General features: G+C 44.9%; 56 protein-coding genes, 1 rRNA gene and 1 pseudogene (1 of these 58 running past the window's edge). 31 read left to right on the forward strand and 27 right to left on the reverse strand.

The window, feature by feature from the left end; genetic code table 11:
- Positions 1-119 (reverse strand): 16S ribosomal RNA (locus tag V1358_RS16015); the annotation flags it as partial.
- 653 nt (positions 120-772) lie between these two features.
- Here V1358_RS16015 and V1358_RS16020 point away from each other — a divergent pair.
- Positions 773-1,318, forward strand: a complete 546-nt coding sequence (locus V1358_RS16020) for a gamma carbonic anhydrase family protein (protein WP_347391392.1) — start codon at positions 773-775, stop codon at positions 1,316-1,318.
- Here the strand turns inward: V1358_RS16020 and V1358_RS16025 are convergent.
- Both V1358_RS16025 and aroE read right to left on the reverse strand, forming a co-directional pair.
- The gene (locus V1358_RS16025; protein WP_347391393.1) at positions 1,302-1,541 is read right to left on the reverse strand and encodes a DUF1488 family protein; all 240 of its coding nucleotides are present in this window, start codon (positions 1,539-1,541) and stop codon (positions 1,302-1,304) included. The genes V1358_RS16020 and V1358_RS16025 overlap by 17 nt on opposite strands.
- Entirely contained in the window at positions 1,538-2,362 is an 825-nt protein-coding gene (gene aroE, locus V1358_RS16030) for a shikimate dehydrogenase (protein WP_347394193.1), read from the reverse strand. The genes V1358_RS16025 and aroE overlap by 4 nt, the downstream gene beginning before the upstream one ends.
- Before the next feature lie 26 nt (positions 2,363-2,388).
- Here aroE and V1358_RS16035 point away from each other — a divergent pair, with 26 nt between their 5' ends.
- A complete protein-coding gene (locus V1358_RS16035; protein WP_347391395.1) occupies positions 2,389-2,847 on the forward strand; it encodes a group II truncated hemoglobin in 459 nt (152 codons plus the stop codon).
- Between the two features lie 29 nt (positions 2,848-2,876).
- On the opposite strand, the gene hemF is transcribed toward V1358_RS16035, so the two are convergent.
- The 6 genes and pseudogenes from hemF to V1358_RS16065 all read right to left on the reverse strand — a co-directional run bounded on the left by hemF (position 2,877) and on the right by V1358_RS16065 (position 7,794).
- On the reverse strand, positions 2,877-3,788 hold the full coding sequence (hemF, locus tag V1358_RS16040; RefSeq protein WP_347391396.1) for an oxygen-dependent coproporphyrinogen oxidase: 912 nt from the start codon (positions 3,786-3,788) through the stop codon (positions 2,877-2,879).
- Positions 3,789-3,790: 2 nt separating this feature from the next.
- Positions 3,791-4,354: an L-threonylcarbamoyladenylate synthase type 1 TsaC gene (tsaC, locus tag V1358_RS16045; RefSeq protein WP_347394194.1), complete on the reverse strand. Its 564-nt coding sequence runs from the start codon at positions 4,352-4,354 to the stop codon at positions 3,791-3,793.
- On the reverse strand, positions 4,351-4,938 hold the full coding sequence (locus V1358_RS16050) for a DNA topoisomerase family protein (RefSeq protein WP_347391398.1): 588 nt from the start codon (positions 4,936-4,938) through the stop codon (positions 4,351-4,353). The genes tsaC and V1358_RS16050 overlap by 4 nt, the downstream gene beginning before the upstream one ends.
- An 84-nt stretch (positions 4,939-5,022) precedes the next feature.
- Positions 5,023-5,496 (reverse strand): DUF494 family protein, encoded by a 474-nt coding sequence (locus tag V1358_RS16055; RefSeq protein ID WP_347391399.1) that lies wholly within the window; start codon positions 5,494-5,496, stop codon positions 5,023-5,025.
- Position 5,497: 1 nt separating this feature from the next.
- Positions 5,498-6,622: a DNA-processing protein DprA gene (dprA, locus tag V1358_RS16060; protein WP_347394195.1), complete on the reverse strand. Its 1,125-nt coding sequence runs from the start codon at positions 6,620-6,622 to the stop codon at positions 5,498-5,500.
- A 48-nt stretch (positions 6,623-6,670) separates the two neighbouring features.
- Positions 6,671-7,794, reverse strand: a pseudogene (locus tag V1358_RS16065) (LysM peptidoglycan-binding domain-containing protein).
- Between the two features lie 130 nt (positions 7,795-7,924).
- On the opposite strand from V1358_RS16065, the gene def reads away from it, so the two are divergent.
- From def to trkA, 4 genes are read left to right on the forward strand one after another with little or no spacing between them, the layout of a single operon-like run.
- Positions 7,925-8,434, forward strand: a complete 510-nt coding sequence (gene def, locus V1358_RS16070) for a peptide deformylase (protein WP_347391402.1) — start codon at positions 7,925-7,927, stop codon at positions 8,432-8,434.
- An 11-nt stretch (positions 8,435-8,445) separates the two neighbouring features.
- Complete coding sequence (gene fmt, locus V1358_RS16075) at positions 8,446-9,405, forward strand: methionyl-tRNA formyltransferase (RefSeq protein WP_347394196.1); 960 nt, start codon at positions 8,446-8,448, stop codon at positions 9,403-9,405.
- Entirely contained in the window at positions 9,398-10,681 is a 1,284-nt protein-coding gene (gene rsmB / locus V1358_RS16080; protein WP_347394197.1) for a 16S rRNA (cytosine(967)-C(5))-methyltransferase RsmB, read from the forward strand. Before fmt ends, rsmB begins: the two co-directional genes overlap by 8 nt.
- Before the next feature lie 7 nt (positions 10,682-10,688).
- Positions 10,689-12,065 carry a Trk system potassium transporter TrkA gene (gene trkA, locus V1358_RS16085; RefSeq protein ID WP_347391405.1) on the forward strand — a complete coding sequence of 459 codons (1,377 nt, stop codon included), beginning with the start codon at positions 10,689-10,691 and terminating at the stop codon, positions 12,063-12,065.
- A gap of 70 nt (positions 12,066-12,135) precedes the next feature.
- Here the strand turns inward: trkA and V1358_RS16090 are convergent, their stop codons facing one another.
- From V1358_RS16090 to V1358_RS16125, 8 genes are all read right to left on the reverse strand, one after another.
- The gene (locus tag V1358_RS16090; protein WP_347391406.1) at positions 12,136-12,357 is read right to left on the reverse strand and encodes an EF-hand domain-containing protein; all 222 of its coding nucleotides are present in this window, start codon (positions 12,355-12,357) and stop codon (positions 12,136-12,138) included.
- Between the two features lie 27 nt (positions 12,358-12,384).
- Entirely contained in the window at positions 12,385-12,603 is a 219-nt protein-coding gene (locus V1358_RS16095) for an EF-hand domain-containing protein (RefSeq protein ID WP_347391407.1), read from the reverse strand.
- A gap of 10 nt (positions 12,604-12,613) precedes the next feature.
- On the reverse strand, positions 12,614-12,832 hold the full coding sequence (locus V1358_RS16100; protein WP_347391408.1) for an EF-hand domain-containing protein: 219 nt from the start codon (positions 12,830-12,832) through the stop codon (positions 12,614-12,616).
- A gap of 34 nt (positions 12,833-12,866) precedes the next feature.
- On the reverse strand, positions 12,867-13,079 hold the full coding sequence (locus tag V1358_RS16105) for an EF-hand domain-containing protein (RefSeq protein ID WP_347391409.1): 213 nt from the start codon (positions 13,077-13,079) through the stop codon (positions 12,867-12,869).
- A gap of 699 nt (positions 13,080-13,778) precedes the next feature.
- Complete coding sequence (locus V1358_RS16110) at positions 13,779-15,230, reverse strand: TrkH family potassium uptake protein (protein ID WP_347391410.1); 1,452 nt, start codon at positions 15,228-15,230, stop codon at positions 13,779-13,781.
- A gap of 39 nt (positions 15,231-15,269) precedes the next feature.
- Positions 15,270-15,884: a YigZ family protein gene (locus V1358_RS16115; protein WP_347391544.1), complete on the reverse strand. Its 615-nt coding sequence runs from the start codon at positions 15,882-15,884 to the stop codon at positions 15,270-15,272.
- A 52-nt stretch (positions 15,885-15,936) separates the two neighbouring features.
- Positions 15,937-17,259 carry a Xaa-Pro dipeptidase gene (gene pepQ / locus V1358_RS16120; protein ID WP_347394198.1) on the reverse strand — a complete coding sequence of 441 codons (1,323 nt, stop codon included), beginning with the start codon at positions 17,257-17,259 and terminating at the stop codon, positions 15,937-15,939.
- A 60-nt stretch (positions 17,260-17,319) separates the two neighbouring features.
- Positions 17,320-19,212 carry a transglycosylase SLT domain-containing protein gene (locus tag V1358_RS16125; protein WP_347391412.1) on the reverse strand — a complete coding sequence of 631 codons (1,893 nt, stop codon included), beginning with the start codon at positions 19,210-19,212 and terminating at the stop codon, positions 17,320-17,322.
- A gap of 296 nt (positions 19,213-19,508) precedes the next feature.
- Here V1358_RS16125 and fadB point away from each other — a divergent pair, with 296 nt between their 5' ends.
- The 3 genes from fadB to tusA all read left to right on the forward strand — a co-directional run bounded on the left by fadB (position 19,509) and on the right by tusA (position 23,184).
- The gene (fadB, locus tag V1358_RS16130; RefSeq protein ID WP_347394199.1) at positions 19,509-21,671 is read left to right on the forward strand and encodes a fatty acid oxidation complex subunit alpha FadB; all 2,163 of its coding nucleotides are present in this window, start codon (positions 19,509-19,511) and stop codon (positions 21,669-21,671) included.
- Between the two features lie 2 nt (positions 21,672-21,673).
- The gene (gene fadA, locus V1358_RS16135; RefSeq protein WP_347394200.1) at positions 21,674-22,837 is read left to right on the forward strand and encodes an acetyl-CoA C-acyltransferase FadA; all 1,164 of its coding nucleotides are present in this window, start codon (positions 21,674-21,676) and stop codon (positions 22,835-22,837) included.
- A gap of 107 nt (positions 22,838-22,944) precedes the next feature.
- Positions 22,945-23,184 (forward strand): sulfurtransferase TusA, encoded by a 240-nt coding sequence (gene tusA / locus V1358_RS16140; RefSeq protein WP_347394288.1) that lies wholly within the window; start codon positions 22,945-22,947, stop codon positions 23,182-23,184.
- Between the two features lie 27 nt (positions 23,185-23,211).
- On the opposite strand, the gene V1358_RS16145 is transcribed toward tusA, so the two are convergent.
- The 3 genes from V1358_RS16145 to glyQ form a co-directional block, all read right to left on the reverse strand.
- Positions 23,212-23,658 (reverse strand): early set domain-containing protein, encoded by a 447-nt coding sequence (locus V1358_RS16145; RefSeq protein WP_347391415.1) that lies wholly within the window; start codon positions 23,656-23,658, stop codon positions 23,212-23,214.
- A 115-nt stretch (positions 23,659-23,773) separates the two neighbouring features.
- Complete coding sequence (gene glyS, locus V1358_RS16150) at positions 23,774-25,843, reverse strand: glycine--tRNA ligase subunit beta (RefSeq protein WP_347394201.1); 2,070 nt, start codon at positions 25,841-25,843, stop codon at positions 23,774-23,776.
- Positions 25,844-25,851: 8 nt separating this feature from the next.
- A complete protein-coding gene (gene glyQ / locus V1358_RS16155; protein WP_347391417.1) occupies positions 25,852-26,751 on the reverse strand; it encodes a glycine--tRNA ligase subunit alpha in 900 nt (299 codons plus the stop codon).
- A gap of 285 nt (positions 26,752-27,036) precedes the next feature.
- Between glyQ and V1358_RS16160 the strand changes: the two genes are divergently transcribed.
- Positions 27,037-28,182, forward strand: coding sequence for a S8 family serine peptidase (locus V1358_RS16160; protein ID WP_347391418.1), 1,146 nt, complete (start codon positions 27,037-27,039; stop codon positions 28,180-28,182).
- 71 nt (positions 28,183-28,253) lie between these two features.
- Here the strand turns inward: V1358_RS16160 and gyrB are convergent, their stop codons facing one another.
- Genes gyrB through dnaA form a run of 4 tightly spaced genes read right to left on the reverse strand, consistent with a single transcriptional unit; the run spans position 28,254 to position 34,310 of the window.
- A complete protein-coding gene (gyrB, locus tag V1358_RS16165) occupies positions 28,254-30,680 on the reverse strand; it encodes a DNA topoisomerase (ATP-hydrolyzing) subunit B (protein WP_347391419.1) in 2,427 nt (808 codons plus the stop codon).
- 11 nt (positions 30,681-30,691) lie between these two features.
- Positions 30,692-31,783 (reverse strand): DNA replication/repair protein RecF, encoded by a 1,092-nt coding sequence (gene recF, locus V1358_RS16170; protein ID WP_347394202.1) that lies wholly within the window; start codon positions 31,781-31,783, stop codon positions 30,692-30,694.
- A gap of 6 nt (positions 31,784-31,789) precedes the next feature.
- Complete coding sequence (gene dnaN / locus V1358_RS16175; protein WP_347394203.1) at positions 31,790-32,893, reverse strand: DNA polymerase III subunit beta; 1,104 nt, start codon at positions 32,891-32,893, stop codon at positions 31,790-31,792.
- A gap of 10 nt (positions 32,894-32,903) precedes the next feature.
- Positions 32,904-34,310 carry a chromosomal replication initiator protein DnaA gene (gene dnaA / locus V1358_RS16180; RefSeq protein ID WP_347391422.1) on the reverse strand — a complete coding sequence of 469 codons (1,407 nt, stop codon included), beginning with the start codon at positions 34,308-34,310 and terminating at the stop codon, positions 32,904-32,906.
- Positions 34,311-34,906: 596 nt separating this feature from the next.
- Between dnaA and rpmH the strand changes: the two genes are divergently transcribed.
- The 21 genes from rpmH to glmU all read left to right on the forward strand — a co-directional run bounded on the left by rpmH (position 34,907) and on the right by glmU (position 54,107).
- Complete coding sequence (rpmH, locus tag V1358_RS16185) at positions 34,907-35,041, forward strand: 50S ribosomal protein L34 (RefSeq protein ID WP_008488847.1); 135 nt, start codon at positions 34,907-34,909, stop codon at positions 35,039-35,041.
- 6 nt (positions 35,042-35,047) lie between these two features.
- Positions 35,048-35,470: a ribonuclease P protein component gene (rnpA, locus tag V1358_RS16190; protein WP_347394204.1), complete on the forward strand. Its 423-nt coding sequence runs from the start codon at positions 35,048-35,050 to the stop codon at positions 35,468-35,470.
- A 91-nt stretch (positions 35,471-35,561) separates the two neighbouring features.
- Positions 35,562-35,813, forward strand: coding sequence for a membrane protein insertion efficiency factor YidD (gene yidD / locus V1358_RS16195; RefSeq protein WP_347391424.1), 252 nt, complete (start codon positions 35,562-35,564; stop codon positions 35,811-35,813).
- A gap of 27 nt (positions 35,814-35,840) precedes the next feature.
- Positions 35,841-37,469 carry a membrane protein insertase YidC gene (yidC, locus tag V1358_RS16200; RefSeq protein WP_347391425.1) on the forward strand — a complete coding sequence of 543 codons (1,629 nt, stop codon included), beginning with the start codon at positions 35,841-35,843 and terminating at the stop codon, positions 37,467-37,469.
- A gap of 106 nt (positions 37,470-37,575) precedes the next feature.
- Positions 37,576-38,940 (forward strand): tRNA uridine-5-carboxymethylaminomethyl(34) synthesis GTPase MnmE, encoded by a 1,365-nt coding sequence (mnmE, locus tag V1358_RS16205; RefSeq protein WP_347394205.1) that lies wholly within the window; start codon positions 37,576-37,578, stop codon positions 38,938-38,940.
- A gap of 149 nt (positions 38,941-39,089) precedes the next feature.
- On the forward strand, positions 39,090-39,887 hold the full coding sequence (locus V1358_RS16210; RefSeq protein WP_347394206.1) for an isocitrate lyase/PEP mutase family protein: 798 nt from the start codon (positions 39,090-39,092) through the stop codon (positions 39,885-39,887).
- Between the two features lie 443 nt (positions 39,888-40,330).
- The gene (mioC, locus tag V1358_RS16215) at positions 40,331-40,780 is read left to right on the forward strand and encodes an FMN-binding protein MioC (protein WP_347394207.1); all 450 of its coding nucleotides are present in this window, start codon (positions 40,331-40,333) and stop codon (positions 40,778-40,780) included.
- A gap of 404 nt (positions 40,781-41,184) precedes the next feature.
- Positions 41,185-43,074, forward strand: coding sequence for a tRNA uridine-5-carboxymethylaminomethyl(34) synthesis enzyme MnmG (gene mnmG / locus V1358_RS16220; RefSeq protein ID WP_347394208.1), 1,890 nt, complete (start codon positions 41,185-41,187; stop codon positions 43,072-43,074).
- 12 nt (positions 43,075-43,086) lie between these two features.
- Entirely contained in the window at positions 43,087-43,707 is a 621-nt protein-coding gene (gene rsmG, locus V1358_RS16225; RefSeq protein ID WP_347394209.1) for a 16S rRNA (guanine(527)-N(7))-methyltransferase RsmG, read from the forward strand.
- A 16-nt stretch (positions 43,708-43,723) separates the two neighbouring features.
- On the forward strand, positions 43,724-44,509 hold the full coding sequence (locus V1358_RS16230) for a ParA family protein (protein WP_347391431.1): 786 nt from the start codon (positions 43,724-43,726) through the stop codon (positions 44,507-44,509).
- Positions 44,510-44,530: 21 nt separating this feature from the next.
- The gene (locus V1358_RS16235) at positions 44,531-45,439 is read left to right on the forward strand and encodes a ParB/RepB/Spo0J family partition protein (RefSeq protein ID WP_347391432.1); all 909 of its coding nucleotides are present in this window, start codon (positions 44,531-44,533) and stop codon (positions 45,437-45,439) included.
- Positions 45,440-45,582: 143 nt separating this feature from the next.
- A complete protein-coding gene (locus V1358_RS16240; protein ID WP_347391433.1) occupies positions 45,583-45,963 on the forward strand; it encodes an ATP synthase subunit I in 381 nt (126 codons plus the stop codon).
- 15 nt (positions 45,964-45,978) lie between these two features.
- The gene (gene atpB, locus V1358_RS16245; RefSeq protein ID WP_347391434.1) at positions 45,979-46,809 is read left to right on the forward strand and encodes a F0F1 ATP synthase subunit A; all 831 of its coding nucleotides are present in this window, start codon (positions 45,979-45,981) and stop codon (positions 46,807-46,809) included.
- Positions 46,810-46,875: 66 nt separating this feature from the next.
- On the forward strand, positions 46,876-47,109 hold the full coding sequence (gene atpE / locus V1358_RS16250; protein ID WP_105201180.1) for a F0F1 ATP synthase subunit C: 234 nt from the start codon (positions 46,876-46,878) through the stop codon (positions 47,107-47,109).
- 54 nt (positions 47,110-47,163) lie between these two features.
- The gene (gene atpF, locus V1358_RS16255) at positions 47,164-47,634 is read left to right on the forward strand and encodes a F0F1 ATP synthase subunit B (RefSeq protein WP_105201179.1); all 471 of its coding nucleotides are present in this window, start codon (positions 47,164-47,166) and stop codon (positions 47,632-47,634) included.
- A 15-nt stretch (positions 47,635-47,649) separates the two neighbouring features.
- Positions 47,650-48,183: a F0F1 ATP synthase subunit delta gene (gene atpH / locus V1358_RS16260; RefSeq protein WP_347391435.1), complete on the forward strand. Its 534-nt coding sequence runs from the start codon at positions 47,650-47,652 to the stop codon at positions 48,181-48,183.
- A gap of 14 nt (positions 48,184-48,197) precedes the next feature.
- Entirely contained in the window at positions 48,198-49,739 is a 1,542-nt protein-coding gene (gene atpA, locus V1358_RS16265; protein WP_347391436.1) for a F0F1 ATP synthase subunit alpha, read from the forward strand.
- A gap of 56 nt (positions 49,740-49,795) precedes the next feature.
- Positions 49,796-50,656 (forward strand): F0F1 ATP synthase subunit gamma, encoded by an 861-nt coding sequence (gene atpG / locus V1358_RS16270; RefSeq protein WP_347391437.1) that lies wholly within the window; start codon positions 49,796-49,798, stop codon positions 50,654-50,656.
- A gap of 33 nt (positions 50,657-50,689) precedes the next feature.
- Positions 50,690-52,075: a F0F1 ATP synthase subunit beta gene (atpD, locus tag V1358_RS16275; RefSeq protein WP_105201176.1), complete on the forward strand. Its 1,386-nt coding sequence runs from the start codon at positions 50,690-50,692 to the stop codon at positions 52,073-52,075.
- 13 nt (positions 52,076-52,088) lie between these two features.
- Positions 52,089-52,511 carry a F0F1 ATP synthase subunit epsilon gene (locus V1358_RS16280; protein ID WP_347391438.1) on the forward strand — a complete coding sequence of 141 codons (423 nt, stop codon included), beginning with the start codon at positions 52,089-52,091 and terminating at the stop codon, positions 52,509-52,511.
- 234 nt (positions 52,512-52,745) lie between these two features.
- A complete protein-coding gene (gene glmU, locus V1358_RS16285) occupies positions 52,746-54,107 on the forward strand; it encodes a bifunctional UDP-N-acetylglucosamine diphosphorylase/glucosamine-1-phosphate N-acetyltransferase GlmU (RefSeq protein WP_347394210.1) in 1,362 nt (453 codons plus the stop codon).
- A gap of 52 nt (positions 54,108-54,159) precedes the next feature.
- Here the strand turns inward: glmU and iadA are convergent, their stop codons facing one another.
- The 3 genes in view from iadA to V1358_RS16300 are tightly spaced (at most 46 nt apart) and all read right to left on the reverse strand, a layout consistent with a single transcriptional unit that may run on beyond the window.
- Positions 54,160-55,326, reverse strand: a complete 1,167-nt coding sequence (gene iadA, locus V1358_RS16290; RefSeq protein WP_347394211.1) for a beta-aspartyl-peptidase — start codon at positions 55,324-55,326, stop codon at positions 54,160-54,162.
- A 12-nt stretch (positions 55,327-55,338) separates the two neighbouring features.
- Entirely contained in the window at positions 55,339-56,748 is a 1,410-nt protein-coding gene (yfcC, locus tag V1358_RS16295; protein ID WP_347394212.1) for a putative basic amino acid antiporter YfcC, read from the reverse strand.
- 46 nt (positions 56,749-56,794) lie between these two features.
- Positions 56,795-57,671 carry the end of a TonB-dependent receptor domain-containing protein gene (locus V1358_RS16300; protein WP_347394213.1) on the reverse strand. It continues 2,054 nt past the right edge of the window, so only the last 877 of its 2,931 coding nucleotides appear in the window; its start codon lies beyond the right edge, outside the window; the stop codon is at positions 56,795-56,797.

Below are 57,671 nucleotides of genomic sequence, written 5' to 3' on the forward strand. Positions count from 1 at the left end.
ATTACTCACCCGTCCGCCGCTCGTCATCTTCTAGCAAGCTAGAAATGTTACCGCTCGACTTGCATGTGTTAGGCCTGCCGCCAGCGTTCAATCTGAGCCATGATCAAACTCTTCAATTAAAAGTTTTTTGAATCCGAAGATTCGGCGCTCATTGAATTCTGATTTTGATTCTTTCGAATCGAATTGACTGTGCTGAAACAAGTAAACTTGTTTCCGTTGGTCACTCAGTTCAATTGAGACTCTAAATTTGTTTGCGTCATCTAGCGAACTAGAATCTGCTGTTAGAACTCAACCTGTACGAGTGCCCACACAGATGATTGCTTCATATTTTTAAAGAACAGTCCGGTTACCCGGTTTCGAGTTGCTTTCGCGTCTCGAGGGCTGTGCATTCTACTCAACCCTGATTTGTTGTCAACACTTAATTTTGAGAAGATTTAAATTTTCTTAAAACTCAGTTTTACTTGACTCAACCTTCACTTCGTAACGCTTGTTTGTAAGCAGTCCGCCGTGTCGGTGGATGCGCATTATAGGGAGAAACGATTTCGACGCAACCTCTTTTTTAAAGAAAATCACTAAAAATGGATCGTTCGCGCAAAAAGCAGACGATAGATACACTTTTACTACGTTTTTAACCCAATTATTACGTTATAAAGGGCGTTCACAGTTACTATTGACTGTTTTTTATACGACTAATGTTTATTGCGATTGCTTGGCTCCATCGTTACAGTTAAATCAATTTATATAGAGGTGCGAAATTAGTAGGAACCCCACTATGAGTTTACAGAGTTATAAAGGTAAATCCCCTGTCGTCCACAAGTCTGCCTATATTCATGAGTCAGCGGTCATAGTTGGTGATGTTGAAATTGCCGAGGACGCGAGCATCTGGCCTTTGGTCGCTGCTCGCGGCGACGTGAACTTTATGCGCATCGGTAAGCGCTCGAACATTCAAGATGGAACGGTGCTACATTTAACACGTGCCAGCTCATCAAACCCTGACGGTTATCCCCTAATAATTGGTGAAGACGTTACAGTAGGTCATAAAGCAATGCTGCATGGCTGCACCTTGGGTGATCGTATCTTGGTCGGTATGGGCGCGATTATTATGGATAACGTAATAGTTGAAGATGATGTCATTATTGGTGGTGGGTCGCTGGTACCACCGAATAAGCGATTAGAGTCAGGATATTTGTATGTTGGTAGCCCGGTAAAACAAGCACGCCCACTTAACGACAGTGAACGTGCCTTTTTGAAAGTGTCTGCTGATAACTATGTTCGCCTAAAAGACGAGTACCTTAGCGAAGTTAAGCCAGTGACTTAATTTTTACTTCACCGTCATCGCCAAACTCTTCTTCTTCGATCTGTTCTTGTGCGATATCTTCATAGTCAAAGCGGTGCTTGGCAAAATGAGCCAAAGCATCGCTACGTTCTGTTTGACCAAGATCGATAATGCAGGGTAACAACAACCCATTTACCATGGCATAGAATGTAATTATGCCATTGTCGTACTCTACTCTATCTACAAACTGGATTGCTTGATTCATGTTAGTTGCCCCTCTTTTAGCGCAGCTATTATAGGCGCACAGTCGGGCATTTGCCCACGCCAAATATTAAAAGCATGCGCAGCTTGTGCCACCAGCATCCCTAAACCATCGGCAACTCTCGCGTTTTTGTTGGTTTCTTGCACCCACTTCATAAATGATGTCGCGGTCTCGCTATAGAACATGTCATAAGCAAATTCGCAGTCCCTGATGTAACTAATATCAATCCCTGGTAACGAGTTGGTGACACTTGAAGAGGTCGAATTTATAACAATATCCCACCTTTGTTCTGTTTCGCAGCTTAAGGCTCCAGAAGTGATATTTTTGTATTGGTGGATATTCGATACTAACAGTTGTGCTTTCTCTACTGTTCGATTAACAACGTGCAAATGGCAAATGCCCGCTTCTAACAACGGCAATGCGGCACCTTTTGCCGCGCCACCAGCACCGATAAGCAGTACACTTTTGCCAACAATATTGCCATGAAGCCGCTGCAAATCGGTGACTAAGCCAATACCGTCAGTATTATCGCCAAACAATGTTCCATCTTCTTGCAATGCCAGTGTATTAACAGCACCTGCTAGACGAGCTCTTTCACTCAGCACATCAACCATGGCAAAGGCCTGCTCTTTAAATGGCAAGGTGACATTCGCACCGCGACCATCTTGGTCAAAAAACGACTTCACACTGTCAACAAAGCCATCCAGCGGTGCTAAAATACGCTCATATTCGATTTGCTCACCAAGCTGTTTTGCAAACGCTTGGTGAATCAAAGGTGATTTTGAGTGCGCAATGGGGTTGCCAAACACCGCGTATTTATCCATTGTCCTTTCCTTTATTTAGGCATGCCATGAAGCAGTTACTAAAACGCATCTTTAGCAAAGATGCAAAAAATTCTCAGTCCGCGCACAGTGAGCACCCAACAACTGAGCGTACGCCATATGAATTAATGGGTGGTGAGCAAGGTGCCCGTGCTCTTGCAAATAGATTCTATGACATTATGGCCAGCGATGAATACGCTAAACCTTTATATGATATGCACCCACAACCATTAGATAGAATCAGACTAGTGTTCTTTGAGTTTCTATCAGGTTGGCTTGGCGGGCCAGATTTATTTGTTGAGAAATACGGTCATCCCATGCTGCGTAAGCGCCATATGCCCTTTACGGTCACTCCCGCTTTGCGAGATCAATGGATGTATTGCATGAACAAAGCACTTGATATCGAAGTTGATAACCCTGTCTTGCGCGAGGGATTAAGACAATCGCTGACGCAACTTGCGACACATATGATAAATACGGACGATTAAAAAACGCGGCTAATTGCCGCGTTTTTTACTTATGAAAGCCACTGTTGTGGTTTCAAGTAGTGGGTGTAGAGCTCAGCTTCTGGCGAGTCAGGCTCTGGGTTGAAATCATACTCCCAGCGCGCCAGTGGCGGCATCGACATCAAAATAGACTCTGTACGCCCACCTGTTTGCAAACCAAATAACGTTCCACGGTCCCAAACTAGATTAAATTCAACGTAGCGACCACGTCGATAAAGCTGGAATTGGCGTTGTTCGTCTCCGTATGGTGTATCTTTACGTTTCGTGATGATAGGTAAATATGCATCAAGGTAACCATTACCTACCGCTTGCATAAACGCAAAACTGCGCTCAAAACCCCATTCGTTGAGATCGTCAAAGAATAAACCTCCTACCCCACGCGTTTCATCACGGTGTTTTAGGTAGAAATATTCATCACACCACTTTTTATATTTTGGATACACATCGTCACCAAAAGGTTCGCAAAGATCATGTGCAACCTGATGCCAATGTTCCACATCTTCACGCTGAGGGTAGAACGGCGTCAAATCGAAACCTCCGCCAAACCACCAAATAGGCTCTTCTCCGTCTTTTTCGGCGATGAAGAAACGTACATTAGCGTGACTTGTAGGGATATGAGGGTTTTTAGGATGTATCACCAACGACACGCCGCAAGCATGAAAACTACGCCCTGCGAGCTCTGGACGATGTGCAGTAGCAGACGCCGGCATGGATGCACCAAAGACATGAGAATAGTTCACACCGCCTTGTTCAATCACATTGCCATCACGTATCACTCGCGTACGACCACCGCCGCCTTCTTCACGCTGCCACGCATCTTCAACAAATTTGGCACCACCATCTGCTTTTTCTAACTCGGCGCAAATTTTATCTTGTAGCGCCATTAAGTATGCTTTGACTTGAGTCAGTAACTCAGAATGCATGGTTATCCTCTTAGAATTTGGCCTGTCATTGCATCTTTGATAATGCTTGGTTGCAGCGCGCCACCTAGTGGCTCGTCGACATAAAATCCAATTTGCTCACCAAACACTTCTTGCCCTTGGGTAATACTTGTTACTGGGTCTTGACCACTCAAATTCGCACTTGTTGAGACAATAGGGCCACCAAATTCTTGGCATAGACGTTTCACCGTTGGATGCGCGGTCACACGCACTGCAATTGAGTCAAATGCACCTGTTAACCATTTTGGTGTGGTAGCAGCTGCAGGCATCACCCATGTTACGCCCCCAGGCCATTGTGAGAAGATATCTGCACGCTTATCCATCGGGATTTTATGATCTGCAACATAGGGTAGTAATTGGCCATAATTATCGGCAATAAGAATCAGGCCTTTTTCAACTGAGCGTTGTTTAATGGCTAGCAAGGCTTCAACTGCTGCTTGATTCATTGGATCGCATCCCAAGCCATACACAGCTTCGGTTGGATAAAGAATTACGTCGCCTTGCTGTAAACTGCTTAGCGCGGTTTTTTCTTGCACTGAGTCGCTCACTCTGAGGTCTCCAAATTATCGGGCTGCTTGTGCCCACAGGTCTTTTGCGGGCATTGTAACATAGGTCCTTCGGCAAAGTTGCGCTTCATCATCACCGGCCATTGGCACTGCTCGCAGGTTACTGCAACAGGCGGATAATTAATGCTGTATTTGCATTTAGGGTAAGCGTCGCAGGAATAGAATGCTTTGCCATACTTACTGCTGCGCTGCGTTAAGGTGCCTTTGTTGCACTTTGGACACATAGGTAAGCTGACTTCATTCTCTTCTTGCTCACGTTGGTCGGCAATGTAGTGGCACTCAGGGAAGTTAGTACAACCAATGAACATGCCAAAACGACCGTTTTTAACAGCTAACGGGGCTTGGCATTGAGGGCAAGGGTTATCATCCAATACTTTGATTGTGCTGGTATCATGCTGATGCAAAGGACGAATAAAGTGACATGTTGGATAACTTGCGCAACCCAAGAACGCGCCCGACTTGGAATGACGCATTACTAATTCACTGCCACACTCAGGGCACACCTCATACTCTTTTTCTAGGGCATGTTTGTCAGCATTAAATAATGAATGGTCTATTTTAGTCATGCGCGCTCGCTATTGGGCACCCCAAGAAGGTAACCTGCTGGTCAATGTGCGCTCAATATACTTACAGCGGCGCGAAATTCAAGCTTAATGCAAAGTGGGATTCGGATCGTCAAAAATAAGATCTTCCATTTGCGCATAAGCGTGCTCTTTTCCTGGGACGCTCAACAGCACCATAAGCACCACCCATTTAAGGTCATCCAATGCAATTTGGATGTGATCAAGCGCCATAGCCCTATCAATCACCATCTCACGTGTTGTTGCGTCAATTACCCCCACTTGTTCTAAAAACAATAGGAACCCTTGGCATTGCACGTCCAATTTAATGCTTTCTTCATCAGTATATATACGACATGCAGCTGCTGGCGCGGTGTGAAGGTAAGGACTTTCGTCACTGTATTGAAGTTGAGCGAGTTGCTCCAACCAATCCAAGGCTTTATAGATTTCGGGACTATTAAACCCAGCTTTGAGCAGCTCATCGGTGAGCGCGTTTTCCTCAACAAATATCTCACTTTCACTGTGGATATAGTTTTCGAACAAATACATTAGGATATCAAACATGTCACCCGCCCCCTATTCTCGTATACCCGCCCGAAGTACTGATAATTAAGCCTTCGAGTTCTAAGTCTATTAATAGCGTTAATAATTGCGCGATTGGTATGTTTGAGCTGCTAGCAATCTCATCGATGCTGGTCGGCTCAAAACCAATATGACGAAGTAATGGTTTGTCACCCTCTTTTTGCTCAACCTGCTTATTAATATATAGACCCTTTTGCACTGAACAACCTAATTCATTCAGCACATCTTCACTATTTTCTATTAAAGCTGCTCCTTGCTTGAGTAACGCATGGCAACCCCGGGTGTACGGGTTGTTAACCGCTCCAGGCACTGCCATGACCTCTCTGTTGTAATCCATCGCTAGCTCGGCGGTGATTAGTGAACCGCTCTTTTGCTCAGCTTCCACAACCAATGTGGCCATACTCAAGCCTGCGATAATGCGGTTTCTGCGCGGGAAATTTTGTGCTTTCGCTACAGTCCCTGGCAAAAACTCACTCACTAATAAACCTCGTTCAGCGACTTGCTGCCATACAGAGTAATTACGTCTTGGGTAACAAATATCGACTCCCGTTCCTAACACCGCAATGGTCGCCCCAGAATGAGCAAGCGCCCCTAAATGAGCTTGAGTGTCGATACCTAAAGCTAGCCCTGAGGTAATCACCAATCCCGCAGCACTTAATTCAGAAGCTAAGCGAAACGCCTGCTGCTTGCCACTTACAGTAGCCCCACGACTGCCAACAATTGCAACTTGCTGCTGTTCCAACAAAGTAACGTCTCCACGGCAAAAAAGCAGTAAAGGTGGGTCTGGTAATTCAAATAGCAAACTGGGATAAAATGGACTGGCCATACTGATGATGTTGATGCCTACTGCGCGATAACCGGCTAGTTTTTCAAGGCTTGAGTCAAGGCTCACCGACATCAACTTTTCAGCAAAATCAGCAGTCAAACCTAGATTGTTCAGACGCTGGGCATCCATAAAAAATAGCTCTGACAGAGAAAAGCGTTTTAATAATTTTACTGCTGATTTTAGGCCAAGACCGCGTATCTCAGATAGCGCCAGTAAGCGTGCATCAGCATAAAGTAAATCGGCCTCTGAAGAGGCCGATGGAATTGGATAACTCTGCGCCATGCTCCCTCCTTGAGCACAACCCAAAATCTTTAGGTGATAAGCGCGAGGTTATTCAGCGCTTACTACATCGCCAACACGAATGGGCTGCATTGTTTTAGTGATGATGGCATAGCTCACACGATCTTCAACTTTCAAAATCATGAGCTCACCGACTTTCTCCTTCGGCATATGCCAAGTACGGTTGTTCTCATCCTCTTCAGAACCAATCGACTCTTCGATGTTAGACATGAATTTTTCGTATGTGCTTGAATCTTCTTTGTATTGAGGCCCTTTACGGCCATCTACTACTGTTGGTGATTCTCGACGAATATCCAACATATGACCCGCTTTCAATTCATCAACCACACCGCGGTTTAATACCACGATGTCCATCTGACTAAATTCACGTAACTCATTTGATGAAGCAATGATTTCACCATCAATGTCTGTTTCAGGACGTTGCATAGTGAAATTTGCCGGCAAGCTTTGTCCTTGGCTTACAGGCATCAAGAAGTCACCAGCATTTATTTCGCGCTTAACACCATCAACAAATACAGATGAAGGCACACCTGCATCTACGTCGCCGCTTCTGAACGCTTTAGCGGTAGCAACCAGCTTTACTTCATAGCCCAATACTTCTTCCGTTTCTGGATCAATGTACGGTCTATTTTTGTGATAAATCGCGTAGCTGCGATTGCGCTCTAAGTTACCTTTAACATACAAGATGTGACTTTGCGTAGAACGTTTGACGTTCTCATTCGCACCAAGCACATAAGGTTGAGCATTAATTTCTTCTTCGCTTAATGCTTGTTCGTAAGTCAAAAATGGGCGCAGCAATTCAAGTGAAATAGTCGGTACTGCATCTCGCTTAAGGGTCTTACGGCCGTGTGGTGATAACTTTTGATAGTTATCCGGACGCTTACCCACTAAACGCGGTCGACCTTGTGCATCATACACAAGATAAAGCGTATCGCCTGGGTAAATAAGGTGAGGGTTGTCGACCTGTGGGTTTAATTGCCAAAGCTCTGGCCACAGCCAAGGCTTATCCAAATAAATAGCAGAGATATCCCAAAGTGTATCTCCCTTTTCACCACATACTGTTCCGGAGCGTCTTCTTTGACGGCTAAGACATCTGCTAATGATGGAAAAGCAACCGCAAGAGCAAATACGGCAGCTGATAGCTGTTTAATCATTGTAATGAGCTTCCTAAAGCTTGTTTTATTATAATTATTACCCAATAACCTGTTAAAGGTGCACACGAATGGCTAAAATAAAAACATAACACAATACCTGATATTTAGCACAATTTTTAATAAGGCAATTATGGCACTTTTAGAAGTACTTAGGTTCCCAGATGAACGTTTACGCACAATAGCAAAGCCAGTTGAGCAAGTTGATGACAGCGTGAAAGAAATCACGAAAAACATGTTAGAAACCATGTATGACGAAAATGGCATTGGTTTAGCGGCGACCCAAGTGGATATCCATCAGCGCATCGTCGTCATTGATGTTTCAGAAGATCGCAATGAGCCGATCATCCTAATTAACCCTGAAATCACGCACAAAGATGGTTCAACAGTGAGCGAAGAAGGTTGTTTGTCAGTACCTCACTCTTACGCCAAGGTAGATCGTGCAGAAACAGTGACTGTAAAAGCATTAAACGAAAACGGCGAAGAATTCTCACTTGATGCAGATGGCTTACTCGCTATTTGTATTCAGCACGAATTGGATCACTTAAAAGGCACTTTGTTTATCGATTATTTATCGCCACTCAAGCGCCAACGCATTCGTAAGAAGCTTGAAAAAGAAGCTCGCCTAGCAGCCAAAGCTTAAAAGGAATGACAGTGACACACCCCCTTCGCATCGTATTTGCCGGTACTCCGGATTTTGCCGCGCGCCACTTGCAGGCATTAATTGATTCAGAGCATGAGATAGTTGGTGTTTACAGCCAACCAGATCGCCCTGCAGGACGCGGAAAAAAGCTCAAGGCCAGTGAAGTAAAAGAGCTAGCTATTGAGCATAACTTACCAGTTTTCCAGCCACAGAGCTTAAAAAGCGATGCTGCTCAGCAAGAGTTAGCGACTCTTAACGCTGATATCATGGTGGTTGTGGCGTATGGCTTATTACTGCCTAAAGATGTCCTAGACACCCCAAAACTGGGTTGTATCAACGTGCATGGTTCAATACTGCCACGCTGGCGTGGCGCTGCACCTATTCAACGTGCAATTTGGGCCGGTGATGAACAAACGGGTGTCACTATCATGCAGATGGATGAAGGCCTCGACACAGGTGACATGCTCTCAATTAGCCGCTGCCCTATTGCGAGCGATGAAACATCAGCCTCTTTGTACGCAAAGCTCGCCGAGCTTGGGCCGCAAGCGCTTATAGAAACACTGGCAAACATCGAATGCATTCAAGCACAAAAGCAAAACGATGAATTAGCTAACTATGCGAAGAAGCTGTCTAAACAAGAAGCTTTGCTAGATTGGCAACTTGATGCAGTGCAACTTGAGCGTAATATTCGTGCATTCAACCCTTGGCCAGTAAGCTACACGGAAATGGCTGGCAACACAGTCAAAGTTTGGCAAGCAAAGGTTGTTGCAGAAAGTGGCGTACCGGGCACCATACTGCGAGCAGACAAAACGGGGATTGTTATCGCGTGCGCAACTGACGCCCTGTGTATAACCCAGCTACAGCCCCAAGGGAAAAAGCCGATGTCCTGCCAAGATTTCCTTAATGGTCGTGCATCATGGGTAGAAGTAGGCTCATCTCTCGCTATCGCTAAAGGCAACAATAATGAGTAATGTGCGCGCCCAAGCGGCGCACACATTGTTTCAAGTTGTCGACAAGGGCATTTCTCTGTCTGTCGCTCTGCCACGTTATAGCCGCGATTTAAGCCCCCAAGATAAAGCGTTAATGCAACAGATGTGCTTTGGCGTACTGCGTTATTTGCCAAGTTTAGAGTTTTACTGCCAACAACTGCTTGAACAGCCTCTTAAAGGCAAGAGCCGTGTTTATCAATTCTTGCTGTATGTCGGCTTGTATCAACTGCAACACATGCGTGTACCAGAGCATGCAGCAGTTGCCGAAACGGTGAATGCGCTCAAATCGATGCGTGCAACAGGCTTGAAGGGGCTCGTTAATGCGGTGCTACGCAACTTCCAACGCCGTCAGATAGAGCTTGAAGAGCAAGCACAACAAATTGACGCGTGTAAATACAATCACCCAGGGTGGTTTATTAAAAAGTTACAACGTGATTATCCTAATGAATGGCAGACCATCATTCAGAATAATCAGCAGCAGGCACCGATGTGGTTACGCGTAAACAATCGACTTAATGGTCGCCAAGCATACGCGGATAGCCTCAGTGAAAAAGGGATTGAATTTACTCTAGATGACCAGTTTGCAGATGCAATTCGCTTAACCAAGGCGATGGACGTCTTTGCACTACCGGGTTTTGCCGATGGCGCGTGCTCAGTGCAAGATGCCGCGGCGCAACAAGCAGCCCGACTACTCGCCCCACAAAACGGTGAACGAATTTTAGATGCCTGTGCAGCGCCTGGTGGAAAAACGTGTCATATCTTAGAGTTAGCCGACGCAAACGTGGTTGCTCTGGACGCCGATGCACAACGCTTGGATCGCGTACGCGAGAACTTAGATCGTCTTAACATGGATGCCGAACTTATCTGTGCTCAGGCGCAAGATACTGATAGCTGGCACAAAGGTGAGCAATTTGATCGTGTACTCCTTGATGTACCATGTTCAGCAACAGGTGTTATTCGTCGCCACCCTGATATAAAGTGGTTACGTCGGGGAACTGATATCGACGAATTAGCCAAGCTACAAGCGCAAATCCTTGAAGCTATCTGGCCACTAGTTAAATCGGGTGGCGTATTGTTATACGCAACTTGTTCAGTGCTGAGCGAGGAAAATCAGGAACAGATTAAGTCGTTCCTAGCACACCACGACGACGCATTGCACGTACCACTACATGACGCTGATACAACAGACCAACCCGGCTGGCAAATGCTTCCTGGGTTAACTGACGGCTTTTACTACGCAAAAATAATAAAACAGTGATATTGCCATGAAAATTATCATCTTAGGTGCAGGCCAAGTTGGCGGCACGCTGGCAGAGAACCTGGTTGGCGAACAAAATGAGATCACCGTAGTCGATATCGACGGGGATCGCTTAAGGGAGCTGCAGGACAAATATGACTTGCAAGGGGTCAATGGCCACAGCGCTCACCCTGATGTACTGCGCAAGGCTGGCGCCGAAGATGCTGATATGATTATCGCTGTAACCAGTTCGGACGAAGTCAACATGGTCGCATGTCAGGTCGCTTACAGTATTTTCAATACTCCGACCAAAATCGCCCGAATTCGCTCTGAACAGTACTTAAGATACCGTCAGCAGTTGTTCCATAATGACGACTTGCCTGTGGATCATTACATCGCTCCGGAAGCCTTGGTTACCAAATATATTCGTCGCCTCATTGATTACCCCGGCGCGCTACAGGTATTGCAATTCGCTGACGGTAAATTGTCGTTGGTGGCTGTAAAAGCCTACTACGGCGGGATGCTGGTTGGTTACGCACTGTCTGCGCTTAAAGAGCACATTCCTAATGTTGAGACCCGAGTGGCGGCCATTTACCGCCAAGGTAAAGCGATAAAACCACTTGGTACCACCGTCATTGAAGCTGATGACGAGGTATTTTTCATCGCTGCAACCAAACACATTCGTGCAGTAATGAGCGAGCTGCAAAAACTCGAACGCTCTTACAAGAAAATTATGATTGCCGGTGGTGGTAACATTGGTGCTGGTTTGGCCCGCTCATTGGAAAAAAACCACAGCGTAAAACTGTTGGAGCGTAATCCAGGTCGTGCTGAACAGCTTTCCGAAATGCTCGACGATACAGTGGTGTTTTGTGGTGATGCGTCAGACCAAGAACTACTTTCTGAAGAGCATATAGAGCAAGTTGATGTGTTCATCGCGGTCACCAACGATGATGAAGCAAACATCATGTCAGCTATGCTAGCTAAGCGCATGGGTGCACAAAAAACCATGGTGTTAATCCAGCGTGGAGCCTATGTAGATTTAGTGCAAGGTGGTGAGATAGATATCGCCATTTCACCGCAACAAGCGACTATTTCGGCACTTTTAACCCACGTTCGCCGCGGAGATATCGTCAACGTCTACTCGCTACGCAAAGGGGCGGCCGAAGCAATTGAGGCTGTTGCTCATGGCGATGAAAACACCTCCAAGGTCGTTGGCCGTGCAATCTCGGAGATCAAATTGCCGCCGGGCGCAACCATAGGCGCTATTGTGCGCAATGATGATGTGTTAATTGCTCACGACGATACGGTAATTCATAGTGGCGACCATGTGATCATGTTCCTTATTGATAAAAAGCATATTCACGTTGTCGAGAAACTATTCCAAGTAAGCGCCATGTTCCTTTAAAGTAAGCATAAAAAAAGCAGTCTTAGTCGAAGACTAAGAGCTGCTTTCGTTGCTCTGATGGGTCTGGATCTTACTCTGCGTGAGCAAATTCTTCTTGTGATAGCTCGCCGTTGCCATCAACATCAAGCTCGTCGAATTTAGTTAGCACTGATGCTTCTGCTGTTGCTTCTTCTTTGCTGATGCTGCCGTTGCCATCAACGTCTAATGCTTCGAAAGTCATCGTTTCAGCTGCAAATACTGCTGAAGAAGAAGCAAGGATTGCCATCGCTAGTAAAGTGTTAGTTGTTTTCATAATATTCTCCAAATCTAAAATGTAAGACTATTGTGCGGCTGCGAATTCTTCTTCGCTAAGCTCGCCATCTTTGTTGCTGTCTAGGTCTTTGAATTGCTGCATTAATTCAGGATATTTAGCAGCTTCTTCCATGCTGATAGCACCGTCGCTGTCGACATCCACTGTGTGAAACTCTAAATCCATAGCGAATGCAGATGACGCGCTAACCAAAGAGACTAATGCAAGTGCTTTTGCTGTTTTGCTCATTGTCATTTCCTTATTCAGCCGCAGCAAACTCTTCGCGAGAAAGCTCACCGTCAGTGTTTACATCAAGCTCTTTAAATTGGCTCATTAGCTCAGGAAGCTTCGATGCTTCTTCCATGCTGATGCTGTTATTGCTATCTAAATCTACGCTCTCAAAAGTAGCGTCTAGCGCGAATGCCGCTGAAGCACTGGTTAGTGCCGCAAGCGCAATTACTTGATTTACCTTTTTCATAACAGGCTCCTCTTTAACAATGGGCGGACTAAAATTACTCAGCTTTTTCGAATTCAGCTTGTGAAAGCTCACCGTTACCATCGGTGTCTAGCTCTTCGAACTGCTCTGCGATTGCCTTGTCAGCTGCCGCTTCTTCAATAGAGATTGCGCCGTTGCCATCTACGTCAAGTGCGCTGAAATCAGCAGCGAACGCTGCGCTTGATGCTGCAAGAGTGATTAGTGCTAAAGTTGAAGTCATACGTTTCATAGTTTCTTCCTTCCTAATAATGAGTGTGAACTCGTGGCGAACTATTTCGCCTCACATATTTAAGTCACAGTCACTATTACAAAAGCAGTGCCAACTATTAAAAACACTTTAAAAACAGATAGATGGGAATTTATTCGGTCATAAAACCGATGTTTATAGCGATTATCTGTTGCTGTTTGGCAACACAAAACAACAATTTAAAAAAATATCAATAAATTCAGCGTGTTAATAGCTTTCAAAAACCCCTTGCTTGATACGTAATGATGATTGAATGGGTGAGTAACTGACATTTAACTGAACATGGCTAGCCTAGTCACAAATCTGATGAATAAATTTATTTTTTAAACTGTTAAAAATCAGTTTGTTAGAGTTAAAACGTGTGATTATTGAAACATTATCGCCGTGCAGACATAGGTTATTTGTTGATCTGTTGCTTTTTGGCAACAGTAGAGGCTGGTGTTGATTTAAAACCCTATTTAGGCGGCCTTCCTCGTACCTTTTATGGTTGTACACTCATACACTGGGCTAAAGTTTGAAGTGATATACACACCCCAAGGTTTGGATTGAGTTTGACATTCCCGAGCAAGCCTTAAGAACTGTAGGAGCTTTTAGGAAGTAATAAAACGCCTTGGCGCGAGAGCCAAGCTCAGGCATCCATGTCTCGCGTTCGACACACTTAGTCCGATGAGCGACCGTGTCTCACCCACGCCAGAATGTTGGAGTGAATAGTACTAGCAATGTGAAGATCTCTAGTCGACCAAATACCATAGCCAAAGTCAGAATCCATTTAGCGCTATCACTAATATCACCATAGTGAGCTGCAACTTCACCTAATCCTGGGCCTAGATTATTCAAGCATGCTGCGGTTGCAGAGAAAGCAGTGATGTTATCAAGACCAGTTCCCATGAGGCTGATCATAATAATCACGAAGACCAAGGCATACGCAGAAAAGAACCCCCAAACAGCCTCAACGACTTTATCTGGTAGCGCTTTTCTCCCAAGCTTAATAGAGTAAATGGCACGTGGGTGTACCAAGCGATTGAGCTCGCGAATACCTTGCAGATACAACAGGAACACTCGAACCACCTTCATTCCGCCACCTGTTGACCCCGCACAACCTCCAATAAAGCTTGAGAAAATAAGCAAAATAGGAAGAAATAGTGGCCATGCCGAGAAGTTGTCAGTAGCGAAGCCTGCTGTGGTGCTAATCGACACAGCTTGGAACATAGCTTGGTCTAAGGTTTCATCGCCATTTGCGTAAATGTTGTTAGACGACAACACCGCAAAGCACACGATTACCAGCGCCGCTTGAATGAGTAAGAACGCTTTAAATTCAGGATCTCGCAAATATATCTTCGGACTACGAGAGGCCACCGCTGCGTAGTGCAATGAGAAATTCACCGCAGCTATTAATAAAAAGACCACGCAAATAATATTAATCACAGGACTATCGAAATAACCCATCGATGCATCGTAAGTAGAGAAGCCACCAATTGCGATGGTTGAAAACGCATGACAAATGGCATCAAACCAGCTCATTCCTGCGACCCAATAAGCCAAAGTACATGCTAAGGTCAAAGACACATAGATATACCAAAGATGCTTCGCAGTATCGGCGATACGCGGCGTCATTTTCGAATCTTTTACTGGGCCCGGCGTCTCCGCACGATAGAGCTGCATGCCACCAACGCCAAGCATAGGAAGGACAGCAACGGCAAGTACGATGATACCCATACCACCGAGCCATTGTAGCTGCTGGCGGTAAAACAACACCGATTTAGGCAGGTATTCTATGCCAGTGAGCACCGTCGCGCCGGTCGTTGTTAATCCAGAGAACGCCTCAAACACCGCATCTGCCAACGACAGCTTTGGCGCATCTAAGAAAATCAGAGGTAAAGATGCGAAGGCACCAAGCACCAGCCAGAACAACACAACAATTAAGAAGCCCTCTCGTGCCTTTAAATCACCATGCTCTCGGCGGTTTGGGTAGTACGCAAATAAGCCTGCGATAACACTAAAGATGAACGCGAGGATAAAAGGTAAACCACCACCGTCTTTGTATATTAATGAGACGAGTGCCGGTGGAACCATTGTGATACTAAACAAAGCAACAAGCTGTCCGAGTATCTTTATTATCGTGCGGTATTGCATTTAGCGCATCATCGTAGTTTTTATTTGCATGTTATTGTCTTACTGTTTTATTTTTAACTCAACAGTACCATGGCTTAAATCAAAAATATCTTTTATCGCTTGTTGCGCTTGGCGCTCATCGATCTCGATACTCCAGCCAATATGACCGCCGTATTCCTTATTGATATTCAATACTTGATAATTTGAGTTAAGGCATTGTTCTATTTGCCCTTGTAGAGCATAGTCACTGTCACCGATTAACTCCACACTCGGTACTTTGATGCAAGTTTGCAATAATGCGAGCGCATTATTAAGCGTGCCACCGTAAGCGCGCACTAGTCCGCCTGTGCCTAACTTTATGCCACCAAAGTAGCGTGTTGTCACTGCACATACTTCACCAAGCCCACTACCCTGAAGCACGTTCAGCATCGGTTTACCTGCGGTACCATTGGGCTCACCATCATCAGAAAAACCATATACATGGCTGCCACCGGGAGCGCCTGCGACGTAAGCCCAGCAGTTATGTCGCGCATCAGGGTATTGTTGATTGATACGTGCAATAAAGGCTTTGGCACTGTCTATATCGGGGGTATGTGCAATATGCACAATAAAGGTGCTTTTTTTAATTTCTTCTTCATGGCTCAGGGTTTGAGCCGGATAAGCATATTCAGGCATAAGGCTTAGAATGATAAAGGCGGAGTACATAGCCTCCGCCAAAAGAAGTCAGTTAGTCTAGCGCTAACTCGCGAGTCATGTTCTCTAGGCTGTCGGCATGAACAATAATGTTGTCTTCAATGCGAATACCACCGAACGCTTTTAGCTCGGCAATCTTATCCCAATTGAGGTATTGCTTATTTTCGCTTGCAGCCAAGTCTCCCAGTAAGGAATCAATGAAGTACAGGCCAGGTTCAATAGTGAAAACCTGATTCGCTTCAATTTTACGGGTGCAGCGCAAGAAAGGATGGCCTTCAGGCGGCGCTTGATGTGTGCCTGACTCATCAGCCATAAATCCACCCACATCATGAACTTGTAAACCAATGTGGTGACCAAGACCATGGGGGAAGAAGGTTGAAGTAATGCCTTTTTCAACGATTTGATCTGCAGGTAACTTAACGATATTAAAATCGCTCAATACCTGAGCAACGCGCTGATGGCACTCAAGATGCAATTCACCGTAAAGCTTGCCTGGTGCTAACAAATTACATAGGGCAATTTGGTGGTCGTTCATTACGCTGACCAATTCTGCAAATTCACCTTGGCGAGCAAAATCATAAGTGCGGGTAATATCCGCAGCATAGCCGTTAAAGTTAGCACCGGCATCAATCAAAAATGAACGATGCTGCTGTGGCACACGACTATCAAAATGGGTGTAATGCAAAATCGCACAATTTTCATTGAGAGCAACGATATTGCCGTAAGGCGTATCATTTTCGCTATGCTGGGTTGCCAACAAGTATGCATGCTGAATTTCAAACTCAGACTTGCCCGCGTAAAAAGCGTCGCGCGCCGCTTTATGCCCTGCAACTGCCAATTTATTCGCTTCACGCATACACGCGAGTTCATATTGGGTCTTATAGGCTCGATGATAATGCAGGTAGTTCATCACTGGCTCCGGATTCATTAATTCAAAACCCAGCGCTTGCGCAACTTCTAAATACTCACCTACATAGGCATAACGTGCTTTGTCGTAAGGTAATAGCTTTTCTACTTGCTCTGGTTTAACCAGCAACTCGATATCAAAGTAATCGGCCCAGTATTCACTTGGCTCGTCAGGCACTTTATGCCAGAAATCAACAGGACGATAAAAAATCAGCTTGGGCTTATCCGTGCCATTAGCAACAATCCAACAGTGCGGATTATCAATCACAGGCAACCAGGCTTTGAACTGCGGATTCACTTTAAATGGATAATACATATCATCCAAAAACTGACGTTTTGCTTGGCCAGAATGGATAACTAATCCGTCTAAGTTCTCACGTTCAATAATGTCACGAGTGCGCTTTTGCAGGGTCGCAATATGTTCAGCGTATAAAACCGCTAATGTATTCATGTATCACCCACTTTAGTATTTGTTATTCTGACCAGTCTAACATAGCCCCCACACTCGGAGCTAACCACCAATGCTCATATCCAGAATCGTGGCGAGGATATTCTCCTCTTTCCCTTGCTTCGCCAAGTAAACTTGACGGTATGCGAAGACATTCTTCACATAATTTCTAGTTTCTTTGTAGGGAATCAATTCTATCCACAGCTCGGCAGGCATAGCCTCATCGGGTATCCATTTTTTTACTTTATGATAGCCAGCGTTATAAGAAGCTGTTGCCAATATTTGATTACCTCGATTCTTTTCTTCCAAGTAATTAAGATATTTTGTGCCCAGATTAATATTGATGCTCGGATCGTAGAGGCGATTAGAAGATATCGCACTGCGATTAATATATTTAGCGGTGCTGGGCAGTAGCTGCATTAAGCCGCGGGCATTAGCGCTAGATCTTGCGTCATGAGCAAAGGAGCTTTCTCTGCGCGCTATGGCGATACTCCAATCAAGGTCGACCTTGTTACGGCGACTATAACGCTGGAATAAATCTATGTAGGCTTCAGGGAAACGTAAATCAACGTAATCCCACGCCTCCATCCGCGCAAGAGTGAAAATAGCATTGTCGTGCCACCCCTGCTCTGATGCTAAAACTGATGCAGCTAGCTTCTCTGCGTTGCTGGACGTATCCACTAAATAATTCCATTCTCGGCGCGCACTGGTCGTGCGTTCCAATTCATAGAAAGCACGCGCTCGTTTAAAACCAGGCGCTTGCTCAACTTTTTCTTTGAGTCCCGGTGGTAAAGTTAATTTTTGGTTATTTAAGCTGATCGGTAAATCTAAGCGGGCTGCAGCCAAAAAGCCGTAATAGTCCCGTTCTTGTGCCAACTTCAACCAAATATCATTAGCACGCTGTGAGTTACCCTGACGGAAATAACTATACGCTAACCAATATTGATGACCGTTACTTAATGCGCTTTTATCTTTGGGGGTGAAGAACGCGATAATCCCAGGCCAATCCTGCTCACGCAACATGTTAGCCAAATGCCATTGCACCAACTTTGCATCTTGCTTGTCATGGGCCACCTTATTGAGCCAAAACCGTGCTTCATCGTGGCGTTTAACAGCCAAGGTGTAGGCTAACGCATAATGTATTTCGCTTTGCTGCTCATCGGTAAAGTTGAACATGCGCTCGAGCTTCACCCAGGCACGAATAGCTAAATCAGGGTCTTTCCAGACTAAACGCTTCACACCGTATAAAGCTATTTCAGCCTCTTGTGGTGATTTATTTTTATAACGATAAAGCCCAGCCGCGGCGCTAGGGTCTTTTTTCACTTCAGAATATAAATCCGCCAAATAGCGTTGCTCAGTAGGTAGCTGAGTTTTTAAATAGCCAACCAGACGATACTGCCCACCTTGAGCCGCTAGACCGAGTCGTTTCCATACTAACTCTGGCGTTTGTTTACCCGCTTTACGCCACAAGGCAAATAAATTATCACACTCTTTTGGCAATGATTTACCAGCAACCCAGATGTCATCTACTTGATTCAATATGGCATTTTCAGGTGCGCCTAACTGTAACTGATACTCCAAATATCGGCACGTCAGCTCCGCGCTGCTCGTCTGTGCGTAGTTAGCTACAAATTCGGCCTTACGCCCCGTTGCAGCTAAATAATTTAACCATGCTCTACGCACAGGCCATTCCAAAGGTGTGTGCTGGTATACCTGTAGAAATTGTTCAATTTCAGTCTGGTATTTTATATGTGGGTGATACTTATAGAAGGCGAGTTCCACATATGGTTTTAGTGGATGATCTAATTGCCCATTAAGACGAGAGAACTCTTTGTAATTCCCCGCACGAGCTACTTTTTCCGCAGCCAAGAAGGCATCGTTATCACTGCTGGCAAACACTGCATTCGGCAAATGCAGTAAGGAGGCGGCCAGCAAGGTATGAAAAATTCGTTTCATGATATCCCTAACTGTATTTCGTGAAACATTAACAGTGAAGAAGCCACCACGGGCTAAAAAGGCGCACTGTCATAAATAAGTCTGTGACTCCTTACTAACTGTACTATATATGAGTATGTTTTGAGCTTTAATAACCGCGTATAAACGTGTTTTTATCGCATCCTTTTTTCAAATTGAGTTTAACCGTATGTAAATTTTAACTTTAAATTTTCATTGCAATTTGCATTTAAAGACGCGACACTGATCTGACAACCAACTCATCGTACCAGTTTCATGTGAAACAAAGGGAGATACCCATGATATTTCAGAGCGATTCCTTTGTAGTCTCTTTTATAAAGGACCAAATTGCTGAGTTTAAGTTCACTGTACCAGGTTCAGTAAACAAGCTATCTCAGCAGACGTTAACTGATTGCCATCAGGCAATTAAAGAATTAGCCCAACGTGATGACATCAAAGGTATGGTGTTCACCAGTGACAAAGATCACTTCATCGTTGGCGCAGACATTTTCGAATTTTTACCTACTTTCCAGCGCCCAGAAGAAGAACTAGTCGGTTGGATTAAAAACGCGACCGACGTTTTTGACGCACTCGAAGACTTACCTTTCCCAACTGTGAGTGCCGTAAATGGCATGGCTCTCGGCGGTGGCTGTGAATGGATACTTGCTACAGATTTTCGTGTTGCCAGTGACTCAGCAAAAATCGGCTTACCTGAAACTAAACTAGGTATCATGCCAGGCTTTGGTGGCACAGTACGCCTACCTCGCTTAATCGGCGCTGATAACGCAATGACGTGGATCACGACAGGCCAAGAAAACCGTGCCAATGATGCGCTAAAAGTTGGTGCAGTTGATGCTGTTGTTGCAGGCGACAAACTACTTGATGCCTGTATCGGTATGCTAGAGCAAGTTATCGCTGGCAAAATCGATTGGCAAAAACGTCGAGCGCAAAAGCAAGCGCCACTAAAAATGAATAAAGTAGAGCAAGGTATGAGCTTTGCTATGGCCGAAGGTCTGGTCATGGGCAAAACCAAAGGTCATTATCCTGCTCCAGTGATGGCCGTTAAAACCATCAAAGCAGCTGCAAATATGAGTCGCGACGAGGCAATGGCACTTGAAAATGCTAACTTCGCTAAGCTAGCTAAAACCAAAGAAGCTGCGGCATTAACAGGTATTTTCTTAAGCGACCAATACATCAAAGGCAAAGCTAAGAAGCTTGCGAAACACAGTGATACCGAAATCAAACAAGCCGCAGTGCTTGGTGCGGGTATCATGGGTGGCGGTATAGCTTACCAATCAGCCTATAAAGGCACGCCCATTATCATGAAAGACATCAATCAAGGCGCACTAGACCTTGGTATGGGTGAAGCGGCAAAGTTGCTGGGTAAAAAAGTACAGCGCGGCCACATGAGTATGGATAAAATGGTCGGCGTTCTAGGCAAGATAAAACCAACGCTTAATGATGCTGATGTAACAGCAGCCGACATCATCGTTGAAGCTGTGGTTGAAAATCCAAACGTTAAAAAAGCAGTCCTCAAAGACCTTGAGAAATCAATGCCTGCAGGCACTGTACTGACTTCAAACACGTCGACTATTCGTATTGATGAACTTGCAACCGCACTTGAAAAGCCAGAAAACTTCTGTGGTATGCACTTCTTTAACCCTGTTCCACGTATGCCTTTAGTGGAAATCATCCGCGGTGAAAAGACTTCGGAAGCAACCGTGAATGCGGTTGTTGATTACGCATTAAAGCTTGGCAAGTCGCCTATCGTTGTGAATGATTGTCCAGGATTCTTCGTAAACCGCGTGCTATTCCCATACTTCGCGGGCTTCAGCAAAATGGTTAGCGAAGGTGTGAGCTTTAGCAAAATCGATAAAGTCATGGAAAACATCTTCGGCTGGCCTATGGGCCCAGCTTACCTACTCGATGTTGTGGGTATTGATACCGCATTCCATTGTACTGGCGTGATGGCTGATGGCTTCCCTGAGCGTATGGCACGTCAAGAAAAAGACCCTGTAACTATCATGGCTAATGCCGAGCGCTTTGGTCAGAAAAATGGAAAAGGGTTCTATAGCTATGCTCCGGATCGCCGTGGCCGCTTGAAGAAGAGCCAAGATGCACAAGCTCTGGAATTACTAGCACCATTATTCGACAGTGAAAAAGAGCTTGATAAGCAAGAGATCATTGACCGCTGTATGGTACCAATGATTAATGAAGTACTTCTTTGTCTACAAGAGAATATTGTTGCCTCACCACAAGAAGCTGACATGGCACTTGTTTACGGTATTGGATTCCCTCCATTCCGAGGCGGTGTATTCCGCTACCTAGACCAAATTGGTTTAGCTAACTTTGTTGCTGCAGCTGATAAATACGCGCATCTAGGCGCGATTTACCAAGTGTCTGACGAGACACGCAAGTGGGCTGATCAAGGCCGTGTGTTCTATCAAGTGGAGGGACAATAATCATGAAAAACGTTGTTATCGTAGATTGTATTCGTACACCGATGGGCCGCTCAAAAAACGGTGTGTTCCGTCACAAACGCGCTGAAGATCTCAGTGCACACTTGATGAAAGGCTTACTTGATCGTAACCCAGCCGTAGACCCTGCATCGATTGATGATATTTATTGGGGCTGCGTACAGCAAACACTAGAGCAAGGTTTTAACGTAGGCCGTAACGCTGCATTACTTGCGGGTATTCCACACTCAGTGCCTGCCGTAACGGTAAACCGACTATGTGGTTCATCAATGCAAGCACTGCATGATGCAGCACGTGCAATTATGACTGGCGCAGGTGACACATACATCATCGGTGGTGTTGAGCACATGGGCCACGTGCCGATGACTCATGGCAATGATTTCCACCCAGGTCTAGCAACATCTGTGGCGCAAGCAGCGGGTGTGATGGGCCTAACAGCTGAATACCTAGCAACACTGCATGGTATTAGCCGCCAACAACAAGATGAGTTTGGTGCTCGTTCACATCAACGCGCTCACGCTGCAACTGTTGAAGGTCGCTTCAAGAAAGAAATCTTACCGATGGAAGGCCATGACGAAAACGGCGCACTAACTTTAGTTGAAGATGACGAAGTAATTCGCCCAGAAACGACTGTTGAAGGTTTATCGCAGCTACGTCCAGTGTTCAACCCTGCTTCGGGTAGCGTAACCGCAGGTACTTCATCTGCGCTCTCTGATGGCGCATCAGCCATGTTAGTAATGAGCGAAGACAAAGCCAAAGAACTTGGATTACCAATTCGTGCTCGCGTTAAGTCTATGGCTGTAGCTGGTTGCGATCCATCAATCATGGGTTACGGTCCAGTTCCAGCAAGTAAGAAAGCGCTGCAAATGGCTGGTATCACCATTGATGACATTGATGTTGCGGAACTTAATGAAGCATTCGCTGCACAGTCACTGCCAGTGCTTAAAGATCTTGGCTTACTTGATAAAGTGGATGAAAAGGTAAACCTAAATGGTGGCGCTATCGCACTCGGCCACCCACTAGGTTGCTCTGGTTCACGTATCAGCACAACACTTATCAATATCATGGAAGAAAAGGACGCGAAATACGGCCTTGCGACCATGTGTATTGGCTTAGGACAAGGTATCGCTACTGTGTTTGAGCGTCCCTAATAACCGCTTTTGGTGACAAAAAGGCGGGATGCACACTGTGCTCCCGCCTTTTTTCTTACCCTAAATTTGGGTAAAATAGCCGTTTTACTAAGCAAGTAGTTTTCATGATGAGTTTCGACAAAGCCGATCACGTTTTAGATGCCATGGGCCTTCGATGCCCAGAGCCTGTTATGATGTTGCGTGGTACAGTGCGCAAGATGAACAATGGCGAAACTTTGCTAATTACCGCGGACGACCCGTCCACCACTCGTGACATTCCGAGCTTTTGCCGTTTTATGGACCACACCTTAGTGGCACAGCAAATAGAGCAATTGCCATATCAGTACTTAATCAAAAAAGGGCTTTAACAGCCCTTTTTAGTTAACTAATATCAGTTATTCAAACACTTGGTTTATGGTCACTAATGGCTTACTAAAGCGCGAGAAGTTAATTGATACCTTATACCAACCTTCCTCAGCTGGTGTGAAACTGAAATAGTTATAAACGCTGTTGCAATCTGCTTGGACAGGCAAGCCCACTTCTAGCTGTTTATCTAGACCTTCATCTAAATAGCCACAGTTGTAATTTTCACTCCAATCAGCATCAGCAATTTTGAATTCATACGCTTTACCCGGCGTCGATAATTTGATTCTAGTTTCATAAATGGCTGGCGCTACTTTTTGCATTTGATACTCAGGCTGCGCATCCCACAACGAAAAGTCACCGCGTAAGAACAGAGGCTTTTGCACATCATCCGCAGGAACAATGTCATTGATGCTTACAGAGCTAGAACATGCGCCCAACATCAGGGTCGCTAACACGAGAGAAATTCTTGTCTTCATTATTATTGTTTCCAAAATTGACGCACTTTTCACCAGTCTAAGAAATTAGTGCAATCGCTTCAATGGAAAAAGCCAGCTTTATGCTGGCTTTTGCGTTAAACGTGAGAAATATTCACTATTTTTGTAATACAGAGATGTCTGCTACTTGTAGGAATAATCCTTGTAACTGAGACAATAGTGCCAGACGGTTGCGTTTAATCGCTTCATCGTCGGCCATAACCATCACGTTATCGAAGAAGTCATCCACACTTTGACGAATATTCGCAAGTTCACTTAACGCTTGCTGATAATCACCCTGCTCATACATAGGAGCAAGCTTGGCTTGATAAGTCGCTACTTCTTGTGCCAGCGCTTTCTCAGGCGCTTCTTGTAATAAGCTTTGCTCGATGTCACCCGCTTCACGCACATCATTCTTGCTAAGAATGTTACCCACACGCTTATTAGCGGCTGCGAGCGCTTCTGCAGGCTCTAGAGTACGGAAGTGACTAACCGCTTTAACGCGTAGGTCAAAGTCCAGAGGCTTTGAAGGACGACGTGCAAGGACTGCTTGAATAACATCTACTTCAATCCCCTGCTCTTGATACCAAGTACGGAAACGACCCAGTAAAAACTCGAATACGTCTTGTGCAACATTTTCGTTGCTTAGCTTGTCACCAAAGAGGCTTTGCGCTTTGGCAACCACATCAAGCACGTCCAGAGGAAGTTGTTTTTCAACCATAATACGAAGCGCACCAATGGCAGCACGACGAAGTGCAAATGGGTCTTTGTCGCCTTTTGGCGCTTGACCAATACCAAAAATACCCACGAGTGTATCGAATTTATCTGCCAGTGCGACAGCGCAGCTGATAAGTGAATGAGGCAGAGCATCACCTGAGAAGCGTGGCATATACTGCTCATTCATCGCAACTGCAACCGCTTCATCTTCGCCGTCGTGACGCGCGTAGTGCATACCCATTACACCTTGGACATCGGTGAATTCCATCACCATTTCAGTCATTAAGTCTGTTTTACTCAATAAACCTGCACGCTCCGCCAGTGCTTTATCCGCGCCTAGTTGCTCAGCAATGTAACCTGACAACGCGCTGATGCGTTCTGATTTATCTTTGAGCGTACCTAGTTGCTTTTGGAAAAGAACGGTGCCAAGCGACTCTAAACGACTCTCAAGTGTCTTTTTCTTGTCCGTTTCAAAGAAGAATTGCGCATCGGCTAATCGTGGGCGTACAACTTTTTCGTTACCCGCGATTACCACGCTTGGATCTTTACTCTCAATGTTTGAAACAAATAAGAATTTATTAATGAGCTTGCCGCTTTCATCTAGTAGAGGGAAGTACTTTTGGTCATCCTTCATGGTGTAGATTAACGCTTCATCAGGCACAGCTAGGAAGCTCTCTTCAAATGAGGCGGTTAGCGTAACAGGCCACTCAACCAACGATGTCACTTCTTCAAGTAAATCTTCATCCATCGCCACTACAGCACCTAATTGCGCTGCAGCTGCTTCGATTTGATTGCGGATCATTGCCTTGCGCGTTTCGTAATCAGCGATTACGTAGGCCTTTTTCAGCTGCTCTAATGCTTCGTTAGCATTGTTTACAGTGACTTTTTCAGGGTGATGGAAACGGTGCCCTTGAAGCTGGTTGCCTACCTGCTTGCCAAGGATTTCACCGCCAACCAACGTATCACCGTAAAATACGGTCGCGGTGTGCACAGGTCGAATGAACTGAGTTTTATTTGCACCCCAGCGCATCGGCTTAGGGATAGGCAACTTAGCCAAAGCAGCATTTACAGCGTCGATAATCAGTGACTGAACACCTTGTCCAGGCACGTTCGCTGTATGCATTAGCCACTCGCCCTTATCAGTAACGTGACGACCCGCTTCACTTACATCAATGCCACAGCCACGAGCCCAACCCATTGCAGCTTTTGTCGGGTTTCCATCAGCATCAAATGCCGCTGCGATTGCCGGCCCACGCTTTTCAACAACTTTGTCAGCTTGCTTTTCATCGAGCTGCAACACCATCAAGCCTAAACGTCGAGGCGACGCGTACCACTGCACGCCTTCATGCGACAACGCGAGCTCTTCTAATTGATTTTTTAGGCCATCGGCAAATGCCTCAGCCAACGTACGCAATGATTTCGGTGGTAGCTCTTCAGTACCGATTTCTACTAATAAGTTTTGCTTTAACATGGTAATTCTTAATCCTTACACAGCGGGAAACCAAGCGCTTCACGCGCCGCGTAGTAACTCTCAGCACAGGCTTTGGATAGTGCGCGCACTCGAAGAATGTAGCGCTGACGCTCTGTGACAGAAATAGCGTGACGGGCATCAAGCAAGTTGAATGCATGCGATGCCTTCATTACCTGCTCATAGGCAGGTAAAGGTAAATTCGCCTCGATTAGCTTTTGACTTTCTTTTTCGCATTGGTCGAACTGCTTAAATAGCGCATCAACATCGGCGTATTCGAAGTTATATTTAGATTGCTCTACTTCGTTTTGGTGGAAAACATCACCGTAAGTCACTTTGCCCATAGGGCCATCGGTCCACACTAAATCATATATGCTGTCTACGCCTTGGATGTACATCGCTAGGCGTTCTAGGCCATAAGTTATCTCACCGGTAACCGGTGAACACTCTAAACCACCAACCTGCTGGAAATAAGTAAACTGCGTTACTTCCATGCCATTAAGCCATACTTCCCAACCAAGTCCCCATGCACCTAGCGTCGGAGACTCCCAGTTATCTTCTACGAAGCGTACTTCATGTTTAAGGGTGTCTATACCCATCGCAGCCAAAGAACCTAAATAGAGCTCTTGGATGTTGTCAGGCGAAGGTTTCAACACGACTTGGAATTGGTAGTAATGTTGTAAACGGTTAGGGTTCTCACCGTAACGACCATCTGTAGGGCGTCGGCATGGTTGAACATAAGCGCTCGACATTGGCTCAGGGCCAACCGCTTTTAAAAATGTGAGTGGGTGGAATGTACCCGCGCCCACCTCAAGGTCAAGCGGCTGAGCAATGACACAGCCTTGCTGCGCCCAGTAATCTTGAAGTGCAAGGATCAGGCCTTGGAATGTTTGTAAGTCGTATTTTTGCATAATGACGTTAAATTCTGCTGCTAGAGTGCGGTTTTATTGCTCACAGTATACCCGTTGCAACGGCTGGTTTTAAGCAGTTTCTGCTATTAGAGCTAGTTCACAACACACACTATGAAATGCATGACTAATATACTGAATAGTAAATTGCTGAATTTATTTTGCAATTTCTAATAACTATTTCGTATTTTTATTTGAATGAATTTGCTTTTTGTATCATTTGGCCTAAATTGTAAAATCGGTGTTAACAAATACCGTTCTGACAATAACGATTATAAAGGAAAACCAATGAACAAAACTCTCATCGCAACAGCTGTACTTGCAGCTTCAACGGGTCTCGCTAACGCTCAGCCAGCACCCGACTTTTCAGGTATGTCTGTGGAAATGGAAGTAGCCAATACATGTATCGTACGTTTCAATGACGACATTTCAAAATTCGACGTTGAAGGTAAAGCCCGTGGCATGCTGATGAAAGCACAGGCGCAAGCAAAGCATATCTACTCTAACTCGATTAAAGGTATGGCTGTAAACATGAGCTGCGACAAGGCTCGTGCGGCATTCGGTGATAATGCTGATATTATGCGCTTTACTGATGATGGTATCGCGTATGCATCACCATCAATAAATAAAGGTAAACCTGGAGGAGGTGGCGGCGGCCAATCTCAACAGACTCCTTGGAGTGTAACTCGTGTCGGTGGCCCGGTTGATGGTTCAGGCTACACAGCATGGATTTTAGATACAGGTATCGACCTCGACCACGCAGATCTTAATGTTGATACATCGAACGGTTTCAGTGCTTTCACTAGCGGTCGTAACGCGGGTATGGACGACCTAAATGGCCACGGTACGCACGTAGCGGGTACTGTTGCAGCACTTAACAATGGCATTGATGTTGTTGGTGTGGCCGCAGGTGCAACCGTGGTTCCGGTTAAAGTATTGGATGCGCGTGGCTCTGGTAGTTGGTCAGGTGTACTAGCAGGTATCGATCACGTTGGCGCAAATGCTTCAGCTGGCGATTGTGCAAACATGAGTTTAGGTGGCGGCTTCAATCAAGAGCTAAATGATGCTGTTGAAGCGGCATCACAAAACTCTGGTGCATACTTTGTAGTAGCGGCTGGTAATGAAAGCCAAAACTCGAATAACGTATCTCCTGCAAGCGCTAATGGGCCGCGAGTTTATACAATCTCAGCAACTGATAGCAGCGACCGATTTGCCAGCTTCAGTAACTTCGCTAATCCACCTGTTGATTACGCTGCGCCTGGTGTGAGCATTCTTTCTCTACGTGCTGGCGGTGGCACAACAACTATGTCTGGTACCTCTATGGCATCACCAGCTGCTTGTGCTGTGATTATGATGTCTAACGGCAACCCTGGCACCGATGGTAAAGCGATTAATGACCCTGACGGCAATGCTGATAGCATTATCCATCTGTAAGGTTTCCATACTTTGATGGTATAAAAAAAGCCCTCACAATGTGAGGGCTTTTTATTGGTAGTGACTACTTACTACACATCTAGGTTCACTACTCGTAGAGCATTTTGTTCGATAAACTCTCGACGAGGTTCAACTTGGTCACCCATTAATGTCGCAAATAATTGGTCAGCGGCAATTGCATCTTCAATCGTTACACGTAACATGCGACGAGCTGCTGGGTCCATTGTCGTTTCCCACAGCTGGTCTGGGTTCATTTCACCCAATCCTTTATAACGCTGAGTGTATAACCCTTTCTTCGAGTCTGAGATAAGCCAATCAAGCGCTTCAACAAAGTTTGCTACAGGTTGGGTTTTCTCACCACGCTGTACAACCGCACCTTCCCCAATCAACTGACCAATTTTCTCACCCGTAACACAAATACGTTGGTAGTCTTTTGACGTCAGGAAATCATGGTTAAGTACATACTTTTTATCTACCCCATGCTGGCGGATATTAACCATTGGGTAGTATAACTTGCGCTCTTCATCATAGTGAGTATGAGCACTGTAAATTGCAGCATCTTCGTCACGAACAACTAAGTCTTTAACTAGCGCTTCTGTCCATTGTAGAACTGTCGACTCGTTGCTTAGGTGCTCTTCACTGATACATGAACGGTAAATCAAGCTGTGCATCATTGCTGATGGATATTTACGTGATAAACGCTCAATAACTTTTTCAGTACTTTGATAATCGCGCACGATATTTTCTAGCGCATTGCCTTCAATAACAGCAGCGCCTTCACTCGGATACAACATAGAGCCATTCAACGCTAATGACGTAAGGTATTCAACCAAGGCATTATCGTCTTTGATGTAGCGCTCTTGCTTACCTTTCTTAATCTTATAAAGAGGTGGTTGGGCAATATATACATAGCCACGCTCGATGATTTCAGGCATTTGACGGTAGAAGAAGGTCAATAACAGCGTACGAATGTGAGAGCCATCGACGTCAGCATCCGTCATGATGATGATACGATGATAGCGAAGTTTCTCTGGGTCATATTCATCACGACCGATACCACAACCTAGTGCTGTGATAAGCGTTGCAACTTCTTGAGAAGAAAGCATCTTATCAAAGCGTGCCTTTTCTACGTTAAGGATTTTACCCTTAAGCGGCAGAATCGCTTGGTTCTTACGGTTACGCCCTTGCTTTGCAGAACCACCCGCAGAGTCACCCTCCACTATGTATAGTTCAGATTCTGCCGGGTCTTTTTCCTGACAGTCTGCAAGCTTACCTGGTAAACCAGCCAAGTCCATTGCACCTTTACGGCGTGTCATTTCACGTGCTTTTCGTGCTGCTTCACGTGCACGCGCTGCATCAATGATTTTGCCTACAACAGTTTTCGCATCCACAGGGTTTTCAAGCAAGAATTCGGTTAGCTTTTCAGCCATTGCTTGCTCAACCGCAGACTTCACTTCACTCGATACTAACTTATCTTTTGTTTGTGACGAGAACTTAGGATCCGGTACTTTAACACTCACAACAGCGGTCAAACCTTCACGAGCGTCATCACCCGTCGCATTACTGGTTGTTTTCGCTTTTTTGTTAAAGCCTTCTTTTTCCATATAGTTGTTAAGCGTACGTGTTAATGCAGCTCTAAAACCAGCAAGGTGTGTACCACCGTCACGCTGTGGAATATTGTTAGTAAAACAGAAAATGTTTTCCTGGAAGCCATCATTCCACTGCATAGAAACTTCTACGCTGATGCCATCTTCCTCACGCTCATGTGTAAAGCTAAAAACGTTTTGATGTACTGGCGTTTTCTTACGGTTTAGGTAGGCAACGAACGCTTCGATACCACCTTCATATTTGAAATGGTCACGCTTATCTTCCTCTCGCTCATCGGTCAAAATGATTGACACGCCAGAGTTCAAGAATGAAAGTTCGCGCAAGCGTTTCGCTAAAATATCATAGTGGAAATTGATATCACTGAATGTCTGTGCACTTGGCCAGAAACGAATTTCAGTACCAGTAGAGTCTGATTCACCAATCACTGCTAGTGGCGCATCAGGTTCACCCATAGAGTAAGTTTGCTTGTGTAACTTGCCACCACGACGAATCTCAAGTGCTAGCTTTTCTGACAGCGCATTAACTACTGAGACACCTACACCGTGAAGACCACCGGATACTTTATATGAGTTGTCATCGAACTTACCACCGGCGTGAAGCACAGTCATAATTACTTCAGCTGCAGACACACCTTCTTCAGGGTGCAGTTCTGTTGGGATACCACGGCCATTGTCACGAACAGATACGGAGCCATCGGTATGAATAGTGACAAAGATATCGTCACAGTATCCCGCTAATGCCTCATCGATTGAGTTGTCGACAACCTCGAATACCATGTGGTGAAGACCGGTGCCATCATCGGTGTCACCGATGTACATACCTGGTCTTTTTCGTACAGCGTCTAGTCCTTTTAGTACTTTAATACTGGATGAATCGTAATTTTCAGACATGGTTCTTCCATTTATCTTGTTATTAGTTCGCCATGTTTCACGTGGAACAATGCTTTGGGTTTATCCAATGCATCTAACACGGCGGAGACACTTTCTGGTTCAATCGTAGTGATAAATATTTGCGACTCGCAATGGGCAAGAAGTTTGCCTACTTTACCCTTTGTATCTTCACTTAACTCAGACGGTAAGTCGTCAATGAGCAAAATAGATTGCTTACCTGTCTCTTGTTCTATTAAGCTATTTTGCGCTACTTTGAGCGCATATAAAAGCAATTTTAACTGCCCTCTTGAGAAGGCATTCTCTACTAAGCCGAGCGATGTTTTTATCGTTAGGTCGGCCTTGTGTGGACCCTTAGAGGTATACCCCCTCATCAGATCGCTTTCCCTATTTTGCTTCAATACTTCAAGCAAGGACTCTTTCGATTTCCAACCTTGGTCAAAAACGATTTCAAGGTCATTCAATAACTCTAATTCTGTACACAGTCTATCAAAAAAAAGCGTCTTAAACCTCTCTATATAAGACTCTCTTAACTGTGTTATTTTCTCGGCAAGTCGGACAAACTCTTTGTCCCACACCGCTAACATACTGTGCAATTCCCTAGGCTTACTTTTCAAAAGAGCATTTCGTTGCTTGAGTACTTTATTGAAATTCTGCCAATGAACGAAAAATTCATGTTCCACGTGGAACACGCCCAAATCAACAAACGACCTTCTCTCTTTTGGGCCACCGAAAAAAAAGGAATAGCTATCAGGCGTAATGACTTGCACAGGTAAAACTTGCGCTAAATCGGAAATCCTACGGCTTGGCTTGCCCTGAATCTTTATTAGCGTCTCGCCTTGGGAGTTCTTTTGCAGCCCAAGTGGAATAGTTAAATTATTGGACCGCTTTTTGGCATGAAGAACAAATTTCTCCGCACCTTCACGAATGACGGTTCGGTGCTTACTCGTTCGAAATGAACGCCCATGGGAAAGAAAATAAATAGCTTCGAGTAAGCTTGTTTTACCGCTGCCGTTTTCGCCAAAAATAATATTGATACATTGTGGAGAAAAAGACGCAGCCTCAATATTTCGAAAACTACTGAGGCTGAAAGAAGTAATGCTCATTGCAACCTACAGGCGCATAGGCATAACTACGTATAGCGCTTCGCTATCTCCAGACGCTTCCATTAACGCGCTACTATTAGAGTCAGCCAGAGTAATCGAGACGTCTTCAGTCTTTATGGTATTAAGCACATCAAGCAAATAAGAGACATTAAAGCCGATTTCAAGGTCGTCGCCTTGATACATAACCTCGATCACCTCTTCTGCCTGCTCTTGTTCAGGGTTATTAGCACTGACTTTAAGCATGCCCGAACTAAGGTTCAAACGAACTCCTCTGAACTTCTCATTCGACAATATAGACACGCGGTGCAATGCATTGCGAAGCCATTCACGGTTGGCAACAATAATCTTATCTCCACCGCGCGGTAGAACGCGACGATAGTCAGGGAATCGACCATCAACTAACTTACTGGTAAAAGTAAATTCAGCGTCTGTAATACGAATATGGTTCGCACCAAATTGGATAGTCACTGGCTGGTCATCAGCAGGCATCAAGCGCATTATTTCTTGAACACCCTTACGCGGAACAATTAACTGACGCTGGCTATTGAGTGATTGTGGCAATTTCTTTTGCGCTAGCGCCAAACGATGCCCGTCTGTGGCAACAGTTTTAATTTCATCGTTTTCTAACTCAAATGACATGCCATTTAAGTAATAGCGAACATCTTGGTTGGCCATTGAGAAGTGCGTACTCTCAAGCAACTTTCGCAACTCTAAGCGACTTAATTGAAACTCAACTTCACCGTCCCACTGTTCAAGATTAGGAAAATCTTCAGCAGCCAAAGACAATAATGCAAATCGACTTTGCCCAGATGTAAGAATAACTTGGTGTTCTTGTGAGCTCAATGTGATGTCGCTACCGTCAGGAAGGCTCTTACAAATATCGAGAAGCTTCTTCGCCGGCAACGTGATTTTGGTATCTGCACTAGGTTGCTCTAATGCCACAGAAGCGACCAATTCAATTTCCAAATCAGTTCCAGTCATATATAAATGACCATCCCGCACTTCAAGAAGTACATTTGAAAGTACAGGTAGCGTGTGCTTGCGCTCAATAGCGCCTGAAACCTGCATTAATGGCTTTAAAAACTGATCTCTAGCGATAGTAATTTGCATAAGGGCAACCTTAAGATGACAAAGTTCTTATTAGATTTTGGTAGTCTTCTTTTACTTCATGACTTTCGTCACGTAACGATTTTACTTTACGACAAGCGTGCAAAACCGTGGTGTGATCACGTCCACCGAAGGCATCACCTATCTCTGGTAAACTGTGGTTAGTTAATTCTTTAGACAACGCCATCGCTACCTGACGAGGACGCGCAACTGAGCGACTACGACGCTTAGAAAGCAAATCAGAAACGCGAATACGGTAGTACTCAGCCACTGTGCGTTGAATATTATCTATGGTTACGAGTTTATCTTGTAACGCAAGCAAATCTCGCAATGCTTCTTTTACGAAGTCGATAGAAATTGGACGGCCAGTAAAATTAGCATTCGCAATAACTCGGTTCAAAGCCCCTTCTAACTCACGTACGTTCGAACGTAATTTCTTAGCGATAAAGAAGGCAACTTCATGAGGTAGGTTAATTTTACTTTGCTGCGCCTTTTTCATAAGAATGGCGACACGCGTTTCTAACTCAGGTGGTTCAATTGCAATAGTCAAACCCCAGCCGAAGCGAGACTTAAGTCTGTCTTCAACCCCTTCAATCTCTTTAGGATAGCGGTCAGAAGTCAAAATAATTTGTTGATTACCTTCAAGTAAAGCATTGAAAGTATGGAAGAATTCTTCTTGAGAACGTTCTTTGTTAGCAAAAAATTGAATGTCATCGATAAGCAATGCATCAACGCTACGGTAGTAACGTTTAAATTCTTCAATGGCATTGTTTTGCAGCGCTTTAACCATGTCTTGAACAAAACGCTCTGAGTGCATATAAACAATTTTTGCGTTTTCTTTCTTAGCTAAAATGCCATTGCCCACAGCATGCAACAGGTGTGTTTTACCCAAACCTGTACCGCCATATATAAAAACGGGGTTAAAGGCTGAACCAGGATTATCTGCAACTTGTGTCGCGGCAGCTTTCGCTAACTGGTTTGACTTACCTTCAACAAAGTTATCGAAGGTGTAATTCTCTTTGATGTTGGATTTATACTGCGATTTCGGCGCTGGCTCAACAGTCGCTGCTGGCGCAGGCTTTACAGCTGCAGCCGGTCTAACGCTATTAGTATGGCCATTATTATCTATGCTAGTGGCACCATTAGTCGTTGCCTGCGATGAAGTAGCTATAATAGGCTTACTGCCTACATCAAAACGTAACTCTGGTGCTTCATCACCACAAATCTCAACCAGCAATTCGTTGATTCGGTTTAAGTACTTCTCTCTTACCCAATCAAGAACGAAGCGGTTCGGAGCATATATAGTTAAGGTATCATCTGTACTTTCAGCCTGAAGGGGTCTAACCCACATACTAAACTGCTGCGATGGCAATTCATCCTGCAACACATATAAACAACTTTGCCAAACAGACAGATACACAGTGTACTCCCGAAAAGAAATGTTATGATGTTCGTTCATCACGAATTGGCTAAAAATTAGCTCTTGTTATAATCCCAAATTCGCACTTTTTGCGATCCGGTCGTCCATTATGACGCCTATTTATCCACAACTTCAATATTGATTTTTAATTAAAATCTGTTCTTCATACCTAAAAAGAATAAACGACTGATTTAATTAGTTATTTATTTTAAAAAAAGAATCAAAATTAACGCTTTACAAAAGCCTGATCTTGATCTGATGAGAGGATCAAAGAGGGTTATTCAGGGGATTTATGCACTTTTTGAACAAGGCCTGTGGAAAACTTTATATTTAAGCTGATCTTTTTTGGATCAAACGGTATGATCCCGCCGATGTGTCGTTTCGAGAATGGCAATTTAGAGTACAAGACATGTACGAATATAATTGACTTTGCTTCCCTCTATCTATAAAATCTCGCGCTCGCTAAGGCACCATTGAATGTCCCATTGGATTCTCTCGGTGAGAAGACTTGGCATTATTTATGATGTGTTAGCGTCTGAGTGAGGATCGCGACCCACACAGAGAATTTAAACCTTAACCGATCGGATGGAATTGTTATGAAAAGAACTTTTCAACCAAGCGTATTAAAGCGTAAGCGTACTCACGGTTTCCGTGCACGTATGGCTACAGCTAACGGCCGTAAAGTACTAGCACGTCGTCGTGCTAAAGGCCGTAAAGTTCTTTCTGCTTAATATTTAGTGGAAGACTTTCGCTTTAGCAGGGAGTTACGTCTGTTAACTCCCTCGCATTACTCCCGCATTTTTAATGAGCCTGCTCGGGCTGCAACTTCTCTCTTTACTCTATTAGCAAAACCAAATTCTGAAGACCATCCTCGCTTGGGTTTAACAGTTGCTAAAAAGAATGTAAAAAAAGCTAACCAACGTAATCGCATCAAACGCATTGCTCGTGAGAGTTTCCGACTGCACCAACATAAACTCGATAACATTGATATCGTCCTTATGGTTAAGCGCGGCATCGATGAACAATCAAACGAAGAAATCCGTAAAGATCTCGATAAGCTTTGGCGCAAAATAAATGAACGTTGTAAGCCAGGTTACAAGCCACCACCACGCAGACATCACAAAAAGCGCGACAATACTTCGCAAAAGCGCGGTAGATAATAGAATTTACCTAGGTTTTCAGGTATCTTTAGCTCACCTTTTAATCGACTAACTGAGTATTCACTATATCGACTCAGTGTTGCGGGCATTTATGTTAGCTTTCATATTAGCAATACCTAAAAATACCCTCATTGCTGTAATAAAGGTCTATCAAAAGTGGATCAGTCCAATGCTTGGGCCAAATTGTCGCTTTAATCCAAGCTGCTCTTCATATGCCTTGCAAGCTATAAAACTGCATGGTGCAATAAAAGGCAGTTGGTTGGCAGCAAAACGAATAGTAAAATGCCACCCTTTACACGCCGGAGGGGATGATCCCGTTCCAGGCAAACGTAATCACCATTAATCTTAACAACGAGAAATAAGAGCTGTTATGGAATCGCAACGCACGTTTTTATTTATCGGCCTGTTGTTGGTGTCATTTTTATTGTTTCAAGAGTGGAACAATGATTATAACCAACCAGCAAACAGTCCTAGTGCTCAAACACAAAACCAAGTTCAGAACGATGCTGGACAATCGGACGTACCAAATTCAGATATCGCTGAGCCATTAGCATCGACTTCTGCGAACCAAAAAGTTATTACGGTAACAACAGGTGTTTTCGCAGTTAAAATCGACACGCTTGGTGGTGACATTATTGAAGCTAAGTTACTTCAGCACGCTGAAACACACGGTAGCGATGAACCATATCTACTATTAGGCAAATTCGACAATAACGAATACTTCGCACAAAGTGGTTTGATTGGCCTTAACGGCCCAGACGCACGTAAAGAAGGTCGTCCTGTTTACGAAAGTGCTCAGCAAAGCTACACAATGACAGGTGATACTTTAGTTGTGCCACTTACGTTTGTTGATAGCCAAGGCGTTAGTTTCACCAAAACGTATACCTTCTACAAAGATCGTTACGATGTGACGCTAGATTACGACATCCAAAACACCACAGCAGCACCTGTACAAGTACAGCTTTACACGCAAGTAAAGCGTACCGTGCAAGACAAAGGCAGCTTGATTGATCAAAGCTATCTAGGCGGTGCGTACGGCACAGATGAAGTGAACTACGAGAAATACTCGTTCGACGACATCAAAGACAAAGAGTTAAAAGAAGTAACACAAGGTGGTTACGTGGCGTTCCTTCAGCACTACTTCGTAAGTGCTTGGGTACCAGCGCAAGATCAAACAAACACCGTTTACATGCGCCTTCCGACTGCCAGCATCGCGCAAATAGGTATCAAATCAGAGCCTGTAAATATTGCGCCAGCTAGCTCAGCGAACTTTGAGTCGACCTACTACATGGGTCCAAAAGACACAGCCGCGCTTGAAGCAATTCACCCTAATCTTGACCTTGCGGTGGACTATGGTTGGTTATGGTTTATCTCTCAACCGCTACTCTCGCTATTGAAGTTCTTATATAGCTTCCTAGGAAACTGGGGTCTAGCGATTATTGCAATCACGGTCTTGATGAAAACAGCACTGTACCCGTTAACCAAAGCGCAATACACATCAATGGCTAAAATGCGTGCATTACAGCCTAAGATGCAAGCACTAAAAGAGCGCTACGGTGATGACCGCCAGAAGTTTGGTCAAGCGATGATGGAAATGTACCGCAAGGAAAAAGTAAACCCTATGGGCGGCTGTTTCCCACTGTTGCTGCAAATGCCAATCTTCCTAGCTTTGTTCTATGTATTCCTAGAATCACCAGAGCTACGCCACGCTGAATTTGGTTTATGGTTAACAGACTTATCATCAAAAGACCCTTACTACGTGCTTCCGGTTCTGTTCGGTGCAAGTATGTTCTTGATGCAAAAGCTACAGCCAATGACTGTTACCGATCCTATGCAACAGAAGATGATGACATGGATGCCGGTATTCTTCTCTGTATTCTTCCTGTGGTTCCCATCAGGTCTAGTACTTTACTGGTTGGTTTCAAACCTTATCTCTATCGCACAGATGCTAATCATCTACCGCGGTATGGAGAAACAAGGCATCAAAGTTCGCGGTTAACGCCCAACTTTATTGCTCGAATAAAAGCGGCTTCATAGCCGCTTTTTTATTGTTTATTGCCACATTAGGTTACAATACTCACATTACAGCTTCGACGAGTTACTCTATGCATTCTCAAGACACTATTGTTGCCCAAGCCACCGCTCCCGGACGAGGTGGTGTCGGTATAATTCGCGTTTCAGGCAGCCTTGCAACTCAGGTCGCCGAACGTATTATTGGCCATTGCCCTAAAACCCGCTACGCCGAATACGTGCCTTTTCACGGATTGAACAAAGAACAATTAGACCAAGGCATCGCGCTATTTTTCAAAGGCCCTAATTCGTTTACTGGCGAAGATGTACTCGAACTACAAGGGCATGGCGGACCAATCATTCTTGATATGCTGCTACGAGAAATCGCGGAGCTTGAAGGAGTTCGCCTTGCTAAGCCTGGTGAATTCTCAGAACGTGCATTCTTAAACGACAAACTCGATTTAACGCAAGCAGAGGCAATAGCCGATTTAATTAATGCTACCTCTGAACAGGCTGCGAAAAGTGCTCTTCACTCGCTTCAAGGCGAATTTTCAAACCACATCACCCAATTAGTGGAACAAGTTATTCACCTGCGCATGTACGTTGAAGCGGCTATCGATTTCCCTGACGAAGAAATCGACTTCTTGAGCGATGGTAAAGTAGCTGGAGACCTGCAAAAAATCCTCGATCAAGTACACAGCGTGCAACAACAAGCAAAACAAGGCAGCATTATTCGTGATGGTATGCGCGTGGTCATCGCAGGACGACCAAATGCGGGGAAATCTAGCCTATTGAACGCTCTTGCAGGTCGTGATGCGGCCATCGTAACCGACATCGCAGGTACGACCCGTGATGTACTTAAAGAACATATTCATATTGATGGCATGCCGCTGCATATTATCGATACAGCAGGCTTGCGTGAAAGCCCAGATAAAGTAGAACAAATTGGTATTGAGCGTGCGTGGGAAGAAATTAATCAAGCTGATCGCGTGTTGTTTATGGTGGATGCCCAAGACACTGACGCCTGTAAACCAGAGGAAATCTGGCCAGAATTTGTAGCCCAACTACCGAACAACATGGGTATCACCGTAATCCGCAATAAAGTAGATATCAGCGGTGAAAAAATTGGCTTTGATGACTCAGGAGAGTCACCTGTATTACGCCTTAGCGCCAAAGAAGGCTTGGGCATAGACCTAGTACGAGAGCACTTGAAGGCCTGTATAGGCTTTGAGGGCACTCAAGAAGGCAGCTTTATGGCACGCCGCCGCCACCTCGATGCATTAGAGCGTGCGCAACATCATTTGGTTATCGGTCAAGAGCAGTTAGAAGCACATATAGCCGGCGAAATACTGGCTGAAGAACTGCGCCTAGCTCAGCAATACCTTAATGAAATAACCGGTGAGTTCACTTCTGACGATCTGCTTGGCAAAATATTCAGCTCGTTCTGTATCGGTAAATAATTAAAATTAAACAAGCCCACACCATAGTGGGCTTTTTTTCGACAACGTTGATCATTTCTATTTAGCCTATTCAGTGACGGATACGGCCAGCTTCGCGTTACAGCATCTTTTACAGTAAATACTCATTTATTTATTAGTAAGGAATGCACATGTCTCATTCACGCCTATTTAGGGAACTCCATACACAGCAACAGCCACTGCTCATTGCCAACTGTTGGGATCCACTATCAGCTCTCGTGCTCGAGCAATCAGGAGCTCCAGCAGTGGCAACTACAAGTTGGGGAATGTCAAATCACCAAGGGCTGGTGGACGGCGAAAAACTCACATTTGAGCACGTCTACAACACAGTGAAAGCCATCTTACAGGTGATCACCATTCCGCTTAGTGTGGATATAGAGGCAGGATACAGTGATGATCATAACGAAATCATCACTCATGTATTGGCACTGGCTAAACTGGGGGTTGCGGGGATCAACATAGAAGACAAACCTAGCAGTAGAGAATCACTTAGAAAGACTGGTGAGCATCAAAAACTTATTCGCACATTGAAAGCAGAGCTACATAAACATGGCTTTGCCGAGTTTTTCGTTAATGCCCGATGTGATCTTTGCCTGCAAAGCTCTTGGCAAAAGTCACAGCTATATTCGCGCGCCAAAGCCTATCAAGATGCTGGCGCTGATGGCTTCTTTATCCCTGGTCTAAAAGATCCCGCCATGCTTGTAGAGCTAACCGAGCAGCTAATCATCCCAGTCAATGTTATGCTACTTGCCAATTTTTGCGATTTAGAACAACTCTCGGAACTGGGGATACAGCGAATTTCGACAGGAAATGCCCTAAGCGATCACCTACTCACTCAACTTGAATCGTGTGCCCAAGCACTCACTAACACCAAAAACCTCAGCTTTTTATTTGAAAATAACGTCCAAACCAGATTTATCTCAGCCTAAAGACACAATGGATCATGCCTCTTTACACAAACGAGTGCATGATCTGCTCTTTTTTAGCTCACAAAAAGACCAAATTAAGAAAAAATACGATATTTATAGACGCTTTAGATCTATATAAGAGATTTTTAAGATCTAAAAAAAGATGGATTTGGTGAACTCTTGATCATTATCCACACCCGTTTCATACACACCCTCTAAAATGCACTGAATTAGCTGAAATAAAGGTAAAATCCTTATTTTTGATGAACGGGTTTGACATTTTAACCTAAGCTTATCGACTTTTTATCAACAGTTTAAGTTTAAATTAAAGCTATATATATCATTAAGTTACTATTTTAATAAACAGTGTTGAGATGATTAAACAATTCACAATCCATGAGATCAATTGAGCATATTTACAGATCAGGTATCATGAGCGGCAATTATCACAGGGCGTAACAAGCATGAGCCAGTTGGAAATTATTATTGGAAGCCAAATGGGCGGCACAGAATATGTCGCAGAACATCTTGATAACTTACTAAAAGATCAAGGTATTACTAGCCAATTACACGAACAGCCGGATCTCAATGACATCAACCTTGATGCAACTTGGTTGATCTGTACATCCACCCACGGCGCAGGTGACTACCCAGATAATTTACTGACGTTTATCGATCAAATTAATGCACAATTAGCCTTAAATCAGATCCAATTCGCAGTTATTGGCGTCGGTGACTCAAGTTACGACACCTTTAATTATGCGGCTAAGAACCTAGTGGCGTTATTAAAGAGCAAAGGTGCTAAACAGTTACTCCCGCATCTAGAGATAGATATATTAGCCGATGATTTACCCGAAGATACAGCTGAAAATTGGCTGCCCGAGCTGCTCAATGCGCTTGAAAAGGGCAAATAGATCTTACCCAAAAGTTATTCACAAAATATGTAGAAGTTAGATCGGATTGTGGATAAAAGCTTAGTATCTTGCGATCTTACCGATGATTATGCACTTGATAAGATCTAAGCCGAATTAGCTTGTGAATAAAATAGCGAGTTGATCAGAGGTTTTAAGCCCTTAGATCCGATCATATCTACAGGTGTAGAGATCGCTTAATATTATGAAATATATAAACTTTTAACGGTTATCAACAGAAAGGTGTGATCCTAATAGTAGATCTAATAAAAGATCTCTTTAAAGATCCTTTATTTTATATAAGATCACCTTTTGGATCTTGAGTACTATTTAACCGTTTCCCTTCCCTTAATTTCTAGGTAAAATAGCCGCCCTTTTGAATTTCACCGGTTGTAGGAAAACGTTTAATGATCTTCCATGAACATTTTGATGTCATTGTTGTAGGCGGCGGTCATGCTGGAACTGAAGCAGCCTTAGCTTCTGCACGTATGGGTATGAATACCCTTTTGTTGACTCATAACATGGATACGTTAGGGCAAATGTCTTGTAACCCTGCGATCGGCGGCATTGGCAAAGGTCACTTGGTGAAGGAGATCGATGCGCTTGGTGGTGCTATGGCCAAAGCGATCGACAAAGGCGGCATTCAGTTCCGCACGCTTAATTCATCTAAAGGTCCTGCTGTACGAGCTACCCGTGCTCAAGCGGATCGCGCTTTATACAAAGCTGAAATTCAAGCCATTTTGCAGCGCCAAGAAAATCTTAAGATCTTCCAGCAATCGTGTGATGATCTCATCGTTGAAGGTGAAACAGTCAAAGGTGTCGTTACACAAATGGGCCTTAAGTTCAGCGCCAACAGCGTTGTATTGACGGTAGGTACCTTCTTAGGTGGCCAGATCCACATTGGCTTAGAAAATTTTAAAGGTGGCCGTGCAGGTGATCCGCCTTCAATAGCTTTGGCACAACGTTTACGCGAGTTACCATTTCGTGTTGATCGCCTTAAAACCGGCACCCCACCGCGTATCGATGCGCGCACCGTTGATTTTTCAAAGATGCAAACACAACCAGGTGATACACCAACACCGGTGTTTTCATTCATGGGTAAAGTGGAAGATCACCCACAACAAATTCCGTGTTACATCACGTATACCAATGAGAAAACGCACGAGGTAATCAATAACAATTTACATCGTTCACCAATGTATTCAGGTGTTATCGAGGGTATTGGTCCACGTTATTGCCCTTCTATTGAAGATAAGATTGTGCGTTTTGCTGACAAAGATAAGCACCAAATCTTTGTGGAGCCAGAAGGCTTAACGTCATACGAATTATATCCAAATGGGATCTCAACAAGCCTTCCATTTGACGTGCAAATGGAAATTGTGCGCAGTATCACTGGTTTTGAGGATGCTCATATCTGTCGTCCTGGTTATGCCATTGAGTATGATTTCTTCGATCCACGTGATCTAAAACCATCTCTAGAAACCAAATTTATTAATGGTCTTTTCTTTGCTGGTCAAATCAATGGTACGACCGGCTATGAAGAAGCGGGTGCGCAAGGGCTTATCGCAGGTATGAATGCAGCACTGCAGGTTCAAGGCAAAGATGCATGGACACCGCGCCGTGATGAAGCTTACACAGGTGTATTAATCGATGATCTTGCAACCTTAGGTACCAAAGAACCGTACCGTATGTTCACATCGCGTGCTGAATATCGTTTGCTTCTTCGTGAAGACAACGCGGATCTGCGTTTAACGGCTAAAGGTCGTGAGTTAGGTCTAGTGTGTGATGAGCGCTGGAGTGCATTCAATGAAAAGCTTGAAGTGATGGAGCAAGAATCTCAGCGTATTCGTTCTACATGGATCCATAAAGATCATCCAGCGCTTAATGCTGTAAACGATTTACTGAAAACACCACTAACTCGCGAAGCAAGTTTGGAAGATTTGATCCGTCGTCCTGAAATTGACCATAAAGATCTTTACGCTATCGAAGGACTTGAGTCACCTTCAAATAACGATGCGGCGTTAGAGCAGGTTGCAATTCAGACTAAATATGCGGGTTACATTGCGCGTCAGCAGGATGAGATCTCAAAGCAGATGCGTCATGAACAAACGCTATTGCCAAAAGAATTTGATTACTCGCAAGTTTCAGGCCTCTCAAATGAAGTTGTTGCCAAGCTTAGCGATGCGCGCCCAGACACTATCGGTCAAGCGTCGCGTATTTCTGGTATTACTCCAGCCGCTATTTCGCTATTATTGGTGTATCTCAAGAAGCAAGGTATGTTGCGCAAATCTGCGTAACCAAAGGCAAGCGTGTTAGAAAACAAATTCAAACAATTGCTGGCGCAAGCCAGCATCTCTTTAAGCGAGCAGCAAGTTCAACAACTGCTCGCTTACGTCGCTTTGTTAGACAAATGGAACAAAGCCTACAACCTCACTTCAGTTCGTGACCCTAAAGACATGTTGGTTAAGCACATCATGGACAGCCTTGTTGTTGCAGAACATCTCCAGGGTAAACACTACATTGATGTGGGTACTGGCCCTGGTTTACCGGGGATGGTACTTGCCATAGCACTGCCAGATACCGAGTTTGTGTTACTCGACAGTCTCGGCAAGCGTGTAACATTCTTAAAACAAGTAAAACATGAACTTGGCTTAAAAAATGTTACCCCGGTGCAGAGTCGAGTTGAAGAATATCAGCCAAGTGTTAAATTAGATGGTGTGCTATCTCGTGCATTTGCCTCAATTGATGATATGTTGCATTGGTGCGCGCATTTGATTGATCAGGACGGCCGCTTTGTAGCGCTTAAAGGTCAATATCCAGAACAGGAATTAGCAAACTTGCCTGATGGATTTAGCTTTGAGCAAAATATTGAGTTGTCAGTGCCTGAGTTGGAAGGCGAACGCCATCTTATAATTCTAAAAAAAGATTAATTGGCAGAGGATCACCGTGGCTAAAGTCATTGCAATTGCAAACCAAAAAGGAGGCGTGGGTAAAACCACCACAGCCGTGAATTTGGCGGCCTCTATGGCTGCGACCAAACGTAAAGTGTTACTGATCGACCTTGACCCACAGGGCAATGCAACTATGGGTAGTGGAGTCGACAAGTATGACGATGTGGCCACTGTGTATGACTTACTCATTGAAGAGAAGCCATTTGATGAAGTGGTTATTAAGCAAACATCAGGTGAATATCACTTGATTGCTGCCAATGGTGACGTCACTGCCGCGGAAGTAAAACTGATGGAGCTGTTCGCTCGAGAAGTACGCTTGCGCAATTCACTCGAAAAAATCCTTGGTGAATACGAATATATTTTCATCGATTGTCCGCCGTCTTTAAATATGCTCACCGTTAATGCGATGGCAGCAGCGGACTCAGTGCTGGTGCCAATGCAATGCGAATACTATGCACTAGAAGGGATCACCGCCCTGATGGGAACCATTGAGCAATTAGCGACATTGGTTAATCCTAAATTACAGATTGAAGGCATTTTGCGAACCATGTACGATCCGCGTAACCGCCTTGCCAATGATGTGTCTGAACAACTCAAACAACACTTTGGCGATAAGGTCTACCGAACTGTCATTCCACGCAATGTTCGCCTCGCAGAAGCACCTAGTTTTGGTGCACCGGCCATGTACTATGATAGAGCCTCTGCTGGTGCTAAAGCGTACCTTGCTTTAGCAGGGGAAATACTGCGTCGAAAAGAAAAACAAACTCCTGCAGTCGCCTAAATCTTAGAGGTAAGCAAATCAATGTCTGCTAAAAAACGTGGATTAGGAAGGGGCCTCGATGCCCTACTCACGTCGTCGAAGCCCGCTGCGCAAGCGTCTGCTCAGAGCACCGAAGATGGACCAAGTGAAAGCGCTGTAAAAGGCGAATTACAAAAACTGCCAATTGAATTTTTACAACCGGGAAAATACCAGCCACGTAAAGACATGTCTGAAGATGCGCTGGAGGAACTTGCGAGTTCAATTCGAGCGCAAGGTATTATCCAGCCGATTGTTGTGCGTCAGATTGATGCAAATAAATACGAAATTATTGCCGGTGAACGTCGTTGGCGCGCTGCACAAATTGCCAAGCTGGATGTCGTGCCGTGCTTAATCAAGGATGTGCCTGACGAAGCTGCAGTTGCGATTGCACTTATCGAGAATATTCAACGCGAAGACTTAAATGCGATGGAAGAAGCCATTGCTCTTGAGCGCTTGATTGAAGAGTTTGCACTCACTCACCAACAAGTAGCTGATGCCGTGGGGAAATCACGCACAACGGTCACCAATCTATTACGTTTAAACAACCTCAATGACGATGTAAAAATCATGTTAGAGCATGGTGACATCGAAATGGGTCATGCACGTTGTTTGCTTGGTTTGTCTGGTGAGTTGCAATCAGAAGCGGCTCGAACAGCCGTTGCTAAGGCGCTGACCGTACGTGAAACGGAAAAATTAGTGCGTTCTATCTTAGAGCCTGCTGAAAAACCCCAAAAGAAAGAAAAAGACCCAGATGTCAAACAGTTAGAGCAAAAGCTCCAAGATAACTTAGGCGCTAAGGTAGAAATCAACTATAACCAGAAGGGTAAAGGTAAGTTGGTGATTTCTTATACAAATTTAGATGAGCTTGAAGGTATTCTTGAGCGTATTGACCCACAGCTAAATCAGTCCTAATGATTCCCCTCTCACCCCCGTATTTTCGGGGGTGAAATTGTCACAATTTCATCTTGCTCAAGTTGCAAATCAGCCAGAAATAAGTATAATTTCGCCAGTTTTAGCACCCTAATCAAAATTAACGTAATCAAGGTTAATAAAAAGTGACGCAAAGGTTAGCCGGCCCTTATCGCCGCGCCGCATTAAAAGGCGTTCTCTTTCAGGGTGGCGTAGCAATAATAGCTGCAGTAATAGTTTTAGTTGGTTGGGAAGTAGATGCCGCGCTATCAGCTCTTGCTGGTGGATTGGTGGCGGTACTCCCCAATTTTTTGTTTGCTGTGTATGCGTTCCGATATGTGGGCGCGAGCAAAGCAAAACAAGTGTATGCCTCTTTTAAACGAGGCAACGGATTAAAATTTTTGCTAACGATTTTTCTGTTCGCGCTAATATTTAAGCTTTATCCGGTAGTTGCTCTACCATTTTTCTTCAGCTTTATATTGGTGACGTTCGCTCAGTGGTTAGCGCCGATTTTTTTTAATCATTAACTTTTGGGATAAAACATGGCTGCAGGTGAAGAACTTACCTTAACGGGTTACATCCAGCACCATTTAACTAACGGTCAAATTAGTATTGGCGACGGTTGGTTTTGGAAGCTGAATGTAGACACCCTCGCATGGTCTATCGGTCTAGGACTGATTTTCTTATGGATCTTTAAGCGCGCTGCTAACAAAGCAACGCTTGGTGTTCCTGGAAAATTTCAGTGCTTTATCGAGATGGTCGTAGAATTCGTCGATCAAAACGTGAAAGATACTTTCCACGGTAAAAGTCGACTAATCGCTCCTTTAGCTCTAACGATTTTCGTTTGGGTTTTCCTTATGAACTTAATGGACTTGATCCCTGTTGATTTCCTTCCTGCGCTTGCGGGTCAAATCGGCGTATTATCAGGTGCTGTAGAAAGTTCTCACGATGTTTACATGAAGGTGGTACCAACAACCGACCTTAACCTAACACTTGCGCTAGGTATCGGTGTGTTTGCACTCATCATCTTCTACTCGATTCGTGTTAAGGGTTTAATGGGCTTTATCAAGGAGCTTACGCTTCACCCATTCAGCTCTAAAAACATGGTTGTTCAAGCTCTATTTATTCCGGTTAACTTCATTCTAGAGTTCGTAACTCTGATTGCGAAGCCGGTTTCATTGGGCTTACGTCTATTCGGTAACCTTTATGCTGGTGAACTGATCTTCATCTTGATTGCAGCAATTGGCTTGTTCCAGTTACCACTGCATTTCATTTGGGCAGTATTCCACATCCTGGTAATCGTGTTGCAAGCATTCATCTTCATGATGCTGACAATTGTATACCTGAGCATGGCGTCTGAAGACAACCATTAAGAACCGGCTCAAAAAAAGATTTTTTAACTTTAACTTTAATCATTTACAAATATATTGGAGACAATAATGGAAATCGTACTAGGCCTTAAATATATCGCTGTTGCCCTACTTATCGGTTTTGGTGCCCTTGGTACTGCTATCGGTTTCGGTAACCTAGGTGGTAAATTCCTAGAGTCAGCTGCTCGTCAGCCTGAGCTTGCACCACAACTTCAAGTTAAAATGTTCATCGTAGCTGGTCTAATCGATGCGATCGCTATGATCGGTGTAGGTATCGGTCTATACCTATTGTTCGCTGCTTAATATTAGATAAGACATTTAACGCGAACATAAATTGACTTGTAAGGAGGAGCGGACGTGAGTTTAAACGCCACTCTAATTGGTGAATTAATCGCTTTCATCGTTTTTGTATGGTTCTGCATGAAGTTCGTGTGGCCACCACTAAACGGTGCAATCGAGGCTCGCCAAAAGAAAATCGAAGATGGTTTAGCTGCCTCTGATAAAGCTGAAAAAGATCTTGAGCTTGCTCGTAAAAAAGCAACCGAGCAACTTAAAGAAGCTAAAGCAGAAGCTGCTGATATCATTGAGCAAGCTAAAAAGCGTGCGACGCAAATCGTTGACGAAGAGACAACTCGTGGTCACGAAGAGCGTGAAAAAATCATTGCTCAAGGTCATTCAGAAATTGAAGCCGAGCGTAACCGTGCAAAAGAAGAATTGCGTAAGCAAGTTGCTTCTCTAGCGGTTATCGGTGCTGAGAAGATCTTAGAGCGCGAAATCAATGAAGCCGCACACAGCGACATAGTTGAAAAACTAGTTGCCGAGCTTTAATAGGAGGGTATGAGCATGTCTGAACTGACTACTATCGCTCGCCCATACGCTAAAGCGGCTTTTGAATTTGCCGTTGACAAAGGCGCAGTAGACGCATGGAACGAGATGTTGTTCTTCGTTGGTGAAGTAGCCAAGAATGAACAAGTTGCTCAGTTTCTGTCGAGCAGCGCCTCTGCTGAAAAACAAGCTGAAACAATGATTCAGATTTGTGCAGAGCAACTCAACGAATATGGCCAAAACCTTGTAAAGGTGATGGCCGAAAATGGACGTTTGGTCGCCCTACCGGCGGTTGCACAATTATTCGCTGCTTTTAAAGCGGATTATGACAAAGAAATCGACGTTGACGTCGTTTCTGCAACCGAACTTGCTGCAGCGCAGCAAGAGAAATTAGCCGCGGCACTAGAAAAACGTTTCGCACGCAAAGTTAAGCTGAATTGTAGTGTTGATAACTCGGTTGTTGGTGGCCTGGTAATAAGAGCCGGCGACACAGTAATCGATGGCAGTATCAGCGGCAAATTGAGCCGACTGGCCACTACACTACAATCGTAATTGGGAAGAAGAGCATGCAACTTAATTCCACTGAAATTTCTGATCTGATCAAAAAACGTATTGAGCAGTTCGAAGTTGTAAGTGAAGCTCGTAACGAAGGTACTATCGTATCTGTTACTGACGGTATCATCCGCATCCACGGTCTAGCTGACTGTATGCAAGGTGAGATGATTGAGCTTCCAGGCAACCGTTATGCTATCGCACTAAACCTTGAGCGTGACTCAGTAGGTGCAGTAGTAATGGGTCCATACGCAGACCTTAAAGAAGGCGTAAAAGTACAATCTACTGGTCGTATCCTTGAAGTACCTGTTGGTCGTGGTCTACTTGGTCGTGTTGTTAACACACTAGGTGCTCCTATCGATGGTAAAGGTGCTCTAGATAACGACGGTTTCGAACCAGTTGAAAAAATCGCACCTGGCGTAATCGAGCGTCAATCAGTAGATGAGCCAGTTCAAACTGGTTATAAGTCTATCGATGCGATGATTCCAGTTGGTCGTGGTCAGCGTGAGCTTGTAATCGGTGACCGTCAGACTGGTAAAACTGCACTAGCAATCGATGCAATCATCAACCAAAAAGGCACAGGCGTTAAGTGTGTGTACGTAGCGGTTGGTCAAAAAGCATCTACTATCGCTAACGTAGTACGTAAACTTGAAGAGCACGGTGCACTTGAGAACACTATCGTTGTTGTTGCATCTGCTTCTGAATCAGCAGCGCTACAATTCCTAGCGCCATTCGCTGGTTGTACTATGGGTGAATACTTCCGTGACCGCGGTGAAGACGCACTAATCGTATATGATGATCTTTCTAAGCAAGCAGTTGCTTACCGTCAGATCTCACTACTACTTAAGCGTCCACCAGGCCGTGAAGCATACCCAGGTGACGTATTCTACCTTCACTCACGTCTTCTAGAGCGTGCATCACGTGTAAACGCTGATTACGTTGAGAAGTTCACTAATGGTGAAGTGAAAGGTAAAACAGGTTCATTGACGGCATTGCCAATCATTGAAACTCAAGGTGGTGACGTTTCTGCGTTCGTACCTACAAACGTTATCTCTATCACCGACGGTCAGATCTTCTTGGAAACTGACTTGTTCAACGCAGGTATCCGTCCAGCTGTTAACGCTGGTATCTCGGTATCTCGTGTAGGTGGTGCAGCGCAAACTAAAATCGTTAAGAAACTAGGTGGTGGTATCCGTCTAGCGCTAGCTCAGTACCGTGAACTAGCGGCGTTCTCTCAGTTCGCTTCTGACCTTGACGATGCAACTCGTGCACAGCTTGAGCACGGTGAGCGCGTAACAGAGCTAATGAAGCAGAAACAGTACGCACCAATGTCTGTTGCGGAAATGTCTCTGTCGCTATTTGCTGCAGAAAAGGGCTATCTGAAAGACATCGAAATTCCGAAAATCATGGATTTCGAAGCTGCTCTTATCTCATACGCAAACAGCACATACGCAGAGCTAATGGCTCAAATCAATGAAACTGGTAACTACAACGCCGAGATTGAAGCGCAGCTGAAAGAACTTCTTGAGAAGTTCAAGTCTACGCAAACTTGGTAATTAGTTATGAACGGTGAGTTTTAATTTAAAACTCACCCAGATTCGGAGAAAGAGTCATGGCCAGCGGAAAAGAGATAAAAAGCAAGATCGGGAGTATCAAGAATACTCAGAAGATCACTAGCGCGATGGAAATGGTTGCCGCTTCTAAAATGAAGAAGGCGCAAGACCGTGTGGCTTCAAGCCGTCCATACGCTGAAAACTTACGCAAAGTGATCGGTCATGTTGCTAATGCTAGCCTCGAATATCGCCATGCCTATTTGGAAGAGCGTGAGGTCAAGCGCGTTGGTTATATCGTCATCTCTACCGACCGTGGTTTATGTGGTGGCTTAAACTCTAACGAGTTTAAGAAAGTAGCTTTAGACGTTAAAGCGTGGAAAGAAAAAGGCGTATCTGCGGATTTCGCTGTACTAGGTAGCAAAGCTGCCGGCTTCTTCCAACGTTTTGGTGGCTCACTACTTGCCAAAAAATCAGGTCTAGGCGATGCGCCTTCAGTACAGGACGTAATTGGTCCAGTAAAAGTAATGCTTGATGCATTCAATGAAGGCAAAATAGACCGCTTGTTCGTTGTTTACAACAAGTTTGTAAACACCATGAAGCAAGAACCAACAATCGATCAATTGTTGCCTTTGCCGAAAACAGAAAGCGAAGAACTAGCACACCGCTGGGACTACATTTACGAGCCAGATCCAAAAGTAATTTTGGAAACACTAATGGTTCGCTTTGTGGAATCTCAGGTATACCAAGGTGTGGTTGAAAATGCTGCCTCTGAACAGGCTGCCCGTATGGTTGCGATGAAAGCCGCAACAGATAACGCAGGCGACCTGATGGATGAGTTACAGCTTGTTTATAACAAGGCTCGTCAGGCCGCAATCACACAAGAAATCAGTGAGATTGTTGGCGGATCAGCAGCAGTTTAATGCTTCGGGCAAAGATTAACGAGAGGAATAGACATGAGTTTAGGTAAGGTCGTCCAAATTATCGGCGCCGTTGTGGACATCGAGTTCCCACAAGACAGCGTGCCAGCCGTATATGACGCACTAAAAGTTACAGATGGCGACTTAGCAGGTCTGACACTAGAAGTTCAGCAGCAGCTAGGTGGCGGTGTGGTACGTGGTATCGCACTTGGTACTACTGACGGTCTACGTCGTGGTACAGCAGTAGAAAACACAGGTGAAGCGATTAAGGTTCCAGTAGGTAAAGCTACTCTTGGTCGTATCATGAACGTACTAGGTGAAGCAATTGACGAAGCTGGCCCAATCGGCGAAGAAGAGCGTATGTCAATTCACCGTGAAGCACCTTCGTACGAAGATCAGTCAAGCTCGGTAGAACTACTAGAGACTGGTATCAAAGTAATCGACCTTGTATGTCCATTCGCTAAGGGTGGTAAAGTTGGTCTATTCGGTGGTGCTGGTGTAGGTAAAACCGTAAACATGATGGAACTTATCCGTAACATCGCGATCGAGCACAGCGGTTACTCAGTATTCGCAGGTGTTGGTGAGCGTACTCGTGAGGGTAACGACTTCTATCACGAAATGAACGATTCAAACGTACTTGATAAAGTATCGCTTGTATACGGTCAGATGAACGAGCCACCGGGTAACCGTCTACGTGTTGCTTTGACTGGTCTAACTATGGCAGAGAAGTTCCGTGACGAAGGTCGTGACGTTCTTTTCTTCGTAGATAACATCTATCGTTATACTCTTGCGGGTACTGAGGTATCAGCACTACTAGGTCGTATGCCTTCAGCGGTAGGTTACCAGCCAACTCTTGCAGAAGAGATGGGTGTACTACAGGAGCGTATCGCGTCTACTAAGACTGGTTCAATCACTTCAATCCAAGCGGTATACGTACCTGCGGATGACTTGACTGACCCATCACCAGCGACTACGTTCGCTCACTTAGATGCGACAGTTGTACTTTCTCGTGATATCGCAGCACTAGGTATCTACCCAGCTGTTGACCCACTTGACTCAACTTCACGTCAGCTTGATCCGCTAGTAATCGGTCAAGAGCACTACGACACAGCTCGTGGCGTTCAGACTGTACTACAGCGTTATAAAGAGCTTAAAGACATCATCGCTATCCTAGGTATGGACGAGTTGTCTGATGAAGATAAGCAAGTGGTATCGCGTGCTCGTAAGATCCAGCGTTTCCTATCTCAGCCGTTCTTCGTTGCTGAGGTATTCACAGGTTCACCTGGTAAATACGTATCACTTAAAGACACCATTGCTGGCTTTAAAGGCATTCTAAACGGTGAGTTCGACGACATGCCAGAGCAAGCGTTCTACATGGTTGGCTCTATCGAAGAAGCGCAAGAAAAAGCTAAAAGCATGTAATTAGGAGGGGAGTATGGCAGCTATGACCGTACATCTTGACGTGGTAAGTGCAGAAGGAAAGATTTTCTCTGGACGAGTAGAAACCCTTCAAGTGACAGGTAGTGAAGGTGAATTGGGTATTTACCCAGGTCACGCGCCTCTACTAACTGCCCTGAAACCTGGTATGGTGCGTTTAGTTAAGCAACTAGGTGGTGAAGAAGTCATCTATGTTGCAGGCGGTACTCTTGAGGTTCAACCTCATAACGTTACCGTGTTGGCTGATACTGCAGTTCGTGGTGAAGACCTAGACGAGCAAGCAGCTGAAGCAGCTATTCGCGATGCGCAAGAGCAAATGGATAAAGCACAAACTGGCGAGTTGGATTACCAACAAGCGGCTGTGCAACTAGAAGAAGCGTTAGCGCAACTTCGCGTTATCCGCCAATTGCGTAATAGCTAATTGCTATCGACCTAAAAGGTTTGTAAAAACCCACGCCACCAGCGTGGGTTTTTTTATGTCTGTTCGTTCTATGTTCACGCTAGAGCGGTTACAATATTGCTAATTTGTACACAATGGTACATCTATGGTGTTAGTGTAAGCTGCAAGCCAACGCTCTATTCAGACATAGGAAATGCTGATTTAAAACGCCTAGTTGGACCATGTGGCAGTTGATGTGAAAAAAGGATTATTAGGATGAATTTAACCACCGTTATTTTGGCTGCGGGTAAAGGCACTCGCATGCGCTCGAAGCTTCCCAAGGTATTGCACCCAATTGCTGGTAAGCCGATGGTGCAACATGTCATTGATAACGCAAAAGCGCTTGGCGCTAAGCACACTAACCTAGTGTATGGGCACGGCGGTGAGATGCTACAACAGCAACTCACAGGCAATGAGCTTAACTGGGTATTACAAGCTGAGCAGTTAGGAACAGGTCATGCCGTTGCTGTTGCTAAAGAACATATTAGCGATAACGACACGGTACTGATTCTTTATGGCGATGTGCCACTGACTAAAAAATCAACGTTGGAAAAGTTACTAGCTGCAACTCCAGAACGAGGCTTAGCATTGCTTACCGTTGATTTAGAAAACCCAACGGGTTACGGCCGCATGTTGCGTGAAAACGGCAAGCTAATTGGCATCGTTGAACAAAAAGATGCAACACCTGAACAGCTAGCGATCACCGAAATCAACACCGGTATTATGGCGTGTAACGGGGGCCTTCTGAAAAAATGGTTAGGCAACCTATCAAATAATAATGCTCAAGGTGAGTACTACCTTACTGATATCGTGGCTATGGCACATGCTGAGGGCGTAGAGATAAGTTCTAGCCAACCACAGCATCCGATGGAAGTAGAAGGCGCTAATAACCGCGTACAGCTCGCTCAGTTAGAGCGTGCCTATCAAGCTTGGCAAGCCGAAGAGCTGATGATCAATGGTGCGAGTCTTGCTGACCCTGCCCGTATTGATGTGCGTGGCACCGTCACCACAGGTCAAGACGTGCAAATCGACGTTAATGTTGTTTTTGAAGGTGACGTAGAGCTAGGTGACGATGTCGTCATTGGCCCTAACTGTGTGCTTAAAAACTGTAAAATCGGCGATGGCGTGGTAATTAAAGCAAATACTATGATTGAAGATGCCACTGTAGCTGCTAAATGCACCCTTGGTCCTTACGCACGTTTACGCCCAGGTGCGGTCATGGAAGAAGACTCGCACATTGGTAACTTCGTTGAGATGAAAAAGTCCCGTCTTGGCAAAGGCTCTAAAGCGAATCACTTAACCTATCTAGGTGACGCGCAAATCGGCGAAAAAGTGAATATTGGTGCCGGAACCATCACTTGTAATTATGATGGTGTGAACAAGTCGCAAACCATTATTGGTGATAACAGCTTCATCGGTTCTAACTCATCATTAGTTGCACCTGTTGAAATTGGCCACACAGCGACAATTGGCGCAGGTTCTGTAGTAACCACGAATGTCGGTGACAACCAGCTCGCTGTAGCGCGCGGTAAACAACGCAACCTCGATGGTTGGCAGCGCCCAGTGAAGAAGAGCTAATTAACTCTAATAAAAAAGCCGCTTTATCAGCGGCTTTTTTATGTAATGCAGGTTATTCAAACATACCTTTGATGGCTACCCTGCCATTTTCGACCATACACTTGCCTTTGCTCCATACATAGCTTGGCTCAAGTGAATGCGCATCTAACAGCACCAAGTCGGCATCTCCTTCTATTTCAATACGCCCCTTTTTAAGGCCAAGTACATCTGCCGGATTTGACGTAACAGCCATCAGGGCATGTTCAATGCTGACCCCAAACACATGAACGGCTTGTACAAATGCATCCAGCAATGAGCGTTCTTTACCAACTTCTAAGCCAAGAAGGTGATTATGCTCGTCAAATATAGGTAGACTCGCATGCCCGTCCGAGCTCATAGTCAATTGATGAGGAGGTACGCCTTCATTAAGACAGTAGGCGAGTGCTTCAGCGGCAGCTAGCTCTCCATGCGCGAGGTCGTACTCTGTTGTACTGGCAGTAAAATCGATTGTGCCGCCCGCTTTAGCAAAGCGGATCCCAGCGGTGACTAAATCGGCATTGCGATTCATATGTGTCGGGTAAAATTGCGATAAAGGAATATCTGTTTGTTCCGCGACCTCATGAAGTAAGCTCAGATGTGAGTCACTTGGTCCAACGTGGATACTCACTGTTCCCCGCTTGGAGCTTAGCATTCCTGCTACGCGGCTTTGAGCAGCAACCTTCGCCAGTTCTTGTACGCTTAATTGACTCCCTCTATGATCGGCAATGGCGACTTCACCCACGCCTATGATTTCATCAATAAACATGATGTCTTTTTCAATGTCACCGCTTAGAGTCTTAGCGGGCAGATGGTACGACCCTGTGTAGCAATACACATTTAAACCTTCCTCTTTGAGGCCTTTTGCTTTTGCTACAAGATCGGTGTGCGTTCGACTTAGGGCATCGGTACCAAGTGCTGCAACAACAGTTGTGATGCCGGCAGTTGTCGCATCACTGAGTTGCATCTGAGGGGTGCGACTGGCAAAACCTGCTTCACCGCCTCCCCCAGTTATGTGCACAAGCGAGTCCACAAAGCCAGGCACCAGTAAATGTTCAGTAGCATCGATTTCTGTAACCGCTACATCGGTACTAAGCGCTATGTTTTCCTCGATGGCGATGACTTTAGCGCCTGCAAATAACACATCTTTGCGCCCTTCATGGTGCGGTGTATAAACACGCGCATTTCTAATTAGAGTTAACATAATAAAATTCTGCTATTGGTAATCGATAAAGTGGGCGAGGAAAATACATGCACTTGCTAATGCAAACAGGGCAAGTTGAAAACGCCATATGAATTTGGCCCACTCACCCCAGTCTAACTTCACCACGCCCAAGCAGCCAATCAAACTAGCTGATGTAGGAATAAATATGTTTGTCAGGCCATCTCCTAATTGAAATGCCAACACCACGGTTTGTCTGCTAACAGCCAGTAAATCACCGAGGGGCGACATTAGAGGCATGGTAATGGCTGCTTGCCCAGAACCCGAAGAAACAAAAAAGTTAAAGCCACTTTGAAAGACCAGCATACCCCATGCAGCAAGTGAGTCGGGCACATGTGACAGTGTTTGTGCGCTTGAATACAACAAGGTATTTAGCACGGAAGCGTCATTAAGCGAGCTACCTCCTAACAAGAGCACAATCCCTTTAGCCATGGCCACCAGCAACGCAGCAGGTAGCAGCTCTTGTGCTCCTTTGGTAAAAGCGTGTGCACTGTCATTAAATGTCAGTATCCCAAATGCTCTGGCGATGATTGCTGTGATTAAGCCTAAGGTAAAAAATTGTGCAGCAAGTTCAGGAATATAGTACTGACGAGCCATAACCCCCCAAATTATCCATCCTATTCCTACTATGAAACACAGCAACACTGCTCTATCGCAATGTGATAAAGGTTTTGTATTTTCGATGATTGCTTGCGGTTCTGGCTGCAAACGTATTTTTCGCGCATAGCGAACCACAAAGATAAGCCCGAAAAGAGTAAACACACACCAAGCTGCAACTCGCAGTGGCGCGCCAGAAAAGACAGGAATATCAGCGATAGATTGTGCGATGGCGATACTAAACGGATTCATCCAAGAAGTCGCAAAGCCGATTTGGGTCGCGACATAAGTGACCAGTACGGTGACCTTGGCGTCATAGCCTAGCTGCTTCATGATAGGTAGCAGCACAATACAAAAAGCAATGGCTTCTTCCCCCATCCCAAAGATAGCGCCACCTAAGGAAAATAAAACAAACAACAGAGGTAAAAACAGCCACTCAATTGCTCGGGTTTTATTGATAAGCGCCATGATGCCATTGTTAATCGCGCCGGTTTGCATAATGATGCCAAATGCCCCTCCGGTGATCAGAATGAACGCCATGACACCGATGGTTGCACCGTATTTGTCGCCAGCCGTGAGCCCCTCGAACAGTACGTTAGTTAGGCCTATTTCCCCACCTTCAGCAAATATTGGCACGGTGCTGGTGGAGTCCGCGAGCTTAAATTGTGATAACGCAACTTGCGTAACATTGTTGGGCACATCGAAGTACCCCGGTGGTACCAACATAGTTGCGATGTACGCTATGAGTGAGACGGCCATTAGAATGACAGCAGCATCAGGGAGCTGAAAAGGTTGTTTATTTGTCATAATCACTATAAATAAAGGGGCCTAAGCCCCTTGTCTGTGGGAGAAGTTAGAAACGATAGGTTAGCCCGACTCTATAAGTCGCGCCATAGGCATTGTGATTGATAGAATCAAAGCCTCGTTGAGAGCCATAAAGTTTTGGTGGCTCTTCATCGGTGACGTTATCTATGCTCAGGCGTATAGTGGCTGCGTCGTTGATATCGTATCCAGCAGCGACATCCCACACTAACCATGTGTCTACCTCATGAGTCCCCTCTTCAGTTAGCACGCCTAAATCGCTCAATTCATCTAGCTCGCGGCCTCTGAGACCTTCAATATCATCAGCGTAACTATCGGTGTAATTGGCTCCTAATGAAATGTAGTAATCATCTGCATCCCAAGAAATACTGAAGCGGCCAACATTTTCTGGGTAACGGTAAGTGCCAATCAGCTTCTCAAGTGCGTCCGACCCTGGTTTATTCCGTTCAAAGCTCAGATAATGCGTCGCATCGAAGCGTAATGTAAGGTCTCCCCCTTGCATGTTGAAGCGGTGATCAAATTTGATATCTATACCTGCTAAATCTTGTGTGCCCGTGTTCTCCAGAGGGATCACATGGTCACGATACAGCGGTAGGTAGAGCTCGTCATCTCGAGGGTCAAACGCCGTGATGTAGTTATCTAAAATTTCAGATAAATTAGCACCTTGCTCCTCAATCGTTAAACCAGCGTTATCGCTTACATCACATACATCGGGGTCATATGAAATACCTTGTTGGCCATCAGGCACGATGCCACAATGACGTAGGCTTGCATCGTCGATTGCGCGCGCCAACACAGCTGTCATATTGGTATCGATCACTTCTTCATGTTCAAATTGCCAATAATCCACGGTGAGGTTCGTATTGGCGCTTGGGCTCCAAGCGAAACCGATACTCAATGCTTCTGAC

It is taken from the genome of Pseudoalteromonas pernae, assembly GCF_039831865.1.
Taxonomy (GTDB): domain Bacteria; phylum Pseudomonadota; class Gammaproteobacteria; order Enterobacterales; family Alteromonadaceae; genus Pseudoalteromonas; species Pseudoalteromonas pernae.

Bases quoted from the DNA above. Each gene is read 5' to 3' on its own strand.
- V1358_RS16020 (WP_347391392.1), top strand. From the start codon at position 773: ATGAGTTTACAGAGTTATAAAGGTAAATCCCCTGTCGTCCACAAGTCT.
- mioC (WP_347394207.1), top strand. From the start codon at position 40,331: ATGAGCCAGTTGGAAATTATTATTGGAAGCCAAATGGGCGGCACAGAA.
- atpE (WP_105201180.1), top strand. From the start codon at position 46,876: ATGGAAATCGTACTAGGCCTTAAATATATCGCTGTTGCCCTACTTATC.
- V1358_RS16145 (WP_347391415.1), bottom strand. From the start codon at position 23,658: ATGAAGACAAGAATTTCTCTCGTGTTAGCGACCCTGATGTTGGGCGCA.
- V1358_RS16125 (WP_347391412.1), bottom strand. From the start codon at position 19,212: ATGAAACGAATTTTTCATACCTTGCTGGCCGCCTCCTTACTGCATTTG.
- trkA (WP_347391405.1), top strand. From the start codon at position 10,689: ATGAAAATTATCATCTTAGGTGCAGGCCAAGTTGGCGGCACGCTGGCA.
- yidD (WP_347391424.1), top strand. From the start codon at position 35,562: ATGTTAGCTTTCATATTAGCAATACCTAAAAATACCCTCATTGCTGTA.
- V1358_RS16055 (WP_347391399.1), bottom strand. From the start codon at position 5,496: ATGTTTGATATCCTAATGTATTTGTTCGAAAACTATATCCACAGTGAA.
- V1358_RS16100 (WP_347391408.1), bottom strand. From the start codon at position 12,832: ATGAAAAAGGTAAATCAAGTAATTGCGCTTGCGGCACTAACCAGTGCT.
- mnmE (WP_347394205.1), top strand. From the start codon at position 37,576: ATGCATTCTCAAGACACTATTGTTGCCCAAGCCACCGCTCCCGGACGA.
- atpG (WP_347391437.1), top strand. From the start codon at position 49,796: ATGGCCAGCGGAAAAGAGATAAAAAGCAAGATCGGGAGTATCAAGAAT.
- pepQ (WP_347394198.1), bottom strand. From the start codon at position 17,259: ATGAATACATTAGCGGTTTTATACGCTGAACATATTGCGACCCTGCAA.
- atpB (WP_347391434.1), top strand. From the start codon at position 45,979: ATGGCTGCAGGTGAAGAACTTACCTTAACGGGTTACATCCAGCACCAT.
- tusA (WP_347394288.1), top strand. From the start codon at position 22,945: ATGAGTTTCGACAAAGCCGATCACGTTTTAGATGCCATGGGCCTTCGA.
- atpA (WP_347391436.1), top strand. From the start codon at position 48,198: ATGCAACTTAATTCCACTGAAATTTCTGATCTGATCAAAAAACGTATT.
- atpH (WP_347391435.1), top strand. From the start codon at position 47,650: ATGTCTGAACTGACTACTATCGCTCGCCCATACGCTAAAGCGGCTTTT.
- rsmB (WP_347394197.1), top strand. From the start codon at position 9,398: ATGAGTAATGTGCGCGCCCAAGCGGCGCACACATTGTTTCAAGTTGTC.
- atpD (WP_105201176.1), top strand. From the start codon at position 50,690: ATGAGTTTAGGTAAGGTCGTCCAAATTATCGGCGCCGTTGTGGACATC.
- V1358_RS16025 (WP_347391393.1), bottom strand. From the start codon at position 1,541: ATGAATCAAGCAATCCAGTTTGTAGATAGAGTAGAGTACGACAATGGC.
- dprA (WP_347394195.1), bottom strand. From the start codon at position 6,622: ATGGCGCAGAGTTATCCAATTCCATCGGCCTCTTCAGAGGCCGATTTA.
- V1358_RS16105 (WP_347391409.1), bottom strand. From the start codon at position 13,079: ATGAAACGTATGACTTCAACTTTAGCACTAATCACTCTTGCAGCATCA.
- aroE (WP_347394193.1), bottom strand. From the start codon at position 2,362: ATGGATAAATACGCGGTGTTTGGCAACCCCATTGCGCACTCAAAATCA.
- V1358_RS16090 (WP_347391406.1), bottom strand. From the start codon at position 12,357: ATGAAAACAACTAACACTTTACTAGCGATGGCAATCCTTGCTTCTTCT.
- V1358_RS16095 (WP_347391407.1), bottom strand. From the start codon at position 12,603: ATGAGCAAAACAGCAAAAGCACTTGCATTAGTCTCTTTGGTTAGCGCG.
- glyQ (WP_347391417.1), bottom strand. From the start codon at position 26,751: ATGCAAAAATACGACTTACAAACATTCCAAGGCCTGATCCTTGCACTT.
- rpmH (WP_008488847.1), top strand. From the start codon at position 34,907: ATGAAAAGAACTTTTCAACCAAGCGTATTAAAGCGTAAGCGTACTCAC.
- V1358_RS16160 (WP_347391418.1), top strand. From the start codon at position 27,037: ATGAACAAAACTCTCATCGCAACAGCTGTACTTGCAGCTTCAACGGGT.
- V1358_RS16115 (WP_347391544.1), bottom strand. From the start codon at position 15,884: ATGCCTGAATATGCTTATCCGGCTCAAACCCTGAGCCATGAAGAAGAA.
- V1358_RS16280 (WP_347391438.1), top strand. From the start codon at position 52,089: ATGGCAGCTATGACCGTACATCTTGACGTGGTAAGTGCAGAAGGAAAG.
- fadB (WP_347394199.1), top strand. From the start codon at position 19,509: ATGATATTTCAGAGCGATTCCTTTGTAGTCTCTTTTATAAAGGACCAA.
- V1358_RS16050 (WP_347391398.1), bottom strand. From the start codon at position 4,938: ATGACTAAAATAGACCATTCATTATTTAATGCTGACAAACATGCCCTA.
- iadA (WP_347394211.1), bottom strand. From the start codon at position 55,326: ATGTTAACTCTAATTAGAAATGCGCGTGTTTATACACCGCACCATGAA.
- V1358_RS16035 (WP_347391395.1), top strand. From the start codon at position 2,389: ATGAAGCAGTTACTAAAACGCATCTTTAGCAAAGATGCAAAAAATTCT.
- mnmG (WP_347394208.1), top strand. From the start codon at position 41,185: ATGATCTTCCATGAACATTTTGATGTCATTGTTGTAGGCGGCGGTCAT.
- glyS (WP_347394201.1), bottom strand. From the start codon at position 25,843: ATGTTAAAGCAAAACTTATTAGTAGAAATCGGTACTGAAGAGCTACCA.
- def (WP_347391402.1), top strand. From the start codon at position 7,925: ATGGCACTTTTAGAAGTACTTAGGTTCCCAGATGAACGTTTACGCACA.
- V1358_RS16235 (WP_347391432.1), top strand. From the start codon at position 44,531: ATGTCTGCTAAAAAACGTGGATTAGGAAGGGGCCTCGATGCCCTACTC.
- glmU (WP_347394210.1), top strand. From the start codon at position 52,746: ATGAATTTAACCACCGTTATTTTGGCTGCGGGTAAAGGCACTCGCATG.
- fadA (WP_347394200.1), top strand. From the start codon at position 21,674: ATGAAAAACGTTGTTATCGTAGATTGTATTCGTACACCGATGGGCCGC.
- recF (WP_347394202.1), bottom strand. From the start codon at position 31,783: ATGAGCATTACTTCTTTCAGCCTCAGTAGTTTTCGAAATATTGAGGCT.
- V1358_RS16110 (WP_347391410.1), bottom strand. From the start codon at position 15,230: ATGCAATACCGCACGATAATAAAGATACTCGGACAGCTTGTTGCTTTG.
- hemF (WP_347391396.1), bottom strand. From the start codon at position 3,788: ATGCATTCTGAGTTACTGACTCAAGTCAAAGCATACTTAATGGCGCTA.
- V1358_RS16210 (WP_347394206.1), top strand. From the start codon at position 39,090: ATGTCTCATTCACGCCTATTTAGGGAACTCCATACACAGCAACAGCCA.
- dnaN (WP_347394203.1), bottom strand. From the start codon at position 32,893: ATGCAAATTACTATCGCTAGAGATCAGTTTTTAAAGCCATTAATGCAG.
- yfcC (WP_347394212.1), bottom strand. From the start codon at position 56,748: ATGACAAATAAACAACCTTTTCAGCTCCCTGATGCTGCTGTCATTCTA.
- gyrB (WP_347391419.1), bottom strand. From the start codon at position 30,680: ATGTCTGAAAATTACGATTCATCCAGTATTAAAGTACTAAAAGGACTA.
- yidC (WP_347391425.1), top strand. From the start codon at position 35,841: ATGGAATCGCAACGCACGTTTTTATTTATCGGCCTGTTGTTGGTGTCA.